This window comes from uncultured Agrococcus sp. (assembly GCF_945915485.1).
Taxonomy (GTDB): Bacteria; Actinomycetota; Actinomycetes; order Actinomycetales; family Microbacteriaceae; genus Agrococcus.
In genome coordinates this window covers 1-42,392 of sequence record NZ_CAMEFJ010000013.1, presented here as the reverse complement: position 1 = coordinate 42,392, position 42,392 = coordinate 1, and the positions used below count along the sequence as shown (strand labels likewise).

Sequence of the window (42,392 nt, the reverse complement as noted above, 5' to 3'; positions counted from 1 at the left end):
TTCGAGCCCCGCCTCGATCTCGAAGCGGTTTCGCAGCGGGTCGAGACCGGCCGCGTAGTAGAGCGGAATGAACGCCAGCCCGTAGCGCTGCCACTGCGTCCTGTGCACGTCTTCGTGGGCGAGCACGGCATCCGTCATCGGCTTCGACGTCAGCACCGTGTCTCCGACGCACGTGCCGCCGCGACCGAATGCCCACGACGGGAGGCCGGTGACGACCGTCAGCGCACCGTGCCGCGAGAACGTACCGCCGAGCGCAGCACCCCAGAGTTTCGCGCCCGAGGACGCGATGCGGAATCCGGCGCGCGCGACCGGAGGAGCGGTCACGGCGCTGCCGAAGCGGTCCGCGGCCGAACGCGTCAGCCGACCGATGCCGAACCCGAGCCGGCGAAGCCGGGGCACGATCAGTCGCCCTCGAACGCGACCGGCTCGCCGCGCAAGTAGGATTCGACGGCACGTGCCGCATCCTTCGTTGCTGCCAGCTTCGTAGCGGTTGCGTCGAGCGACTGACGAGTGCTTTCTGAATCGATGAGGGAATCCCGCGACGAAGCCAACGCCGCCTGCACCGCAAGTGGAGCGTTGCGCGCGATCTGCGCGGCGATTTCGATCGCGGTAGCCAACTGTTCGCCGTCGGGCGTGATCTCCTGCACGAGCCCGATGCGATGGGCCTCGCGAGTATCGAACGGCTCCGCCGTCAGAATGCGGCGCATTGCGTTGCCCCAGCCGAGGCGGTGAAAACGGAGGGTCGCGCCGCCGAACGGCATGATGCCGCGGGCGACCTCGAGCTGCGCGAAGGTCGTCGACTCGGCAGCGACCACGATGTCAGCGGCAAGGGCGAGCTCGATCGAGAGCGTGTACGCGTAACCCTGCAGTGCGACGATGACGGGCTTCGACACCGGCTCCGTTCTGATGCCCCAGGGGTCGATGCCTCCTGCGAGGGCGTCGAAGGAACCATCCGCCATCTTCGGCCCGATATCCGTCAGATCGAGACCGGCAGAGAAATGCTCGCCGTGCGCGTACACGACGCCGACCCGGAGATCCGGATCATCGTGCAGTTCGCGGTAGGCGAGCGCGAGCTCCTGCAGCATCGCCTCGTGCATGGCGTTGCGCTTCTGCGCGCGGTTGAGTCCGATGAGCAGGATGTGCCCATCGCGGTCGATCGTCAGGTACTGATACTCCACCCGTCAGAATCTACCGCGAACAGGGCAACCCCAGAAGGTTTTTATTGGTCGAGACGCCTTCTGGACCCATGAAAACCGTCTGGAGACTGTGCGAGGCCTACAAAGCGCTACTGAACGTTGTCGCCTTCGGTGATGGACTGCTGGTTGCCGCCCTTCAGCGCCTGCAACCTGGCTTCGATCTCGAGCTGCTCTCCGACGTCCTCGAGCGACTCGAACTGCGCGTCCAGGCTCGACGAAGCGAGTTCCTGTTGGCCCAGCACCTTCGCCTCCTCGCGGCGGATCTTGTCTTCGAAGCGGCCGATCTCGCTCGTCGGGTCCATGATGTCGATCGACTTCACGGCGTCGGCAACCTGCAGCTGTGCCTGCGCGGTCTTCTGGCGAGCGATGAGCTGCGAACGTTTGGTCTTCAGCTGCTCGAGCTTCTGCTTCATCTGGTCGAGGCCGGTCTTGAGCTTCTCGACCGTCTCGTTCTGCGACTGGATGGACGGCTGCGCGGACCGTGCTTCGTTCTCAGCAGCGAGCTGCTTGCCGAGCGCGACCTTCGCGAGGTTGTCGAAGCGCTCCGCTTCGCCGGGGTTCTCGGAACGGAGCTGGTCGGCCCGCTGGCTTGCCGCGAGAGCCTTCCGCCCCCAATCTTCGGCCGCCTGGATGTCCTCGCGGTAGTCCTGCTCCTGCATCCGCAGATTCCCGATGGTCTGAGCGATAGCCGACTCGGCGTCTGCAATCGAATTGGTGTAGTCGCGGACGAGCTGGTCGAGCATCTTCTCGGGGTCTTCGGCCTGGTCGATGAGCGCATTGACATTTGCGCGGACCAGCTGCGAGATGCGCCCGAAGATTGACTGCTTTGCCATTGGTTCCCTTTCGTTGAACGCCTGAAATCAGTGTATTGGTCGTGGAAGAGCGTGAACAGGGGATCTCAGCGGCCGAAGCCCGAGAAGCCACCGCCGCCACCGCCGCCGAAGCCGGAGAATCCGCCGCCGCCACCGCCGCCGAAGCCCCCTCCTGAGAACCCGCCACCGCCACCCGAGAATCCACCGCCGCGGCTGCGGCCGCCGCCGGAGAAGATGGATCCGAGCACGGCGCCGACGACGAAGCTTCCGACGTCGCCGCCGCTGTCGCGGTTGTAGGGAGATCGGTCGCCGTAGTGCAGTTCGCCCTGCGCTTCCTTCTGGGCTTGGCGGGCGAGCTGGCCGGCCCTGTTCGCGTGATCTCGCCGTGCCCCGGCGTCCTTGGCTTCTATCGCGTGCGCGAGTTCCTGCTTCGCCGAACGCAGCAGCGTTCGCGGTCGCGTGCCGATGTTGGACCGGCGCGTATTGATGAAGTGCTCGCTCGACTCGATGCGTTTCCTCGCGAATTCGATGCGGGTCGCCGCTTCGTTTTCGAGCGCTTTCCGCTCCCGAGCGCCTTCGAGCGCATCGCTCACCCTGTCCATGGCTTTGTCGAACGATTCGGTCACCGAGACCGTGTCTCGCGGCGTCGCTTCGGCTGCGCCGATCTGCTCCTGCAGGAGTTCTACGAGCGGTCCGGGATTCATCGTCAGGTGATTCGCGGAGCGCACCTCGGCGATCAGCCCCTTGGCGTCCTGCACTCTGGCCGCCAGCTCGTTGTCGAGTTCGTGCAGTCGCCGCGAGTGATCGCCGACCTCCTGCAGCAGCTCGTCCATTTCCGCGAATGCAACCTCAGAGGCGTGCACGTTCACTGCGGCGGAGGATGTGTCGCCCGTTTCGATAGCGGATGCTGCCTCCCGCATCGTTTCGTCGAGCGTCGCCGCGAGGCGCTTCGCGTGATCGATGTTCTCCTGAATGGGCGCAACGGAGTCGCCGATGTGCGTCGCATGCTCATGATCCAACGTCGCTTTCGCGGCCTCGATTTCGGCGTCGAGCACGCCGCGGCGGCTCCTCAGTCCGCCGAGCACGTGCGCAGCGTTGCTCTCGAGATCGCGGAGGCGTTCGAAGCCTTCCGCGTGGTCACCGAGCGCCGCCTTCGCCTGCTGCGCCAACTCCATGATGCGGCCCGTCCAGTCGCGCTGCTGCTGTTCGGTATCGGGGATGTGATCGTCGAGCTGCTGTTGCAGCCCGAACGCGACCTCGGCATCCCGCTGTGCCCGATCCAGGGCCTCCCGGTACGGCGCGACCGGTTCCTCTCCGAACTGTGCATAGGCGAACTGGAGCTCCTGCTCCGACTGGCGAATCGTCTCGTCGAGACGCACGAGCGCGATGTCGGCTCGCTTCTTGAGTTCGCCCAACTCCGCGGCGAGCTTCCTCGCCGCCTCCTGCTTCTTGATGAGCTTCGCGACTCTGCGCCAGATGATGAGCCCTGCGACGACGAGCGCTATGACGCCGACCGTGATCCAGGTGCCCGTCCACGCCCTCTGCTCCGATTGCTGCGGGGCCGAGGAGAGCAGACTCGCAAACTCCTCTATCCCACGGGCCGCATCACCGCTTGCGACCGCGGGAACCAGGTCGTCCTCGACCGCGGATTGGATCGTGCCCCGCGAATTCGCGACATCGCTGCCCATCGCGACACCGTACCTGCCCTCGTCTTCCGTGGCGACGACGACGACGATGCTGTTGAACGGAACACCGCTCATGGTTGCCACCTGCGTCGCGAAGTTCGTGCTGTCAGCGCCTTCGAACGAGTCGATGATCATGATGTACACGTTGTCGCGACCGTCGGCGTTCGCGTCGCGAACAGCCTGCGAGACGGTATCGAGGTCGGTGCCGAGCACACCTACCTGATCGACAACGGTCTGTCCGTCGAGAGACTCGGGCTCAGCGGCACTCGACGATTGGGCGCCGAGCCCGAAGACGACGGTGACGGCCGCCAGGAAAGCGAGCAACAGCAACGGAACGGGTCGTCGACGAGCTATGCGCATGAGGCCTCCTGGTTATCACTTGCATGCTACTTCTCCCGGCAAGCAAATGGCTGTGTGTTCTCACCGGGAGAACACACAGCCAAAAGCCTCTAAGAGGCTGCGTATGCGGACGACAGCCGCGACTGCACGTCTGCGAGCTCGCGGCTCAACTCGTTCGGGAGCCTGTGTCCGAACCGTTCGAAGAATGCGCCCACGTCGTTCATCTCGTCCTGCCAGCCGTCCACGTCACAGGTGATGATCGCATTCAGCGTCTCGGCATCGATATCGAGCCCGGTGAGGTTGAGTTCGTCCGCTGCGGGAAGGATGCCGACGGGCGTCTCGACACCGGGAACCTCGCCTACGAGCCGCTTGGCGATCCAGTCGAGCACGCGGGCGTTCTCGCTGAACCCGGGCCACAGGAATCCGCCGTCCTCGTCGCGTCGGAACCAGTTGACGTTGAAGATCTTCGGAGCCCGATCGCCGAGCTGCTCGCCCATCCGCAGCCAGTGGCCGAAGTAGTCGCCCATATTGTAGCCGGCGAACGGCAACATCGCGAAGGGGTCGCGGCGGATCTGGCCGACGGGCCCTTCGGCCGCGGCGGTCTGCTGCGAGGAAATCGTCGAACCGACGAAGACACCGTGCTGCCACGAGCGCGACTGCAGTACGAGGGGAACGAGACTGGGACGACGCCCGCCGAAGATGATCGCGTCGATCGGGAAGCCCTCCGGCGCGTCGTAATCGGGCGCGATCGAAGGCGCCTGAGATGCCCGAACCGTGAAGCGCGCGTTGGGATGCGCTGCCGGCTGGTCGCCGGTGGGGTCGTAGGCGTTGCCCTGCCAGTCGGTGAGGTTTGCCGGAATCTCCTTGGACATTCCCTCCCACCAGACGTCGCCGTCGTCGGTCAGCGCGACGTTGGTGAACATGACGTCGCGCTCCATCATGTCCATCGCGACCTTGTTGGTCTTCTCGCTCGTACCGGGGGCGACGCCGAAGAAGCCGTATTCGGGGTTGATCGCCCAGAGGCGCCCGTCGGAGCCGGGGCGGAGCCAGGCGATGTCGTCGCCGATCGTCTCGACCTGCCACTCCGGTAGTGACGACTGGAGCATGGCGAGGTTCGTCTTGCCGCACGCGGAGGGGAAGGCGCCCGCGATGTGGACGACGCGGCCGGTTTCGTGCCTCATGCGCAGGATCAGCATGTGCTCGGCCATCCAGCCCTCGTCGCGGGCCATAACGCTCGCGATGCGGAGCGCGAAGGCCTTCTTCGCCAGCAGCGCATTGCCGCCGTATGCGGAGCCGTAGGAGATGATCTCTCGCGTTTCGGGGAAGTGCGTGATGTATCTGGTCGGGTTGCTCGGCCACGCGATGTCTTCCTGCCCCTGATCGAGCGGCGCGCCCACCGAGTGCAGTGCCTTGACCCAGAAGGCCCCTTCGTCGATGGCGCCGTGCACTTCGGGGGTGACGCGAGTCATGAGCATCATGCTGACGGCGACGTACGCCGAGTCGGTAATTTCGACGCCGATCTGCGAAATCGGCCCGCCGAGGGGGCCCATCGTGAAGGGCACGACGAACAGGGTCCGACCCCGCATCGAGCCCGTGAAGAGTTCGTCGAGCGTCGACCGCATTTCCGTCGGGTCATGCCAGTTGTTGGTCGGGCCCGCGTCGATCTCATGCTCGGAGCAGATGAAGGTGCGGTCCTCCATGCGCGCGACATCGTCGCGACTGGAGCGCGCCAGATAGCTGCCGGGGCGCTTGGGGACGGGAACGATCGTGCCCGCCTCGAGCAGATCCTGGGTCAGCTCCCGGTATTCTTCGTCGGTTCCCGCCAGGTACCGGATCTCTTTCGGTTGCGTTTTCGCGGCGATCTCGTCGACCCAATCGCGAACGTCCTGAGCTACATCGTGCGTCATGGTCCCAGTCTGGGATGCACGGCCACGCGATACGGGGAAATCGCTGCGCAAAAACTGCAAAAGTTTCGTATGCTGTTGCAATGACGAATCTTCCACTGCTTGGGCAACGGATTAAGCACTATCGAACGCGTGCCGGCAAGACTTTGGATGAAGTTTCGGTGCCGGTCGGCTTGGCCGCCAGTCAGCTCTCGCTGATCGAGAACGGGAAGCGGGAACCGCGTCTTTCGCAGCTGGACGCGATTGCGACGGCGCTCGAAGTGGAAACGGGTGATCTGCTACGACAAGAGCCGCCGACGCGCCGTGCGGCACTCGAGCTAGACCTCATCCGATTGCAGCAGGGCTCCGTCTATCACCGGCTGGGGCTGCCGCAGCTGAAGCCGGGACGGTCGATGGATGATCGCGTGCTCGAGTCGCTCGTGGGGCTGCACAATGAGCTCGAGAGGAGGTCGAAGGAGGCCATCGCAACGCCCGAGCAGGCCAGGCGTGACGCGACAGCGCTCCGCGGTGAGATGGAAGCGCGGAACAACGTGTTGCCGGAGATCGACACGCTCGCGCAGGAGCAGCTGGATGCCGTCGGGCACGAGCGAGGCAGCCTGACGCACCGTTCGGTTGCGCAGATCGCGAACCGCCTCGGTTTCGAACTCGTCTTCGTCAACGACCTGCCGCACTCGACGCGCTCGGTTACCGACCTTGAAAACGGCAAGATCTTTCTTCCGACAGCCTCGATCCCCGGTGGGCACGGTCTCCGTTCGCTCGCGTTGCAGGCCCTCGCGCACCGCCTGCTGGGGCACACGCAACCGGCAACCTACAGCGAGTTTCTCAGGCAGCGGCTCGAGATCAACTACTTCGCGGCGGCAACGCTCATGCCGAAGGACAACGCCGTCGAGTATCTGCGCAAGGCGAAGAAGGAGCGCAATCTTGCGGTTGAGGACTTCCGCGACGCCTTCGGTGTGACGCACGAGACGGCCGCGATGCGGCTGACGAATCTCGCGACGACCGAGCTCGATCTGACACTGCACTTTCTGCGGGTCGACGAAGACGGCTCGATCGTGCGCGCGTACGTCAACGATGGCCTCGAGCTGCCGGCGGACCCGTCGGGGACGGTCGAGGGGCAGTATGTGTGCAGGCACTTCGCATCCCGGCTCGCCTTCGAGATGACGACGAAGGCCGCCGAGTTCCATCAGTACACCGACACGCCGACGGGAACCTACTGGTGCTCGACCCAGACGGGAACGGGAACCGACGGCGACTTCTCCATCACTATCGGCGTCCCATTCGACTCGGCCAAATACTTCAGGGGCTCCGACACTTCGTATCGCGAGACTTCCACCTGCCCGGATGCGCGCTGCTGCTCGAAGCCCGCTAGCGAGCTTGCGTACAGATGGGACGGAGCGGCGTGGGCGTCGGCCAAGATGCACCAGCACGTGCTGTCGCCGTTGCCGTCGGGAACGTTCCCCGGCGTCGACGACGTCGAACTGTACGACTTTCTCGACCGTCACACCCGCGAAGACGACCTGCCGCGGGCGTAGGCCGATCGGTGCGGGCGATCAGCGGCCGAAGCGGCGCAGCCTGAGGCTGTTGCCGACGACCATGAGGCTCGACAGCGCCATGGCGAGCCCAGCGATGAGCGGCGAGAGGAACCCGAGGGCGGCGAGCGGGATGGCGAGCGTGTTGTACGCGAATGCCCAGAACAGATTCTGTTTGATGATGCGCAGGGTAGCGCGCGCGAGCTCGATACCGGTCGCCGCGCGCTCCAACCCGACGCTGACGAGCGTTATCGACGCGGAAGCTCTCGCGACATCCGTGCCAGACCCCATCGCGATGCCGAGATCCGCTTCTGCCAGGGCCGCAGCATCGTTCACCCCGTCACCCACCATGGCCACCTGTCGGCCCTCGGCCTGCAGGCGTTTGACGTGCTCGACTTTGTCGGCGGGTACGGCACCGGCGTATACGCGGTCGATGCCCACGGTTTGCGCGATTTCGTCAGCCGCTGCTCTGTGGTCTCCCGTCACCATGATCGGCTCGATGCCCAGCTCGCGGAGCTTGCCGATCGTGGCTTTCGCGTCGCCGCGAACCTCGTCGTTCAGCATGAGGGTGCCGAGGTAGGCGCCGTCATACTCGACAGCGACGAGTGTTCCCGTCAGCGCACCGGTCTTGCCGGGGTCGACACCGATCCAGTCGGGTCTGCCGACTCGCACGCTGTGCCCCTCGAACTCGCCGACGAGGCCCGCGCCGGTAACGGTTTCGACGTCGTGCGCTGGTTTCACGGTGATCCCGGAGGCTTTTGCGGCACGGAGGACCGCGTAGGAGATCGGATGATCGCTGTCATGTTCTGCTGCGGCCGCGATGCGCAGCAGATCGACGCTCTGCACGTACGGCTCGGCGAAGACGGCACCGATGCGCATGCGGCCCTCGGTCAGCGTTCCGGTCTTGTCGAGGATCGCGACGTCGACTTTTCTCGCCGTCTCCAGTACGGTCGCGTCGCGCAGCAGCATGCCGAGCTCGCTGCCCCTTGTCGTGCCGATCAGCAGCGCGGTCGGGGTCGCGAGACCGAGCGCGCAGGGGCACGCGATGATGAGCGTCGCAACCGATGCCGAGAGCGCGGCCTCGACATCGCCCGTGACCAGCAGCCAGGTCACGAGCGTCACGATCGCCACCGCGATCACGGCGGGTACGAAGAATGACGAGATCTTGTCCGCAAGGCGTTGCACGCCCGTCTTCCCGCTCTGCGCCTGCCGCAGCATCGCGGCGATGCGCGCCAGCTCGGTGTCCGCGCCGACCTTCGTCGCCTCGATCTCCAGTGTTCTGCTGCCGTTGATCGTGCCGCCGATGACGTCGGTGCCGGGTTTCGCGGCGAGTGGCATCGATTCGCCAGTGACGATCGCGGTGTCGATGCTCGACGACCCCTCGACGACGATGCCGTCCGTTGCGATCTTCTCGCCGGGTAGCGTGCGGAAACGGTCGCCGACGCGAAGCTGGTCGGTGGGGATGCGCTCCTCGCCGTCGCCCGTCAACCGCGTTGCTTCCCGGGCGCCCAACCGTGCCAGCGCATCCAGCGCATCCGTCTGCGAGTGTTTCGCGCGAGACTCGATCATGCGACCGAGCAGCAGGAATGCGGTGACGGCGGCCGCGACTTCGAAATAGAGTTCGTGGTGCCCGGATCCGAACAGCGTCATCTCCATGCGCATGCCGATGTTGCCTGCGCCACCGAAGAAGAGCGCCCAGACCGACCACAGCATTGCGCTGAGCGTGCCGAGCGAGATCAGCGTATCCATGGTCGTGGTCCCGTGCCGCAGGCTTACGAACGCGGCACGGTGGAAGGGCCAGCCGCACCACGCGACGACAGGAATGGTCATGGCGAAGACGACCCATTGCCACGCGGGAAACTGCAGGGGAGGCACCATCGACAGCACGACGATCGGCACTGTGAGCGCCCATGCGGTCACGAGCCGGATCATGGGCCAGATCGAGACTTCGCGCGCTTCGGTTCCGGCGAGCGAGGCGCGATACCCCGTGTTCTCCACGACCGAGATGGCCGTCTCAACGCTCGCTCCTTGCGCCAGGTGCACCGTGGCGAGCTCTGTTGCGTAGTTGACTTCAGCGCGAATGCCGTCGGCTCTGTTGAGCTTGCGCTCGATGCGAGCGGCGCACGACGAACACGTCATGCCCGCGATATCGAGCTCGACGACTCCCTCGCGCTGCTGGAGCACGCTAGTTCAGCACCGTTCGGTAGCCGGCCTCGGCGATGGCTGCCTGCAGCCGGCGCTCGTCGACGGGAGCGTCCGACTGGACGAATACCTTCGACTGTCCGCCCGGCACGAGCGACACGGTGACTCCGCGCACGCCAGGTACGGCATCGACCTCTTCGATAACGCTGTTGACGCAGCGGCTGCAGGTCATGCCCTCGACGAGCACCTCTGCCGTCACGCCGGCTGGGGCTTCTGTCGCGCCGCCGCAGCATCCGCCGCCGCAGCATCCGTCACTCGGTGCGGCCTGCTCATCAATGCCGATTGCAACATCTTGCTTCATTCCGGGTCCCCGTTCATTGATCGGTTGCGTGTTCGAGCTCTCGTTAGGATTTTACGAGCCGGGTTATCGCGGCCGTTGCTTCTTCCAGTTTCTCCTGGGCGACGGGGCCGCCCTCGGCCGCCGCTTCCGAGACGCAGTGCTTGAGGTGATCGCCCATGAGTGCGAGCGCAACGTTCTCCAGCGCACTCGTGGCCGCCGACACCTGGGTCAGGACGTCGATGCAGTAGGTGTCTTCGTCGATCATGCGAGCGATACCGCGTACCTGCCCTTCGACGCGACGCATTCGCTTGAGGAGGGCCTCTTTATCCTGGGTGTATCCGTGCATGACTGTCCTTTCCGCTGCCATAATACCCCGTAGGGGTATGCAGGACAAGAGTTGGGCGTAGTGCGTCTACAGTGACAACTATGGTGCCGCAACGAGATATTCCCGCAGGCCGGGATCTCACGCTCGATCTTGTGCGCGTCGCTTGCGTCTTGCTCGTGGTGCTCGTGCACCTTCTGCTTGCGGGCGTCAGTCTCAATGATGAGGGTATCGAACTCGAGAAGACACTGGAGCTGCAGTCGTGGTTCAACGTCGTGAGCTTCATCTTCCAGATCATGCCCGCGTTCTTCCTCGTCGGCGGGTTCGCGGCGATGACCGGATGGGATTCGCTCGTTGCGCGTCGCCCGCAGGCGTCTTTCGCTGACAACGCGAGTGCCTTCGTGCGCACGCGTGTCATAAGGCTTGCACGGCCGGCGGTCGCTGTTCTCGCGTTCTTCGTTCTTGCTCTCGGTGCCGCAGCACTGCTTGGTGCACCCGCCGATCTCGTCGACGGCGTCGCGGTCGGAGTCGGGTCGCCCCTCTGGTTCCTTGCCGCCTACACGATCGCGCAGGCGCTCGCCCCGTGGCTGATCCTGGCGCACAGGAGCCGACCGGTTCTGACGTTGGTGACGCTGATTGCGATTGCGGCGGCATTCGACGCGCTGCGCTGGTTGACCGGCAACGACTATCTGGGAGTCCCGAACGTCGCTTTCGTGTGGCTGAGCATTCACCAGCTCGGGTTCTGGTACCGCGACGGCTGGTTTGCGAACAAGCGCGCGTGGCAGCTTCTGGCCATCGTTGCCGCCGCGTACACGGCATGTATAGGCCTCGTGTGGGCGGGTCCGTACTCGTGGAACATGCTCGAGAACCAGTTCCCGGCGACCGTGCCGCTGGTGCTGCTCGGTGTGGCGCAGGGAGCGCTGCTGGCGCTCGCGAAACGACCGCTCACCGCGCTGATGCGGACACGATGGGCGCAGGGGGCAGTGTTCCTGACCGGAACCCGGCTCATGACGATCTACCTGTGGCACCTGCCGGTGATCATGGCGGTCGTGGGTGTGCAGCTGTTGATGCCGCAGTGGCTGTCAGACCCCGGCAGCGCACGATGGTGGCTGGAGCGCATTCCGATCTACGCTGTTGTACTCGGAGCCGTCTATCTGCTCTCACTCGCACTCGTGCGACTGGAATCGCCGCCGGCGGACGCCGCGCAATCGCGCATCCTCGGGCTGCCCGTCGCGCTCTTGTCGGTACTGGCCTTCATCACGGGACCCATGCTCATCATGGTGTTCGACCTCTCGCTCGTGAATGCCGCGATCGCGCTTATCGGTTGCGTGATCGCCCTGTTGCTGCTGTCGGGGCGCGCGCCAGGAGCGCGTCGTCAACGTCGTCGGCGTGACGCAGCGACAGCACGAGAAACGGCATGATCCAGCGGCGCAGCGACGGCCGCAGCCCCCGCGAACGCTGCGCATCGCGCACCTGAGCGCCGATCGTCAGCAGTGCGGGAATCATGGTCATGATCAGCGACAGCGCGAGTGCCAGTCGTTCCGAGAGCCGAAACGGCCAGGCCGCCATCATGTCCGATACCCGCGTCGTTCTCGATAGCACGCTCGCCAGCGTGAAGATGGCGAGGATGCGCGCTGCTGCCGTACCCGCGGCGAGCCCGTCCTGCAGCAACCACAGGGTGCCGCCTATGAATACGACGAAGGGGAGTGTTCGCAAGAGATCGCGCAAGACGATGCCGGGGCGGAGCGCTGCCAGCGCGATCGCAATCGCCGTGACGGCTGCAGCCGCCCCGATCGTCACGAGCGAGACCGGTGCGAGCGCCAACGCGAGGGAGAGCACTGCCAGACCCAGTACCTTGACCGACGCCGGGCACCTGTGCAGTGGTCCTCTGCCGGGGATGAAGAGGGAGATCATACGAGCGACCGCTCGTATCGGTCGATGATCTCCACGGCGGTGCCCTGCGCGGTCACTCGGCCGTGCTGCACGAGCAGCGCCTGATCGCAGCGGGAGGCCAGGTCGAGATCGTGCGTTACGAGCACGACTCGCTCGGCGGCAGGGGAGAGCAGACGATCGGCCACGATGCGGCGGTGTCGCGCATCCAAGAGGCTCGTCGGTTCATCGGCGATGACGAGATCGGGCTCAGCGACGAGAATCGAGCAGAGTGCGAGCCGCTGCTGCTGGCCGCTCGAGAGCGAGTGGCACGGGCGATCGGCGAACTCCGTCAGCGAGTGCTCTGCAAGGGCGGCGTTGACCTTCGCGTCGATCTCCTCGCGGCGGAGTTTCCGCCCGCCCGACCGTGTTCCGCGAAGGCTCAGCGCGACGTCTTCGCGAACCGTCGGCATGATCGGCTGAGCGCCGGGGTTGCTGAAGAGGTACCCGAGGTTCTCGGGTGCGATGACTCGCCCCGACGACGGTTTCACGAGCCCGCCCAGCGCGCGGGCGAGGGTCGTCTTGCCGGAGCCGTTCTCGCCGATGATCGCCGTGCGGGCAGCGGTGAGTTCGAAGCTGACGTTGTGCAACAGCCGGGCAGCGCCCTCCGGTGACTGAGCGGTGACGGATACGTTCTCGAAGCGGATCACGGTTCTCGGGGGCTGTTCGTCGTTGCCGAAGCGACCGTTTCGGCGGGCTCTGCGGGGGATGTGGTTCGGAAGCTCGGGAACGCCTGCGGATACGCCTTCCAGAGTGCCATCGTGACGAGCGCCGCGATGACCACCTTGATCGTGTCTCCCACGAGGAAGACGCTGCTCTGCAGGGCCGTCTCGGTCAGCGACGTTCCGACGATGAATGACTGTACGGGGATGCCGAAGAGATAGACGACGAAGATGCCGCCGACGACAAGGCCGGCAGCGGTGCGCAGCCACGTCGGTCTCGTGGCTCCCGCGTGGATGATCAGGCCGATGACCGCGGCGCCGGCGATCCAGCCGAGCATGTACCCGGCCGAGGGGCCGAAGAACACGCCGATACCGCCTCGCCCTCCTGCCAGTAGCGGAAGCCCCACGGCGACCAGGATGAGGAAGAGCGTCACGGAGGCCGCGCCTCGCCAGGGGCCAAGAACGGAGCCGGCCAACATGACGCCGAGAGTTTGCGCTGTCACGGGAACCGCGCCGCCGAACAGCGGTAGCGCGGGCATGAGGCCGAGGATCGCAATGATCGCGGCGAACAGCACGAGACGGGCGGGGCCTGCGGTTGAGCGCACGGAATCCTCCTCCTGAACAGTGTTCACTGAACGGTGTTCAGCTTACACAACGGAGGGCGGTCGTTGCGCGGGTAGCATTGCCGTCATGGATGTTGACCGGCTCGTCGTGGTGACGCTCGGCCTCCTTGATCGGCGCGGTCTTCCGGATCTCTCGATGCGTGCGGTTGCGTCCGAGCTCGGCGTGCAGCCGAGTGCGCTGTACTGGCACGTCCGGAGCAAGCAGGAGCTGCTGGGGTTGGTTGCCGACCGCATCGTCGATGGTGCACGTGAAGCCTCTTCTTTGGATGATCAGGTGGCGGCGCTGCGGGATGCTCTGCTTGCGCATCGGGATGGTGCCGAGCTGGTCGCTTCGTCGATCGCTTTGGGCATGGGCGGCGGTGGGCTTCGCGCGAAACTCGCGCTTGCGGCCGAGCGTGAAGGGGTTGTGGAGGAGTATCGCCGTTCGGCTACCGAGGCGCTTGCGCTCGTGCTGTTGGGGCATACGCAGTTGGAGCAGCAGCGTGCGCAGGCGAGGGAGATCGGTATTGAGATGGGTGAGGATGGGCCGCATCCGGATCTGAGCGATCTCGTGCGGTTGGTCACGGGTTCGGTCGGTCGGGGGTCGTAGACCTGATAGTCTGTTCCGGTCCCTTTGCCCCCATAGCTCAGGGGATAGAGCGTCTGCCTCCGGAGCAGAAGGCCGTAGGTTCGAATCCTACTGGGGGCGCTGAAATCAAGCCCGAGCGAAGCTCGGGCATTTCAGCGCCCGAGCCGCCCACTGGCGGCTCCCCATCGTAGCGAGCAACGCGAGCGAGGGGTAGGCGCTGAAATCAAGCCCGAGCGAAGCTCGGGCATTTCAGCGCCCGAGCTGCGCGCTGGAGCTCTGTGGAGCGGGCCATTGCTGGCCCGCTCGCGACGCCAGCGCCGTGAGCGTCCCGCGAACAGGGCGGCTCCCCACCGCCCAGTGTGCCGAATGTCGGGGAAATCGACGGCCACGCCCCAATGTCGGTCTAGCGGCCCGACATCCGGGAAAATCCATACATTCGGCACATTCGACCGTTCTCCGGCCTAGCCCAAGCCCACGCCGCTGCTTCATGTCTGCCGGGCACCATCCCAGATTCGCAGACCCGTTTCCGAAATCTCTTCATTCGTCAACTATCGCGAGCCGCGCAGACCTCCGCGGTGCCCGAGAACCGGGTGACGGGCGATCAGGGTCGTCTTCCTCCCAGAGCCCCCGGGGTCCCGGGATGCGCTTCCCCACAATTGCAGCACCTTGGTGCGCTCGTGCAGGAAGCTCCCCGGTTGATCCAGAACGCTTCGCGAGAAAGTGAATGTACCCCTGCAACCGCGCCACGGCGATCGTCGTGCCGGGCATGTCGTTCATCCAGAACCGCGCGGATCCGATGGGCCAGCGCTTCGGGTCTGCTCCGATCCGTCTCGGCGGGCGAAGCATTCCCGTGCCACCGATGTCGATCCCGCAGCGGTTGTTCGTGTCGTGTTCTGGGCTTTCGGCCCCCGCGGTTTCGCCAGGGTGTCGATCCATGTGGAGTCGAGCAGCGCACGGACGGCATTCGACCACCTCACCAGCGGCAGCGGGCGGCACGTGGTCTACGGGTACGCCACGGGAGTACCGGTGGCTGTGGATGCGTCCGAGCTTGTGCCGCGCGGGATCAGCGTTCTGGGGCTCGGTGGCCAGGCGGCGCTTCCCCGGTGTTCAGCCCGCAGTGGTGAAAGGGTACGGAGCACCTCGCCGAAGGTAATCTCCGTCCTCTGATCGGACAGCGTTTCCCGCTTGCCGAAGCGAACCCGGCGCACAGGGCGATCGAAGCCCGCGAAACTAGGGGAAGGACCTGCCTGCATCCCTGACGCAAGTCTCACGTACCGGCCCGACGGTCGTGACCGAACGGAGCGGCCCTATCGCTCCCGTGCTCACTATGGCCGCTTGACGCCGATGTCGGCTGCTCCGGAACCGGCGGTACTCAAAACACTGTCGAGGAGTCCGGGGAAGCGGTTGTCGATGTCTTCGCGGCGCAGATGGACATAGCAGCGAGTTCCTTCGTCGCGAGTGCGAGTGAGCCCCGCTGACCGCAGGACCTGCAGGTGCTTGCTCAGTGTCGACGGCGCTACCGGCGCATCCAGTTCGCCCCACTGCCGTTCGGATCCGTCGGAGAGCAGGCGCACGATCCCGAGACGCACCGGATTCGACAGCGCTGCGAGCACGGTCGTGAGCTGCGTCGCTCCGAGATCTGGGTGCACCTGTTTGGACATGGAACCAGTATCCCATTAGTCTTATGTTCGTTATTCGTGAAACAACGAACATTGGATTGCATGACCTCTCGACCTCTCTGGCTGATCGGCCTGTTCGTCGCCGCCCTTGCCCTGGGCACCGACGAGTTCGTCATCGCGGGCCTACTGCCGACCATCGCCGCCGACCTTGCGATTAGCACCGGTGCGGCAGGACAGCTCGTCACCGTCTTCGCGCTCACCTTCGCCCTCGGCGCTCCTGTGATGGGGGTGCTGCTCGATCCCTTCCCGAGGCGACGAGTGCTCTTGGGCGGGCTCGCTGTCTTCGCCATCGCGAACCTGGCTGCCGTAGTTGCTCCCACTTTCGCGCTCCTGCTGGCTCTCCGAGTGCTCGCGGGGCTGGCTGCCGCAGTTGTTTCCGCGACCGCGTTCGCCGCGGCAGGCCAGGGCGCCCCTGAGGGTAAGCAGGGCAGCTATCTAGCCGTGGTCACCGCAGGGCTCACGGTCGCACTGTTCACCGGTGTACCGCTGGGAGCGTGGGTCGGGGGCCTCTTCGGGTGGCGCTCCACGTTCTTGCTGATCGCCATCGTCAGTGTCCTCGCCCTGACGACGATTGCGATCAGACTTCCGCATCTGCCGGGAAGCCGCGGGAAGACCCTCCCGGAACGACTGCGACCACTCCGGGACACACGCGTGCTGCGCCTCGTCGTCGCCGTATTTCTGTCGGGAAGTGGCGGCTTGATGTTCTACAGTTACCTCGCGCCGATACTCGAGAATCTCCACGGCTCAACCGATCGGCTCCCCGCCGTTCTGCTCCTGGTGGGGATCGTCGGCGTGCCGTCCGCATTCTTCGGCGGCTGGCTTGCCGACAGGTACGGAGGCCGACTCTCGCGGTTGGTCGTGACCGGCGGACACTCGTTGGCGCTCGCTCTCATGGCGCTGATCGTCTTCACAGGGTCTCCGTTGCCGCTCTTCCCGATCGGCCTGGCGGTCTGGTCGGTCTTCGCCTGGGCGCTCAACCCGCCCCTGCAATCCAGTACCATCGAAGCTGCACCCGATTCCGCGATGGGCGCCATTTCGCTCAATATCTCTGGTCTGTACCTTGGCACCGCAGTCGCAGGGGCTGTAGGCGGTCTCGTCGTCGACACCATCGGTGAAGCCTGGATTCCCCTCATTGGCGCGATACTGCTCGCGCTCGCCTGGTGCAGCGCATCGTTTCGGATGGCGCACGCCAAACCGTCGTAAGACTCCCGAGCACTCCTGTTGAATCACGGGCCGTCCCGCCCGGTGTTCCTCCGAACGGCGGGTGCGGCGTCGCCGAGCGCACTCCCGTTTTCGCGCCTACGAATCTGTGCGAAACTCGATGCGTGCGTCGAATCGAGTCTGAATTTGTGCTGCGCGCCGCGCATCCTACGGAGTATCGCATCCTGGCAACGCCCGTGCCCGCGTACGCGGCGCGTGAACGAGTGGTGGTCGCGTTCGACGGTGAGGAGATCGTGCCCGAAACGGTTGAAGAGCGACACGGGCAGCGAGAGCTTCGAGTGTCGACCCCGGCCGGTGAGCTGTCGTTCTCGTTGCAGGCGGAGATCGAGGGCAGTGCGCCCATCCCCTGGATGGACGACCCTCAGCGTTACGCGGCCACGTCGCGCTACGTCGATGTGGATGCTGTGCGTGCGTTCGCGTCCGAGCGCTTCGGAGGGGCCGAGCCGCGGGTCGCTGTCGAAGCGATCGTTCGCTGGATCGCCAGATCGTTCGAGTACCGTCCCGAGCTGTCGGATCTCGACGATACCTCGACCGACTCGCTGCAGAAGTCGGGCGGTATGTGCCGTGATTATGCGCACGTGACGATCGCGCTCGTCCGCGCGCTGGGCATCCCGGCCCGCTATGTCAGTGTGTATGCGCCGCAGCTGCAGCCGCAGGACTTCCACGCGGTTGCCGAAGTGTTCATCGACGAGCAGTGGTGGCTCGTGGACGCGACGTTCTTGGCTCCGCGCGCGAGCATGATCAGGATTTCGACGGGGCTCGATGCCGAGGAGACCGCTTGGGCGACGAACACTGGATCCGGTGTCACGCTGCGGTCGATGCGCGTTGATGCGACCAATGACGAAACGCTAGAGATCGAGTCGAGTGACGAGTGGGTGCAGTTGCGCTGACCCGCAGCTGCCTCTGGGATGACACGCAAGAGCCTCCTTGAGCCTCCCGGGCTTGCCCGTTCTTCGACTCCCGTGCTCGCCCCTCCGAGCGTCCTGTGTATGCCCCATCGTCTTCGAGCACGTCAACTTCTCGGTCGCTGAGCGACGACACGCCGTGAAAACGCCTTCTCATCGCCGGGCGACCGAGAAGTTGACACGGAAGCGCGGCGGAGGAGCGAATTCGGTTGGGACGGGATGCGGGGATGCGGATGCTGTGGGGAGGCGAGAGGGCAGGCGCTGAGGGCAGATGCTGCGCAGGAGGCGCTGCGGCGCCGCAGGCAGTCGCTACTCGCCCGGGTCGGGCATGTTGAGCGAGACGGTTTCGACCAGGCCCTCTGCATCCGAGGGGTCGCCGAAGTACGTGGATCCGACCGCGACGACGTAGCCGCCGAACTCTTCCGCGACGGTGCCGATGCCGACTTCGTTCGTATACCCCTCGTCGTCACCCAGTTCGGTGCCGCTGGGTGCGACGCCTACCAGCAGCATCTGTTCTGCTGTGACGTGCGTAAAGGCGCAGACGATGCCGTCGGCGTCGGCGATGGTTTCGAACACCGGCGGCAGATCTCGTGCCGCTTCGTCGGTCGGGGTGAAGTTCGGATCGAAGTCGTAGAGCTGATCGAGCGTGAGGACCTCTTCGCACGTGACATCGAGCGCGTCTCCGCCGCCGAGCGGCGACTGCGTCGGCGGCTCTTCCGGCTCGCCTTCGCTCGCGGACGGTTCGGGAGTTGCTGATGGGTCCTGCAGGCCGGGGACGTGCTCGTCGTCAGCGGGTGCGAGGAGGCCGGGCTGGCATCCCGTCAGACCGATCGTGACGAGTGCGAGCGCTACAGGAGCTACGAGTGCACGGATACGCATGCACCAAGCATAGGATTGAGCGTATGAATCCAGCCGCCTTGACGCGTGCCGTGTTCGCCGCCGCCGAGCGTGCGATCTCGCGCCGCAACCCGGAAATTGCCGTTACCGAAGCCGATATCGTGCTGGAGCGACCCAGGCAGAGGGAACACGGCGACTGGGCGACGAACGTGGCCATGCGATTCGCGAAGCGCGTCGGCACGAATCCGCGCGAACTGGCCGCCGACATTGCATCCGAACTCACAATGACCGAAGGCGTGGCGAAGGCAGAGGTGGCCGGCCCGGGGTTCATCAACGTCGTGCTCGATACTGCTGCGGCCGGCGAACTGGCCAGGGCAATCGTCGAGGAGGGCGATTCGTTCGGGTTTTCCGACGCGCTGGCCGACAAGGTCATCAACCTCGAGTTCGTTTCCGCCAACCCCACCGGCCCCATCCATATGGGAGGCACTCGCTGGGCCGCCGTCGGCGATGCCCTTGCGCGCGTGCTGCAGACGCAGGGCGCGACCGTCACCCGCGAGTACTACTTCAACGACCACGGCGCGCAGATCGATCGCTTCGCCAGGAGTCTTGTCGCAGCGCACAGGGGTGAGTCGGCGCCGGAGGACGGGTACGGCGGTCTGTACATTCACGACATCGCCGCGAAGGTCGCCGAGCGGTACGACGGCGACCTCGACGGGCTCGACGATGCCGCGCTGCAGGAGGCGTTCCGATCGACCGGCGTCGCCCTCATGTTCGGTGAGATCAAGCAGGATCTCGAGGATTTCGGCGTCGAATTCGACGTGTTCTTCCACGAGCACGAAGTCCAGTCGAACGGAGATGTCGAGCGCGCCATCGAACGGCTCCGCGAGCTCGGGCACGTCTTCGAGCACGAGGGCGCGACATGGCTGCGCACGACCGACTTCGGCGACGACAAGGATCGCGTCATCGTTCGCTCGAACGGGGCACCCGCGTACTTCTCCGGCGATCTCGCCTACTACTTGAACAAGCGCGAGCGGGGTTTCAACCAGTGCATCATCATGCTCGGAGCAGACCACCACGGCTACGTCGGTCGCATGATGGCGATGTGCGCCGCGTTCGGCGACACCCCCGGGGACAACCTGCAGCTGCTGATCGGCCAGATGGTCAACCTGGTCAAGGACGGCAAGCCCGTTCGCATGTCCAAGCGTGCAGGCACGATCGTGACGATGCAGGACCTCGTGGATGCCGTTGGTGTCGACGCGGCCCGTTACGCGCTCGAGCGCTCGAGTGCGGACACGCCGTTGGACATCGATCTCGAACTGTTGCAGAAGCGTTCCAACGAGAACCCCGTCTTCTACGTGCAGTACGCGCACGCCCGCACCTGCGCTGTTGCGCGGAATGCGGCAGCGTCGGGCGTCGACCGCAGCGAATTCGACGCGAGCCTGCTCGATCACGAGACCGAGTCGGCCCTCCTTGGCGCCCTCGCCGATTATCCGCGTATCCTTACAGCGGCGGCAACGCTGCGAGAACCGCACCGCGTTGCCCGGCACATCGAGGAGATCGCCGGTCACTATCACCGGTGGTACGACGCCCGACGCGTGATCCCGCAGGGCGATGACGAGGTTACGACCGTGCACAGGACGCGGTTGTGGCTGAACGACGCAGTGCGCACCGTGATCGCGAGCGCACTCGATAAGCTCGGCGTCCAAGCACCCGAGCGCATGTAGCTGGAGATTCTGTGACGAACCCCCTTGCACCTTCGCTGCTTCCCACCGAAAGTGTCGACGCTCTGCACGAAGGCGTTTGGCCAGCCCACGCGGAGCGGGTCGACGGTGTCGTGCAGTTCGCCGGGAAGCCCTTGACCGAGCTCGCTGCCGAATACGGCACGCCGCTGCTGCTGATCGACGAGCGCGAGGTACGCGAGCGTGCGCGAACGTTCAGGGAGACGTTCGAGCGCCACCTCGGCGACGTGCACGTCTACTACGCGGGCAAAGCGCTGCTGACGGCGGATGTCGCCACCTGGATGATCGACGAGGGTTTGCGCGTCGACGTCTGCTCGCTCGGAGAGATGGCGCTCGCGCTCGCGGCGGGAGTTCCTGCCGCGCAGATGGGTCTGCACGGCAACAACAAGTCGGATGCCGAGATCGAACGCGCCGTGCGAGAGGGGCTCGGCTCGATCGTGCTCGACAGTCTCGAGGAGATCGATCGGGTCGCCGCAGCCGCAGCCGCTGCCGGTCAGCAGCAGCCTGTTCGCCTCCGGGTGGCGGTCGGCGTCCACGCGTCTACACACGACTATCTCGCGACGGCGCACGAGGATCAGAAGTTCGGCGTGGTGCCCTCCGCGGTGCCGGAGCTCGTGGCGCGCATCCGCTCACACGAGAGTCTGCGACTGCTCGGGCTGCACTGCCACATCGGTTCGCAGATCGCCTCGAGCGGCGGGCACATCGAGTCGGCCGCCAGGATGCTCGAACTGCACGCGTCGTTGCTCGCCGACGGCGACATCCCTGAATTGAACCTCGGCGGCGGCTTCGGCATCCGGTACGTGGAGTCCGACGACGAGATAGATCTGGAGACGTTCGCCTCCGAGCTGAACACTGCTGTCGACGAAACCTGCTCTCGACTGGGAATCGCGCGTCCGACGCTCTGTTTCGAACCCGGTCGCTCGATCGTCGGCCCCGCGGGGGTAACCCTGTACGAAGTCGGAAACATCAAGCCCGTGCAGCTCGAAGGCGGCACCCGCACGTACGTTTCCGTCGACGGAGGGATGAGCGACAACGCGAGGCCCGCGCTCTACGGAGCCGAATACTCGGCTCGTATCGTGAATCGAGCATCCGATGGCGAGGCGATGCTTGCACGCGTCGTGGGCATGCACTGCGAGTCGGGAGACATCGTCGTGCTGCACGAATGGCTGCCGGCAGACGTTCGAAGGGGCGACTTGCTCGCGGTCGCTGCGACGGGGGCGTACTGCCATTCGCTCTCGAGCAACTACAACGCGAAACCGCGCCCGGGCATGGTGTCCGTGCGCGACGGAGAAGTGCGGCGCATCATTCGCCGCGAGACACTGGACGATGTGCTGGCCCGGGATCTCGGGTTGGCACGACGAAACACCCTGGAGGAAACATCTTGAACGAGTACCGTAGCCTGCGCGTAGCCCTTTTGGGAGCCGGAAGTGTCGGATCACAGGTGGCACGACTGCTCTTGGAACGCGGTGACGAATACGAGGCGCGCGTAGGGGCGCGACTCGAGCTCGCGGGCATCGGCGTTCGCAATGTGCACGCGCAGCGCGATGTCGAGCTGCCGGAGGAGCTCCTCACCGACGATCTCGAGCAGCTTGTCGCTTCGAGCGACATCGTCATCGAGCTGATGGGCGGTATCGAACCCGCAAGAACCCTGCTGCTGGGAGCGCTGAAAGCGGGCGCCGATGTCGTGACCGCCAACAAGGCACTCGTCGCCGCCCACGGACCGGAGCTCCACGCGGCCGCGGCGACGGTTGGGGCGCAGCTGTCGTTCGAAGCGGCGGTCGGAGGTGCGATTCCGATCATCCGGCCCCTCGAAGCTTCGCTGGCCGGCGACCGCGTCAACCGCGTCATGGGCATCGTCAACGGCACCACCAACTACATCCTCGACAAGATGCACAGAGAAGGCGCTTCGCTGGAAGAAGCGCTGCGAGTTGCGACCGAGCTCGGATACGCGGAAGCCGACCCGACTGCCGACATCGAAGGTTTCGACGCCGCCAGCAAAGCCACGATCCTCGCGTCGCTCGCATTCCACACGACGGTGCCGGTCGAGTCGGTATACCGCGAAGGCATAACCGGCATCACGGCGGATATGGTCGCGCAGGCCGAGAAGGATGGCCGGGTCATCAAGCTGCTCGCGATCTGCGAGCGCGTCAACGGCGACGGGGGAGAGCGTGTCAACGCCCGTGTCTACCCCGCCCTCGTCGCCGCCGATCACCCCCTGGCGGCCGTGCACGAGGCGAAGAACGCCATCTTCGTCGAGGCGGAAGCCGCGGGCGACCTCATGTTCTACGGAGCCGGCGCGGGAGGCATTGAAACGGCGAGCGCAGTGCTCGGCGACCTCGTGTCGCTTGCTCGTCGCCACATCGCGGGCGGCCCGGGAACTGCCGTGACCCCGACCGCGAACCTCACGATCGCTCCCATGGACGAGGTCGTGACTCGCTACCAGGTCACGCTCGAGGTTCGTGACCAGCCGGGTGTCATGTCGAGGCTCGCCGGGCTGTTCGGCGACAACGGAGTATCCATGGAGTCGATCGAGCAGCGCTCGAGCGACGACGAAGCGCTCGCGACGCTCGTCGTCGGCACGCACGCGGCGAAGGAGTCCGACCTGCAGTCGGTCATCACGGCACTCGCGGAGCACAGCGATGTCGTGAGCGTTTCGTCCTTCGTTCGCGCCGAGGCGGTCTGACCGGTGAACGTCCCGGCAGGGAGGTCGGTGCGCGTTCGAGTTCCGGCGACGAGCGCGAATCTCGGGCCCGGTTTCGACACGCTCGGTCTCGCGCTGAACGTGCACGATCACGTCACCGTGACCGTTTCCGAAACGCCGGGCGTACGGGTCCGCATCCGTGGCGTCGGCGAGGGCTCGGTGCCGCAGGACGAACGCAACCTGGTGGCAACGACGCTCCTGCACGTGCTCCGCAGCGCCGGATGCGATGTACCGGGGCTCGACATCCTGGCCGAGAACGGCATCCCGCACGGGAGAGGAATGGGATCTTCCGGGGCGGCTATCGTCGCCGGCATCCTGGCCGCCAAGGGGCTTATGGAGGGGGTCGAAGAGATCTCCGACGACGACGTGCTGCGTATCGCCAATGAGCTCGAGGGGCATCCCGACAATGTGGCTCCCGCGATCTTCGGCGGTCTGACCATCGCGTGGGTCGACGATGAGGGCCCGCACCATCAGAAGCTCGCGGTCCACAGGGGAGTCTCGCTGCTGCTGGCCGTGCCGACACGCGAGTTGTCGACCGAGGTCGCTCGCTCGCTGCAGCCCGATTCGGTGCCGCACAAAGACGCCGTGTTCAATCTTGCGCGGGCCGCGCTGCTCGTTGCGGCGCTCTCGCAGAGCCCCGAACTGCTCCTGCCGGCGACGGAAGACCGGCTCCACCAGACCTACAGGGCGGAGGCCATGCCCGAGACTTCCTCGCTCGTGAACGCACTGCGGAATGCCGGTCACGCTGCCGTCGTCTCGGGCGCCGGGCCGAGTGTTCTGGTGATGTGCAGCGACCCGGAGCAGCGCATCCGAGCAGCGGATCTCGTAGAGGCCGCGGATGGCGAATGGCAGGCGATGCTCCTGGCCGTTGACATCGCGGGTGCTACAGTGGAGATACTTCCCGCAAGCGAGCGCCGGTAGCGCCGCACTCGGTGAAGGGTTTCCCTCGAATCAACGCACGACAGACATACATTGCGTTTCGTGTTGATCCGATTTTCTGAATTCTGCCGCGTTCTAGCGGCACATACCCACATGAAGGAGTACTCGCGAACATGACGAGCGAGCAGACCCAGGGCAGCAACGACGCGGAAAGCGTCGCCCAGACCAATCAGGAACCGACGGCAGACGCAACAGCTGCGGAAGCACCCAAGCGTCGCACTCGACGCGCGACCACGAAGACCGTCACGGCGAACCAGCAGGGCGAGGATGCCGTCGGTGACAGCTCGGCCGAGGCTCCCGCCGAGGAGAAGCCGAAGCGTCGTCGCCGCACGAAGGCGGAGATCGAGGCGGACAAGCAGGCAGCGGAAGCCGCCAAGAAGGCCGCCGAGGAGGCAGGCGAGGCTCCCGCTGAGGAGAAGCCGAAGCGTCGTCGCCGCACGAAGGCGGAGATCGAGGCGGACAAGCAGGCTGCGGAGGCCGCGAAACAGGAAGCAGCGCCGGCGGCAGAAGCTGCATCCGCAACGCCCGCCGAGCAGAAGAGCGGCAAGAAGGCCGACGCCGACAAACAAGAACGGGCCACGGACGCCGGGCAGAGCGGGGACTCGCCGAAGGATTCGGCGGCCGACGTTCAGCAGCACGACAAGAGCGAGCAGCAGAGTGGCCAGCAGGGCAAGCAGTCGCGATCCAAGAAGTCCGGCAAGCAGGACTCCGCTGACAGCGACAGCAAGAACCAGGGCGACAAGAACCAAGGCGATAAGAACCAGGGCGATAACAACGACGGCCAGGGTGAAGGCTCCGGTCGCGGCCGCCGTCGTCGCGGTAAGAACGACGACCAGGGCGAGCAGAAGGGCGAGCAGCAGTCCTCGCGCGATGACTCCGACGACTCGGATGATGACAAGGGCGAGGGTCGCGGCCGTCGTCGTCGTGGACGTGGTCGAGGCGACGACCAGAACCAACAGCAGTCGGGCGACAGCAAGGGCCGTCGTACTCGCGACCGCGGCCGCCGCGGAGGCGACGCCGACCCCGAGATCTTCGAGGACGATGTTCTGCTGCCCATCGCCGGTGTTCTCGAAGTGCTCGACAACTACGCGTTCGTCCGCACGGCGGGGTATCTCCCCGGCGCCAACGACGTGTACGTGTCGCTCGGCCAGGTGAAGAAGTACAACCTGCGTAAGGGCGACGCGATCGTCGGAGCCATCAAGCAGCCGCGCGAGGGTGAGCAGAACAACTCGCGCCAGAAGTACAACGCGCTCGCGAAGGTCGAGACCATCAACGGCAAGACCCCGGAAGAGAACGCGAACCGCGTCGACTTCGGTGATCTCACACCCGTCTACCCGCAGGAGAAGCTGCGTCTCGAGACGGAGGCGAGCAAGCTCTCGACGCGCGTCATCGACCTCGTAGCGCCGATCGGCAAGGGCCAGCGCGGGCTCATCGTGTCCCCGCCGAAGTCGGGCAAGACGATCGTCATGCAGGCCATAGCGAATGCGATCGCGCAGAACAATCCCGAAGTGCACCTCATGATCGTCCTCGTGGACGAGCGCCCCGAGGAGGTTACCGACTTCGAGCGCACGACGAAGGGCGAGGTCATCTCCTCGACCTTCGATCGCCCCGCTGAGGACCACACGACGGTCGCAGAGCTGGCGATCGAGCGTGCGAAGCGCCTCGTCGAACTCGGTCATGACGTCGTCGTGCTGCTCGACGGCATCACGCGACTCGGACGCGCCTACAACCTCTCTGCCCCCGCATCCGGGCGTGTGCTCTCCGGCGGCGTCGACGCGAGCGCGCTCTACCCGCCGAAGAAGTTCTTCGGAGCAGCGCGCAACATTGAAGAGGGAGGCTCGCTTACGATTCTCGCGACCGCCCTCGTCGAGACCGGGTCGAAGATGGACGAGGTCATCTTCGAGGAGTTCAAGGGCACCGGCAACATGGAACTGCGCCTTTCGCGCCAGTTGGCGGACAAGCGCATATTCCCCGCAGTGGATGTCAATGCGTCCGGAACCCGTCGCGAAGAGATGCTCCTCGGCACGGAAGAGACGAAGGTCATGTGGCGTCTGCGCCGCGCGCTGGCCGGTGTCGACCAGCAGCAGGCGCTCGACGTCGTCCTCCGCAACCTCGGGGAGACGCAGTCGAACGTCGAGTTCCTGGTGAAGGTGCAGAAGTCGATTCCCGGCGCCGACAAGGAGTAAAGCGTGTTCGAGAACGTGGAGGCACTGCTGGAAGAGCACGCCGACGTCGAACGACAGCTGTCCGATCCCGAACTGCATTCGGATCAGGGGCGCGCCAAGAAGGTTAACCGTCGGTACGCGGAACTGAACCAGATCAAGGCGGCCTATGAGCGCTGGACGGGCGCGAACGTCGACCTGGATGCTGCTCGCGAGCTCGCGAAGGAAGATGACGCGTTCGCGGAAGAGATTCCCGGCATGGAAGATGCCGCGCAAGAAGCAGAGGAGCGACTGCGCCGTCTGCTGATTCCGCGCGACCCCGATGACGGTCGCGACGTGATCATGGAGATCAAAGGAGGCGAGGGCGGCGAGGAATCGGCGCTTTTCGCGGCGGATCTGCTGCGCATGTACGAGCACTACGCTTCGGCCCGCGGCTGGAAGGTCGAGATGCTCGAGCACACGACGAGCGACATGGGCGGTTTCAAGGATGTGCAGGTCGCGATCAAGGGGTCGTCGAACGACCCCGCGGAGGGTGTCTGGGCCTCGTTGAAGTACGAGGGCGGCGTTCACCGTGTCCAGCGCGTGCCGGCCACGGAGACGCAGGGGCGCATCCATACCTCGACTACCGGTGTTCTGGTATTTCCCGAGGTTGACGAGCCGGAGGAGGTCGAGATCAGCCAGAACGACCTCAAGATCGACGTGTACAGGTCGTCGGGCCCGGGCGGACAGAGCGTGAACACGACCGACTCGGCCGTGCGCATAACGCACCTGCCGACCGGGATCGTCGTCTCGATGCAGAACGAGAAGAGTCAGCTGCAGAACCGCGAGGCGGCGATGCGCGTACTGCGCGCGCGAATTCTCGCGAAGCAGCAGGAAGAGATCGAAGCGGCCGCGTCCGATGCGCGTCGTTCGCAAATCCGGGGCATGGATCGTTCGGAGCGCATCCGTACCTACAACTTCCCGGAGAACCGCATCGCCGACCACAGAACCGGCTTCAAGGCGTACAACCTCGACCATGTGATCAACGGCAGTCTGCAGCCGGTAATCGACAGCTGCATCCAGGCGGACGAAGAGGCCAGGCTCGCTTCCCTCGGCGAAGACTCCTGAACCCGAAAGCGCATGAAGCCCCCGTCGCAATCGCATTCGAGCGCGCACGGGGGCTTCTGGCGTTTCTGGAGTGTCGAGGTCGCGACCGACACCGGCATCGGCCTGGCCTTCATCGCATTCCAGACCATCATCGTGCTCGATCTCGGAGGAGGAGCGACGGAGGTCGGCTGGCTGCAGTCGGCTCGCTGGCTCCCTTACGTGATTCTCGGGCTTCTCGTCGGAGCGCTCGTCGAGGGCTACCGGAGGCGCACGGTCATGATCCTCAGCGACCTCATGCGCGCTCTCCTGCTGATCGGCATCGGCCTGCTGTGGCTCGCCGGTGTCGGCAGCATCTGGGCACTCCTGGCCGCTGTCCTGCTACTGGGAACCGCCAGCCTCTTCAACGACTCCGCGTCGCAAGCGTTCGTGCCTCGATTGGTCGCAAGAGACGTTCTCCTGCGGGCGCATCAGCGGCTCGATGCGGGAGCGAACGCCGCACAGTCGGCGGGTCCGGCGCTGTCGGGAGTGGTCATCGCCTGGCTCGGTGCGCCGATCTCCCTGCTCGCCGCCGGGTTCGCTCACCTCGTGTCGGTGTTCACGCTGCTGACGCTGCGTGTCGACGAGCCCCTGTCGCAACGGCCGAGCCGGCTCGGCAGCTCGATGATGGCCGGATTGCGGTTCGTGCACCGGCATCCTCGACTCGGGCCCTTCGCTCGCTGGACCCACGCCTGGTTCCTGTGCAACGGGGCGGCCATGACGCTGCTCACGCCGCTCATTCTGCTGGATCTCGAAGCAGGGCCGGCAGGGCTCGGCGTCGCTCTCGGCGTACTGGGAGGAGCGACCCTGACGGGCACGCTCTCGGCAGGCTTCATCGCCGGCAGACTGGGGCTCGCCGGCACCATCATCGCGGAGCGTGCGACGATGCCCTTCGCGTGGGGTTCGATTGCGCTGGCCGGCCTGCTGCCGCTGCCGAAACCCGCGTCGCTCGTGCTGTTGTTCGCGGGTCTCGTCCTCCTGGGGATCGTGATGGGGATGTCGAATCCGAGTGAGATGGCGCTGCGACAGCAGGCGACGCCGGATCGCATGCAGGCGAGAATGAATGCGACGATGCGCACGGTCAATCGCTCCATGATCGTCGTTTCGGCGCCGCTTGCGGGCGTTCTCGGTGACGCGATCGGCTTCGGGGCAGCGCTCGCGGTCGTCTGCGGAGGGTTCGCGGTTGCTGCGATCGGACTGGCTGCTTCGTCCTTCGCCAGACGCTGATCCCCCGCGGTGCTCCCGGCGTAGACGACCGTAAGGAACATCGATGCCCGAAATGCCAGGGCGGAGCACGAGGAGGGCCCCACCTCGGTCGGCGGGATTCGGGAACCAGACGCGCTGTTGCTCAGCGGGTCGACGAGCGACGATGCACCTGCGTCGTGACCGGCGAGGGCTCGAGAGGAGAACCCTCCAATCGCGCGATCATGAGCTCTACGCCCCTGTGCCCGGCCTCGTCGAGCATGAGGTCGACCGAGGTCAGCGGCGGACGGTTCACTTCGGCCATCCTGCTGTCGGTGAATGAGACGATTTCCACATCTTCCGGCACCGAGAGGCCGCGGGCTCGCGCCGCCTGCGTAACGCCGACGCCGAATCTGCTCGCGGCGACGAAGAACCGCCGAAAGCCCCGATCCAGCAGCGTCTCCGCGGTTTTGCGACCGCCCGATACGCCTTCGCCCTCGTAGAGCGAGATCTCCGTCAGCAGCTCCGGACGGCCGCGGTACGCCTGCGAGAGCGTGTTGCGGATGGCGCGGCGCCAGTGGTTCTCCTCGGTGCCGACGATCAGGGCGGCCGGAATCTCCTCGAGCTCGGTCAGGAGGGAGATCGCCTGCGCGATACCCCCTTCGTAATCGACGTGAACGTTCCACTCGGGGTCGATGCTCGAGTCCTCGGGAACTCCGTCGATGGTGACCACGGGCAGTCCGGTACGGAGTGCCTGTGCCAGAACGGCGTCCTCGAAGTAGGGGCTCGCGATGATGTACCCCTCGACCGGCAGTGTCGCATCGAACCCCTCCGATGTGTTGGGGATGTGCACGAGACCCCAGCCCTGTTCGAGGGAGTTCACCGCGGCGGCGCCGATGAGCCGGAGGAAGTTGTCCGTGCCGCCGAGGGAGCCGCGGATCGCATCGCGCGGTCGGATGATCATCCCGATCAGGCCGCTCCTGCCCCGCCGCATCGAGACGGCCAGAGCGTTGGTGGAGTAGTTCAGCGCGTCGATGGCATCGAGAACGCGGCGACGCGTGGCTTCCGAGATCGGTCGCTTGCCGGAGAGCGTGTGCGACACCGTGCTGATCGACACTCCGGCCTTCGTCGCGACATCCCGGATGGTGGGGGTATTGGGCGGACGCTTGCTGCCGGGGGGATCGGTTGACACAGAGTCATGCTAGTCGTACAGTCTGTGTCATTAATCAAATCGTTTTGATGAGTTCAAGGAGGAATGATGCCGAACAGTGCGGAACAGCACGGTGCCCGCCAGGTGCGCTCCGATCTTCTCGTGAGCACGGCGCAGTTCTGGGCCGACACGGATGTCGACGAGAACCTGCGCGTGATCGCCGCGATGGCCGACCGCGCTGCCGAACGCGGCAGCCAGCTGCTCGTACTGCCGGAGGCGTCGATGTTCCTCTGGCGTTCCGCTCCCGAAGCGCTCGCCGAAGCGGCGCGCCTGCACGGCGAGCGGTTCTTCGAACAGGTCGCAACGATCGCTCGCCGAGCGGGCGTGGCCATCGTCGCTCCCGGTTACGCTCCGAGCGATGACGGGCGGCCCTGGAATCGCATGGTCGCTTTCGACCGGACGGGAGAACGCGTCGCCACCTACGACAAGGTGCACCTCTACGACGCATTCGCGTATCTCGAGTCGGATTCCGTGCGCCCCGGCCCCGTGTACGAGGATCACGCCGAGTTGGGCGTATTCGACGTCGACGGCTGGAGGGTGGGCATGCTCAACTGCTACGACCTCCGGTTCCCGGAGATGTCCAGAGCGCTCGTGGATCGAGGGGCCGAGGTTCTTGCCATCGGATCGGCCTGGGTCGTCGGGCACCGAAAGGAGTTCCACTTCCGCACGCTTGCGCAGGCCAGGGCGATCGAGAACACCGTGTTTCTCGCGGCATCGACCCAGCAGGGCGATTTCTCCATCGGCGGCAGCGCGGTGTTCGGGCCGCTGGGCGACACTCTCGCGTCGGCCGAGCTCGATGCCGACCTCGTCACGGCACGGCTGCGGGACGAGGCGCTGCGAGAAGCCCGGGCCATACTGCCCGTCCTTGAGAATCGACGCTACCCGGGGCTGACTCCGGCACGCTGATCGCACCGAGACCCAGAAACCACGAAGAGAGGCAGATCACCATGACCAATACGGGTTCGCGACGCGAAGAAGCGTCGCGCCTCGACCGGCGGCACCTTCGCCGCGTCCTTTCGTCGGCAGCTATCGGACAGTTCGTCGAGTGGTACGACTTCGTCATCTACGCCTACTCCGCGACCGTGCTCGCGACGCTGTTCTTCCCGAACGAAGACCGCCTGGCCTCCTTGCTCGCGACCTTCGCCGTCTATGCCGTCGGTTTCGTCATGCGGCCGGTCGGCGCCATCGTCTTCGGCCACCTCGGCGACCGGATCGGTCGCCGAAACGTGCTCGCAGCGGTGATCCTGCTCATGGGCGCTGCGACGTTCGGCATCGGAATCCTGCCGACCTATGACCAGATCGGCATCACAGCGGCCTTCCTGCTCGTGCTCTGCCGTCTGCTGCAGGGCATGTCGGCCGGTGCGGAGACCACGGGTGCGAACGCTCTCGTGGCCGAGCATTCGCCCAAGCAGCGCCGCGGCATGTACGTGGCGTTCACGTATGCGTTCGCCAATCTGCCGGCCGTGTTCGCATCGCTGCTGGTGCTCTCGCTGACGTCGCTCATGGGCGATGAGATCTACAACGACTGGGGATGGCGCATCCCGTTCCTCCTGGGAGGCGTCATCGCGCTCGTCGGGCTCTACATCCGAAGGCGAGTGAGCGAGTCGCCGGAATTCGAAGCGCAGCGCAAGGCGGCGCCGGAGGAGACGAAGAGGAGCATCCCCCTGTTCTCCGCGATCCGCGAGAACTTCCGCGCGGTTGTCTTCGCGTTCGTTCTCGCGGCCCTCTCGAGCCTGGGGTTCTACACGCTGACCGGGTACTTCACGACGTATCTGCAGGAATCCGTTCGGGTGGACCCGTCCGTCGCGTTCCTGTCGAACGCCGTCGCTCTGCTGCTCGCGTTCATCTCGATGCCCATCGCCGGCGCCGTCTCCGACAGGATCGGCCGCAAGCCCGTACTGGTGACGGGAGCTCTCCTGAGCGCTGTGATAGCGGTTCCCGCCTACATGCTCGCCAGCAACGGCACGGCGCCGGGCGCGATCGCGGGGCAGGCGCTTCTGGGCATCTCGCTCGCGGTGTTCTTCGGCCCCTTCGGAGTTGCGTTCATCGAACTCTTTCCGGTGAAGAACCGGTTCAGTGGTGCCGGATTCGGGTACAACATCGCGTACGTGCTGTTCGGTGGCACCGCCCCGTACGTCAGCACGTGGCTGGTCGGTGCTACCGACAACCTGCTGGCCCCCGCGTTCTACATGGTGGTCATCGCCGGTCTCGTCGGCATCATCAGTTTCGCTCTGCCGAAGCCGCAGGTCGATGAGGAGGCCATACCTTCGGTACCCGAGCGGGAGCACGGCCCCGCGACCGAATAGCGTCAGGCGACGGGCCGCCGGTGCTCATCGAACCGGCGGCCCCGGATATACGGTGTTGCTATGACCCGTACGACCGTGTTCATCCATCCGCGCATCCGCACACTCGAGAACGAAGAGCCGCTCGACGGCGCGATCGTCGTCCGCGACGGACGCATCGCACTCCTGGGGTCGCTGGACGAGGCACGGGCTGTGGCCGGAGACGGCGCGGAAGAGGTCCGACTCGAGGGCGAGGCACTGCTGCCCGCCTTTCACGATGCGCACATCCATTCGGGCTCCATGGCTGCCGTGCGTCTGGGACCGGATCTCGCCGGGGCGACGAGCTATACCGAAGTGCTTGAACGTCTCCGCATCTTCGAGAAGGAAAACCCCGGTGACGGTTGGATTATGGGAGGTCGCTGGGATTCCAACGCGTGGCTGGACGGCGCGCAACCGCACCGCAGCGACCTCGATGCCATCTTCGGCGTCCGGCCCGTGATGTTATCGACGGTCGATGGCCACGCGGACTGGGCGAACTCGGCAGCGCTGACTCGGGCGGGCATCGAGGCGACGACGCCCGATCCGGGAGGAGGGCGCATCGTGAAGGACGCGACCGGCGAGCCGACGGGGCTGTTGCTGGAAAGCGCGTCGGGCTCCGTCGATCGAGTCGCCCGTGAAGAACTCGTCTTCAGCACGGAGGAGCTCCTGCGGGATGCGCAGCAGCATCTGCTCTCGCTCGGCATCGCGCACATCACCGATATCGACGGTGAGGATGTCAGAAGCGGATATCTCGCGCTGCGCGCTCGGGGTGATCTGCGCATCCGAGTGCACAAGATGACGCGGGCAGGAGAGATGCCCGCCGCACTGGCCGACGGGCGCCGGTTCGGCGACGGTGATGACTGGTTCACGACCGGTCCGGTGAAGATCTTCGCCGACGGCGCGCTCGGGCCGCACACGGCCCATTTCCATGATGACTTCGTCGGCGAACGTGGGAATCGCGGCATCGAGGTCACGGCGCAGGGAGAGATCGTCGAACTCGTGCGCAGCGCTGTCGATGCGGGGCTCGGGGCTGCCGTCCACGCGATCGGTGACCGCGCCAACACCCTCGTGCTGGAGGCGTTCGAGACCGTCGCCGACGATGCGCGAGTCCGGGGCGTCCCGCTGCGTATCGAGCACGCGCAGCACATCCGGCCGTCAGATCTCGATCGGTTCTCGGAACTGGGCGTCGTCGCGTCGATGCAGCCGACACACTGCACGAGCGATTTCCCGCTGTCCGTGCAGCTGCTCGGCAGTCGCCCCACGGCTCACTATCCGTGGCGTTCGTTACTCGATCGCGGCGTATGCGTTGCGTTCGGCTCCGATGCTCCTGTTGAACCGGCGGACCCGTTCCTCGGCATCCACGCGGCGGTCACCCGTCAGCGCGTTGACGGCGAACCGCACGGTGGCCGTGAACCCGATGAGCGTATAACGCTGACGGAGGCTCTGCGTGCCTACACGCTGGCCCCTGCGCAGGCAGCCGGACTTGCCGAGCACACCGGAAGGCTGGAGGCAGGGATGTTCGCCGACTTCATTACAGTCGATCAAGACCCGTACGAAGTCACTGAGGCCGACCTGTGGCGGATTCGCACGGAAGCGACGGTCGTCGGCGGGGAAGTCGTCTTCCGGAGATAGCGCTGCTGAACGTTCGCGCGCATAACGGACGACTCGACCGTCGTGAACGAATTACTGACCTATGCATCTGCTTTTCGTGTTCGATCAGTGATGCGCAGCGGTGTGCGTCAGTCGTTCGCGCTGTCCGCGATCCTGATGCCGACGGTGTTGCGCTCGTTCCGTTTGTCCCGTCTCGTGACGGAAACGCTCACGAGTGCGAGCACCATACCTGCGACCGCGAGGCCGATGCCCACCCAGCCCGGCGCGAGGTAGCCGAAGCCCGCAGCGATCACGACGCCTCCCAACGCCGCCCCGAGTCCGTTGCCCACGTTGAACGCGGCGTGATTCATGGCAGCTCCGAGGAGCGCGGCCCTGTCTGCGATGCGAATCAAGCGCGCTTGGATCGAGGGAATCAGGATCGACTGGGTCAGTCCGATCAGGAACACGGAGACGAACAGTCCCCACGCGGACGGCGCGAGCCATGTGTAGAGCAGCAGCGCTGCGATGAGCGACGAGAACCCGACGATGATGGTTTTCGTGATGTTCTTGTCACTGGCCCAGCCGCCTATGAAATTTCCGATCGTCATGCCGACACCCATGACCGCGAGCACCCAGGGGATGCTCGATGAGGAGAGTCCGGACACCTGCGTCGTCACCTCAGCGACGTACGAGTAGACGGCGAAGAATCCGCCGAAGCCGATGCAGCCGACCGCGATCATGATCCAACTGCGGAAGTTCCTGAAGACGCCGAGTTCCTGCCCTGCGCTCCTCTCGGGGTCACCTGGATACCGAGGCAGGGTGAGGAAGGTGAGCAGGAGCGTCACGGCGAAGATGACGGCGACGAGCACGTACGCCCAGCGCCAGCCGAAGCTCTGCCCGAGCCACGTGGCGAGTGGCACGCCCACGATGTTCGCGACCGTGAGGCCGGAGAGCGCGAGAGCTACGCCCTTCCCCTGACTGCCCGGGCCCATGATACGTGCGGCGATGAGCGAGGCGACCGCGAAGTAGGCGCCGTGAGGTAGCGCCGAGAGGAAACGGAAGACTGCGAGCGACGAGAAGTTCGGCGCCATCGCCGAAGCGATCGAGCCGACGATGAAGAGCCCGAGCAGCAGGAACGTCAGGCGCGCGTGCGAAGCCTTCGCTCCCAGCACGGACAACAGGGGAGCTCCGACGACGACGCCGAGGGCGTACATCGTGATCAGGATGCCGGCCCTCGCGATCTCGGTCTCGGGGGATGCCTCGTACCCCGGCAGCAGTTCCCGCGCGATGTCGGGGAGCAGCCCCATCTTGGCGAACTCGGTTACGCCGATGCCGAAGCCGCCGAGCGCGATGGCCAAGAGCGCTGTTACGCGGCGCGCTGGACTGAGTGTGTTCAAGGGGGCTGCTTTCTTCCGGGTGGGACGCCCCATTGCGCAGAAGTTTACAGACTAGGCCCTCGATGCGCCCCGCTGCTACAGCGAATTCCCGCCACCCCAACCAGAGATTCGTCAACTTCTCGGTCGCTGGGCGACGACACGCCGTGAGGGCGCCTTCCCATCGTCAGGCGACCGAGAAGTTGATTCTCGAGATGAGTGGGGTGGGGCAGCGGTCTAGATGACGTACTCGATCAAGCCGATGGGCTCTTCCGCCTTGCTGCCGCCGACTGGCTTCGCGGGGATGCCGACGACCGTGACGCCCGCATCCACGTCCCGGACGACGACCGCGTTCGAACCGACCTTCGCGCCCCTGCCGAGCGTGACGGGCCCCAACACTTTCGCCCCGGCGCCGATCAGGACGCCGTCGTGCAGTGTCGGATGCCGCTTCACGGCTTCCGTGGATGTTCCTCCGAGCGTGACCCCGTGGTAGAGCATGACGTCATCGCCCACCTCCGCGGTCTCGCCGATCACGACTCCCATGCCGTGGTCGATGAAGAAGCGTCGGCCGATGCGGGCGGCCGGGTGGATCTCCACGCCGGTGATCGCCCGCATCAGCTGAGAACCAGCACGTGCGAAGAATCTCAACCTTGCATTCCAGAGCACGTGGTGCCAGCGGTGCGCCCACACGGCGTGCAACGTGGAGTAGAGCAGAAAGATCGATGCGGAAGACGGCGAAGCGGGGTCGAGTCGCTTCGCGTTTCGGATGTCTTCGCGGATGTGGAACATGGCCCTGCCGTTACTGCTCCTCTGCCCAAAGCGGAGTCGAGAGGTAACGCTCGCCCGTGTCGGGCACGACGACGACGATCGTCTTGCCGGCGCTCTCGGGCTTCTTGGCCTCTTGCAGCGCGGTCCAGACCGCGGCGCCAGAGGAGATGCCCGCGAAGATGCCCTCCTTCGAGCCGAGCTCGCGGGCGACGGCGATCGCGTCATCGAGCTGCACGTCGACGACCTCGTCATACGCGTTCCTGTCGAGGATGTCGGGCACGAAGTTCGCGCCGAGGCCCTGAATCTTGTGCGGGCCCGCCTTGCCCTCCGTTAACAGCGGTGAGTCTGCCGGCTCGGTTGCAATGATACGGATGTCGGATTTCCGCTCACGCAGGTAGTTGCCGGCGCCCGTTATAGTGCCGCCGGTGCCGATTCCTGCGACGAAGACGTCGACGTCGCCATCCGTATCGTCCCAGATCTCGGGGCCTGTGGTTTCGCGGTGCACCACCACGTTCGCTTCGTTCGCGAACTGGCGAGCGAGCACGGCGTTGTCGGTCTCCGCGGCGATCTCTTCTGCACGCTGGACCGCACCGCGCATCCCGTCCGGGCCAGGCGTGAGGACAAGTTCCGCTCCGTAGGCCTTCAGGATCTGTCGGCGCTCGACCGACATCGTCTCCGGCATCGTCAGCACGACTCGATAGCCCTTTGCTGCTCCGACGAGTGCGAGCGCGATGCCGGTGTTGCCGCTCGTGCCTTCGACGATCGTGCCGCCGGGCTGGAGTTCGCCGGAGCGCTCCGCGGCCTCGATAATGGACTTGCCGATGCGGTCTTTCACGCTGGAGCCGGGGTTGAAGGACTCGAGTTTCGCGAGCACTGTGGCATTGCCGGTATCGATCGTGTGCAGCCGGACGAGTGGCGTGCCGCCGATCGTCTCGGCGATGTTCTGGGCGATTCGTGCCATTAGGTCACCTTTCATGCATTAGGAGCAACGCTTCTATCCTACGTGTGATGAAACACGTCACAAAGTTCTCGCATTCCCAAACCGTAACGCGGTGAAACTTCGGCGGAACGGGTACCTGCGTGGCCCTTGCGCGCTGTCCGGCGTGCGACTGCAATACGATTGCAGGAATGGCTCGCTCGTCCTCCTCGTCCCTGTCTTCGCACGAACGGGCGGGATTGTCCCCGCAGACGACTCCTCCACCGGTCGCGCAACTCGTGCGCGCTGCAGCTGCACGACTGGAATACGCCGGCATCGCGGGGCCGGATGCCCGGCTGCTGCTCTCGCACGCCCTTGCGTGCACGCCCGGTCGCCTGCGCATGCTCGAAGCGCTCGGAGAAACCGTGAGCGAGGAATGTGCCGAACGATTCGAGCAGCTGCTGACTCGACGGATCGCGCGCGAACCCCTGCAGCACATCACGGGCACGGCAGCGTTCCGGAACATCGAGCTCGAGGTGGGGCCGGGCGCGTTCGTGCCGAGACCCGAAACGGAGCTACTCGTCGAACTCGCGCTCGAATGCCTGCCGGAGGGCGGAAGCGTGATCGATGCAGGAACCGGATCGGGAGCGATCGCGATCTCGATCGCGACGGAACGGCCCGACGCCTCCGTCGCCGCGATCGAGGCGTCTCCCGCGGCATTCGTGTGGGCGAAGCGCAACGTACTCCGCCTGGCTCCCGGCATCCGACTCGTGCACGACCTGTTCGAGCGGGCGCTCGCGACAACGAGTGGGCTCGACGTACTCGTCTCCAACCCTCCCTACGTGCCGCACGCGGCCATCCCGCGTGATGTCGAGGTGTTCCTCCACGACCCGAAACAGGCGCTGTATTCGGGGCCGGACGGGCTCGATGCGATACGATCACTCGCCGCTGTCGGCACGAGAGCAGTGCGCAGCGGCGGCTCGATTCTGCTCGAGCACGCGGAGCACCAGGGCGCCGCTGTCAGGGAGATCCTGCTGGATGCCGGATGGCGAGGGCCCGTGACGAGCCCGGATCTCACGGGCCGCGACCGGGTCACCGCTGCGCGCCGCGACTGAGGAGCGCCACGGGCACGGTTACGATGTGTGTGTGCCAGAAACGTTCGACCTCACCGACTCCGCGCAGCTCCTCGCGGGGATGCGAGCGGCCAGGAAAGCGATAGGTCGCGGGGCACTCATCATCATGCCGACCGACACCGTGTACGGCGTCGCGGCGGACGCGTTCACGCCGCTCGCGGTCGCGGCGCTGCTGGCTGCGAAAGGGCGCGACAGGACGTCGCCGCCGCCCGTCCTGATTCCCAATCGTGCGACCGCGACGGCACTCGCGGAGCACATTCCGGAGGCGCTCGAGCCGTTGCTCGAGGAGCACTGGCCCGGCCCCCTGACCGTCATCGTGCGAGCGCGCCCGCAACTCGGCTGGGATCTCGGCGACACCAACGGCACGGTCGCGCTTCGGATCCCCGGCCAGCCGCTCGCGATCGAACTGTTGGAGGACACGGGGCCGCTTGCGGTCTCGAGCGCCAACCTGCACGGCCTCCCCGCTCCGAAGACCGCGGCGCGGGGCGCCTCCATGCTCGGCGGAGCGATCGAGGTCGTGCTCGATGCAGGGGAGGTCGGCGAGCATTACGAGCCGTACGAGAAGCAGAACGGCTCGACCATCATCGACGCCTCGCGCGCTGACGGTCTGCTGCGCATCGTGCGCCAGGGCGTGCTGAGCCGCGAGACGGTTGCGGGGTTCGTGGGGGAGGCCCTCGTCGATGCCGACTACGACGAGCGCGTTGCGCGCGAGCGAGAGGAAGCTGCTGAACCGGAGGCTGCCCATGGTGGGGGAAAGCAGGGCTCCGGCGAGGACAGCTCGGCTGGAACCTGATGTTCCTCATTCTGCTGCTTATCGCTGCGGTCGCGGCCCTCGTGACCTGGCTGACGAGCCTCGGCGTCTACCGAGTCGCCATGCGCTACCGCATCCACCCACCCGTGCGAGAGCGGGACGTGCACTCGCGCCCGACGCCGAGGCTGGGCGGCGTCGCGATGTTCATAGGGTTGCTGGCGGCGTTCATCGTCGCGTCCTTCATCCCGCAGTTCTCGTCCGTCTTCAGTGAGCCGCTGCGCATCGTCGTGCTGCTGGGCGCCGTGACGCTCATCGTCGTCGTCGGTGTGCTCGACGATTTGATCGAACTCGACTGGATGCTGAAGCTCGGTGCGCAGCTCGCGGTTGCGATCGCGATCGCTCTCTACAGCGTGCAGATCGTCTCGCTGCCGATAGCGGGGCTCACCGTCGGTTCCGCGACGCTCTCGATCACCAGCACCGTGCTCGTGCTCGTCCTGATCATGAACGCGGTGAACTTCATCGACGGGCTCGACGCGCTCGTCGCAGGCGTCACGATCATCGGTGCCACCGCCTTCTTCACCTACATCTGGATTCTGAGCCAGAGCCTCGGCCAGCAGAACGCCACCTTCTCGCTTGCCAGTCTGATCACGGCCATCGTGATCGGCGTGTGCCTTGGCGTCCTGCCGCTCAACTGGCATCCCGCGAAAATGTTCATAGGGGATGCCGGCGCGCTCATGGTGGGGCTGCTCACGGCAGTCAGCGCCGTCGCCGTTACAGGGCAGATCGACATCGCGGTCGTCGGTGGCCGTTCGCAGCTGGTCCCCGCGTTCATTCCGATTCTGTTGCCGCTCGCCATCCTGCTCATGCCGCTGCTGGACTTCGTCCTCGCCGTGCTGAGGCGACTGCTCAACGGCAAGAGTCCGTTCTCCGCCGACCGCAAGCATCTGCACCACAGACTTCTCGACATGGGTCACTCGCACTTCGGAGCCGTCCTGACGTTCTATGCCTGGACCGCGGTCGTCTCGATCGGGTGCATCATGTTCCTCTTCGTGCCACCGTGGACCGCTGTGACCTTCGTGCTCGTCGGGTTCTTGATCTGCGCGATCGTGACTGCGCTGCCCGTGACACCGAGACTGTGGCATTCTTTTTTGAGACTCGTACGAGTACGGACGCAGGAGCTTCGCCAACCAGGGGCCGAAGACGAAGAGCGATCCGCCGCAAGCAACCCGAGGGAGACCCGACAATGAACATCAAGTCGATCCTGCAGCGAATCCTCGTCTGGACCGCGGTGCTGGCGGTGGTCGTCGCGGTTGTCGGTGGCGTCGTCGGCTTCATCATCGGCGGGATGCCCGGCCTGTGGGGTGCTGTCATGGGAACCGTCCTCGCGCTCCTGTTCGGAGCACTGACGGCGCTTTCGCTGATGCTTGCGATCAACGTTTCGAAGGGAAACATGATCTCCGGCGCGTTCTTCGGCATCGTGCTCGGCGGATGGCTGCTGAAGTTCATCGTCTTCATAGCGCTGATCTTCGTCGTGCGTGACCTTGACTGGGTGAACCCCATCGCGGCGTTCATCAGCATCGTGGTGGCGATCGTCGGCTCGCTCGCAGTCGACATGACGGTCATCATCAAGGCCAGGCAGCCGATCATCGACGAAGAGCCTGTCGACGAGTCGACTTGGGGCCGACCCTCGAGCCGAAATTAGTTGTCAGCGCAAGCGCTCTTTGGCCGTGAGGACACTCAGCTTCTGCTAAGCTTACTGAGGCTCCACGGCCGCTACGGTAACGCGTGGCGTGATCTGGAGTCTGACAGCCGAACCACAGGCCTGCAAAACGCCTCGACTGTACGGAGACAGCGCTGAACGCCCTAACCGCCCTTGTTGCCGCCGATAATCTCGGATCCGTTGAGTTCCATCCCCCTTCGCTCGACGATTTCTTCCCGCCGGTCTTCCTCCTCGACGGCCTCACCATCGAGTGGCTAGGCAGCGACGAGCCGATCTTCGGCATCAACCGCGTCGTCATGTTGCGGCTGATATCGCTCGCCGTGCTGGTGCTGGTCTTCTGGCTCGGTACCCGCAGGCTCCGCCTGATCCCGACGCGCGGCCAGTCGGTCGTCGAGCTCGGTCTCGGCTTCGTGCGCAACAACATCGCGTACGAGATGCTCGGCGAGAAGGACGGCAAGCGATTCCTGCCGCTCCTCACGACGATCTTCTTCGTCGTGCTGTTCTGCAACATCACGGGTGTTGTTCCGCTACTGAATCTCGGCAGTACGTCGGTCATCGGTCTGCCGCTCGTGCTCGCCATTGCCGCATACGTCGCCTTCATCTACGCCGGGCTCAAAAAGCATCCGGGCGCCTTCCTGAAGAACTCGCTCTTCCCATCGGGTGTTCCCTGGCCGCTGTACATCCTCCTCACGCCGATCGAGTTCATCTCGACGTTCGTCATCCGCCCGATCACCCTGACTCTCCGACTCATGATGAATATGTTCGTCGGTCACATGATGCTCGTGCTGCTGTTCTCTGCAACGCACTTCTTCCTCCTCGGCGCACCGTGGGCGATGAAGGCCATCGGCGTCGGAACGCTTGGCGCGGCTTTCGCGTTCACGCTCTTCGAAGTGATGGTTTCGGTCCTGCAGGCGTACATCTTCGCAGTTCTGACCGCCGTGTACATCCAGCTGGCGCTGGCCGAAGAGCACTAATCGACAACTTCAACAACCAACCCAAACGACCTGGCGACCGCCAGACCAATAGGAAGGAAACACCGTGGACACTGCCACGACCCTGCTCGCCCAGCTCGAGGGCAACATCGCGACTGTCGGCTACGGTATCGCTGCCATTGGCCCCGCCATCGGTGTGGGCATCATCGTCGGTAAGACGATCGAGTCGATGGCTCGGCAGCCCGAAATGTCCGGTCGACTGATGATCACCATGTTCATCGGTATCGCGTTCACCGAGGCGCTCGCGTTCATCGGTATCGCCACCTACTTCTTCATGGTTTAAGGACGAAGTCATGACCCGCAACGTTGTCATCGAGGCCGCTGGGGAGAACATCCTCATCCCGGCGCCCTACGACATCATTTGGTCTGCGGTCGTCTTCTTCGTCGCGCTCCTGCTGTTCTGGAAGCTCGTGCTCCCGAAGCTGCAGAAGCTCCTGGATGAGCGAGCCGCAGCCATCGAGGGCGGCATCAAGAAGGCGGAAGAGGCCCAGGCCGAGGCCGCCGCAGCCCTCGAAAAGTACAATGCCGAGCTCGCGAAGGCCCGCGAAGAAGCCGCTGGAATCCGCGAGACAGCTCGCGCGAACGCAGCCAAGCTCGAAGCGGAGCTCAAGGAGCAGGCGAACGAGGAGGCATCGCGCATCATCGCGAACGCGCAGTCTCGCATCGAGTCGGAGCGGTCGAGTGCCGCAGCCGAACTTCGCCGCGAGGTGGGCACACTCGCACTCGACCTTTCCGAGAAGGTCGTCGGCGAGAGCCTGACCGACGACAAGGCATCAGCCATCGTCGATCGATTCCTCGCTGACCTCGAGGCACAGGAGGCTGGTCGCTAGTGAGCAGCGTATCCCGAGCGTCACTGGAGAGCGTCGTCGACGCTACGCAAAGCGAGCAGCTCTCCGTCGCAGACGCGGCCTCGATCCTGGCGGCGAGCCGGGCCATCGAGACCACACCGCAGTTGCAGTCGGCGCTGACCGACGGCGTTGCCGATGCGGATGCGCGTGCAGGGCTCGCTGAGCGAGCCTTCGCATCGCTCGCGGCCGGCTCGCGCGCTGTGGTTGCGAATGCTGCTCGGGCACGCTGGTC

General features: G+C 65.3%; 40 protein-coding genes, 1 tRNA gene and 2 pseudogenes. 25 read left to right on the top strand and 18 right to left on the bottom strand.

Annotation, left to right across the window (positions count from 1 at the left end; all coding sequences use genetic code 11):
* The 5 genes and pseudogenes from Q0O95_RS04340 to Q0O95_RS04320 all read right to left on the bottom strand — a co-directional run.
* Positions 1 to 288: pseudogene (locus Q0O95_RS04340) on the bottom strand (hypothetical protein); the annotation flags it as partial.
* 113 nt (positions 289 to 401) lie between these two features.
* Positions 402 to 1,178 (bottom strand): crotonase/enoyl-CoA hydratase family protein, encoded by a 777-nt coding sequence (locus Q0O95_RS04335; protein WP_293695695.1) that lies wholly within the window; start codon positions 1,176 to 1,178, stop codon positions 402 to 404.
* Positions 1,179 to 1,285: 107 nt separating this feature from the next.
* Positions 1,286 to 2,029, bottom strand: a complete 744-nt coding sequence (locus Q0O95_RS04330) for a PspA/IM30 family protein (RefSeq protein WP_293695692.1) — start codon at positions 2,027 to 2,029, stop codon at positions 1,286 to 1,288.
* Positions 2,030 to 2,094: 65 nt separating this feature from the next.
* Complete coding sequence (locus Q0O95_RS04325; protein WP_293695690.1) at positions 2,095 to 4,053, bottom strand: TPM domain-containing protein; 1,959 nt, start codon at positions 4,051 to 4,053, stop codon at positions 2,095 to 2,097.
* 89 nt (positions 4,054 to 4,142) lie between these two features.
* Positions 4,143 to 5,939 carry a phosphoenolpyruvate carboxykinase (GTP) gene (locus tag Q0O95_RS04320; RefSeq protein WP_293695688.1) on the bottom strand — a complete coding sequence of 599 codons (1,797 nt, stop codon included), beginning with the start codon at positions 5,937 to 5,939 and terminating at the stop codon, positions 4,143 to 4,145.
* A gap of 80 nt (positions 5,940 to 6,019) precedes the next feature.
* Between Q0O95_RS04320 and Q0O95_RS04315 the strand changes: the two genes are divergently transcribed.
* Positions 6,020 to 7,468, top strand: a complete 1,449-nt coding sequence (locus Q0O95_RS04315) for a helix-turn-helix transcriptional regulator (protein WP_293695686.1) — start codon at positions 6,020 to 6,022, stop codon at positions 7,466 to 7,468.
* An 18-nt stretch (positions 7,469 to 7,486) separates the two neighbouring features.
* Here the strand turns inward: Q0O95_RS04315 and Q0O95_RS04310 are convergent, their stop codons facing one another.
* From Q0O95_RS04310 to Q0O95_RS04300, 3 genes are read right to left on the bottom strand one after another with little or no spacing between them, the layout of a single operon-like run.
* Positions 7,487 to 9,649 carry a cation-translocating P-type ATPase gene (locus Q0O95_RS04310; RefSeq protein ID WP_293695683.1) on the bottom strand — a complete coding sequence of 721 codons (2,163 nt, stop codon included), beginning with the start codon at positions 9,647 to 9,649 and terminating at the stop codon, positions 7,487 to 7,489.
* Position 9,650: 1 nt separating this feature from the next.
* Entirely contained in the window at positions 9,651 to 9,968 is a 318-nt protein-coding gene (locus Q0O95_RS04305; protein ID WP_293695680.1) for a heavy metal-associated domain-containing protein, read from the bottom strand.
* A gap of 43 nt (positions 9,969 to 10,011) precedes the next feature.
* Positions 10,012 to 10,293 (bottom strand): metal-sensitive transcriptional regulator, encoded by a 282-nt coding sequence (locus Q0O95_RS04300; RefSeq protein ID WP_293695677.1) that lies wholly within the window; start codon positions 10,291 to 10,293, stop codon positions 10,012 to 10,014.
* An 80-nt stretch (positions 10,294 to 10,373) separates the two neighbouring features.
* Here Q0O95_RS04300 and Q0O95_RS04295 point away from each other — a divergent pair, with 80 nt between their 5' ends.
* A complete protein-coding gene (locus tag Q0O95_RS04295; protein WP_293695674.1) occupies positions 10,374 to 11,690 on the top strand; it encodes an acyltransferase in 1,317 nt (438 codons plus the stop codon).
* On the opposite strand, the gene Q0O95_RS04290 is transcribed toward Q0O95_RS04295, so the two are convergent.
* From Q0O95_RS04290 to Q0O95_RS04280, 3 genes are read right to left on the bottom strand one after another with little or no spacing between them, the layout of a single operon-like run.
* Positions 11,587 to 12,183 carry an energy-coupling factor transporter transmembrane component T gene (locus Q0O95_RS04290; RefSeq protein ID WP_293695671.1) on the bottom strand — a complete coding sequence of 199 codons (597 nt, stop codon included), beginning with the start codon at positions 12,181 to 12,183 and terminating at the stop codon, positions 11,587 to 11,589. The two genes, Q0O95_RS04295 and Q0O95_RS04290, sit on opposite strands and share 104 nt — an antisense overlap.
* Entirely contained in the window at positions 12,180 to 12,848 is a 669-nt protein-coding gene (locus Q0O95_RS04285; protein WP_293695668.1) for an energy-coupling factor ABC transporter ATP-binding protein, read from the bottom strand. Before Q0O95_RS04285 ends, Q0O95_RS04290 begins: the two co-directional genes overlap by 4 nt.
* On the bottom strand, positions 12,845 to 13,465 hold the full coding sequence (locus Q0O95_RS04280; protein ID WP_293695666.1) for a biotin transporter BioY: 621 nt from the start codon (positions 13,463 to 13,465) through the stop codon (positions 12,845 to 12,847). Before Q0O95_RS04280 ends, Q0O95_RS04285 begins: the two co-directional genes overlap by 4 nt.
* Before the next feature lie 85 nt (positions 13,466 to 13,550).
* Between Q0O95_RS04280 and Q0O95_RS04275 the strand changes: the two genes are divergently transcribed.
* Both Q0O95_RS04275 and Q0O95_RS04270 read left to right on the top strand, forming a co-directional pair.
* Positions 13,551 to 14,072 (top strand): TetR family transcriptional regulator, encoded by a 522-nt coding sequence (locus Q0O95_RS04275; RefSeq protein ID WP_293695664.1) that lies wholly within the window; start codon positions 13,551 to 13,553, stop codon positions 14,070 to 14,072.
* A 26-nt stretch (positions 14,073 to 14,098) separates the two neighbouring features.
* Positions 14,099 to 14,171, top strand: a tRNA-Arg gene (locus Q0O95_RS04270).
* A gap of 417 nt (positions 14,172 to 14,588) precedes the next feature.
* Here Q0O95_RS04270 and Q0O95_RS04265 read toward each other — a convergent pair.
* Positions 14,589 to 14,987 (bottom strand): hypothetical protein, encoded by a 399-nt coding sequence (locus Q0O95_RS04265; protein WP_293695662.1) that lies wholly within the window; start codon positions 14,985 to 14,987, stop codon positions 14,589 to 14,591.
* A 215-nt stretch (positions 14,988 to 15,202) separates the two neighbouring features.
* Between Q0O95_RS04265 and Q0O95_RS04260 the strand changes: the two are divergent.
* Positions 15,203 to 15,310, top strand: a pseudogene (locus tag Q0O95_RS04260) (zinc-binding dehydrogenase); the annotation flags it as partial.
* Between the two features lie 66 nt (positions 15,311 to 15,376).
* Here Q0O95_RS04260 and Q0O95_RS04255 read toward each other — a convergent pair.
* Complete coding sequence (locus Q0O95_RS04255; protein WP_293695659.1) at positions 15,377 to 15,712, bottom strand: metalloregulator ArsR/SmtB family transcription factor; 336 nt, start codon at positions 15,710 to 15,712, stop codon at positions 15,377 to 15,379.
* A gap of 60 nt (positions 15,713 to 15,772) precedes the next feature.
* Between Q0O95_RS04255 and Q0O95_RS04250 the strand changes: the two genes are divergently transcribed.
* Both Q0O95_RS04250 and Q0O95_RS04245 read left to right on the top strand, forming a co-directional pair.
* Complete coding sequence (locus Q0O95_RS04250) at positions 15,773 to 16,933, top strand: MFS transporter (protein ID WP_293695657.1); 1,161 nt, start codon at positions 15,773 to 15,775, stop codon at positions 16,931 to 16,933.
* Positions 16,934 to 17,055: 122 nt separating this feature from the next.
* Entirely contained in the window at positions 17,056 to 17,841 is a 786-nt protein-coding gene (locus Q0O95_RS04245; protein WP_293695654.1) for a transglutaminase family protein, read from the top strand.
* A 324-nt stretch (positions 17,842 to 18,165) separates the two neighbouring features.
* Here the strand turns inward: Q0O95_RS04245 and Q0O95_RS04240 are convergent, their stop codons facing one another.
* Positions 18,166 to 18,735 (bottom strand): hypothetical protein, encoded by a 570-nt coding sequence (locus tag Q0O95_RS04240; protein WP_293695652.1) that lies wholly within the window; start codon positions 18,733 to 18,735, stop codon positions 18,166 to 18,168.
* Between the two features lie 23 nt (positions 18,736 to 18,758).
* Here Q0O95_RS04240 and argS point away from each other — a divergent pair, with 23 nt between their 5' ends.
* The 7 genes from argS to Q0O95_RS04205 all read left to right on the top strand — a co-directional run bounded on the left by argS (position 18,759) and on the right by Q0O95_RS04205 (position 28,583).
* A complete protein-coding gene (argS, locus tag Q0O95_RS04235; RefSeq protein ID WP_293695650.1) occupies positions 18,759 to 20,417 on the top strand; it encodes an arginine--tRNA ligase in 1,659 nt (552 codons plus the stop codon).
* A gap of 11 nt (positions 20,418 to 20,428) precedes the next feature.
* Positions 20,429 to 21,817, top strand: coding sequence for a diaminopimelate decarboxylase (gene lysA / locus Q0O95_RS04230; protein ID WP_293695647.1), 1,389 nt, complete (start codon positions 20,429 to 20,431; stop codon positions 21,815 to 21,817).
* Positions 21,814 to 23,115, top strand: coding sequence for a homoserine dehydrogenase (locus Q0O95_RS04225; protein ID WP_293695644.1), 1,302 nt, complete (start codon positions 21,814 to 21,816; stop codon positions 23,113 to 23,115). Before lysA ends, Q0O95_RS04225 begins: the two co-directional genes overlap by 4 nt.
* 27 nt (positions 23,116 to 23,142) lie before the next feature.
* Complete coding sequence (gene thrB, locus Q0O95_RS04220; RefSeq protein ID WP_293695641.1) at positions 23,143 to 24,054, top strand: homoserine kinase; 912 nt, start codon at positions 23,143 to 23,145, stop codon at positions 24,052 to 24,054.
* Positions 24,055 to 24,185: 131 nt separating this feature from the next.
* Entirely contained in the window at positions 24,186 to 26,258 is a 2,073-nt protein-coding gene (gene rho / locus Q0O95_RS04215; RefSeq protein WP_293695638.1) for a transcription termination factor Rho, read from the top strand.
* A gap of 3 nt (positions 26,259 to 26,261) precedes the next feature.
* A complete protein-coding gene (gene prfA, locus Q0O95_RS04210; RefSeq protein ID WP_293695635.1) occupies positions 26,262 to 27,341 on the top strand; it encodes a peptide chain release factor 1 in 1,080 nt (359 codons plus the stop codon).
* A 12-nt stretch (positions 27,342 to 27,353) separates the two neighbouring features.
* Positions 27,354 to 28,583 (top strand): MFS transporter, encoded by a 1,230-nt coding sequence (locus tag Q0O95_RS04205; RefSeq protein ID WP_293695633.1) that lies wholly within the window; start codon positions 27,354 to 27,356, stop codon positions 28,581 to 28,583.
* Between the two features lie 121 nt (positions 28,584 to 28,704).
* Here the strand turns inward: Q0O95_RS04205 and Q0O95_RS04200 are convergent, their stop codons facing one another.
* Complete coding sequence (locus tag Q0O95_RS04200) at positions 28,705 to 29,730, bottom strand: LacI family DNA-binding transcriptional regulator (RefSeq protein WP_293695631.1); 1,026 nt, start codon at positions 29,728 to 29,730, stop codon at positions 28,705 to 28,707.
* A gap of 66 nt (positions 29,731 to 29,796) precedes the next feature.
* Between Q0O95_RS04200 and Q0O95_RS04195 the strand changes: the two genes are divergently transcribed.
* From Q0O95_RS04195 to Q0O95_RS04185, 3 genes are read left to right on the top strand one after another with little or no spacing between them, the layout of a single operon-like run.
* Complete coding sequence (locus Q0O95_RS04195) at positions 29,797 to 30,654, top strand: nitrilase-related carbon-nitrogen hydrolase (RefSeq protein ID WP_293695629.1); 858 nt, start codon at positions 29,797 to 29,799, stop codon at positions 30,652 to 30,654.
* Positions 30,655 to 30,695: 41 nt separating this feature from the next.
* Positions 30,696 to 32,054, top strand: coding sequence for an MFS transporter (locus Q0O95_RS04190; RefSeq protein ID WP_293695628.1), 1,359 nt, complete (start codon positions 30,696 to 30,698; stop codon positions 32,052 to 32,054).
* Between the two features lie 60 nt (positions 32,055 to 32,114).
* Positions 32,115 to 33,701: an amidohydrolase gene (locus Q0O95_RS04185; protein WP_293695626.1), complete on the top strand. Its 1,587-nt coding sequence runs from the start codon at positions 32,115 to 32,117 to the stop codon at positions 33,699 to 33,701.
* Between the two features lie 107 nt (positions 33,702 to 33,808).
* Here the strand turns inward: Q0O95_RS04185 and Q0O95_RS04180 are convergent, their stop codons facing one another.
* From Q0O95_RS04180 to cysK, 3 genes are all read right to left on the bottom strand, one after another.
* Entirely contained in the window at positions 33,809 to 35,056 is a 1,248-nt protein-coding gene (locus Q0O95_RS04180; protein WP_293695624.1) for an MFS transporter, read from the bottom strand.
* 213 nt (positions 35,057 to 35,269) lie between these two features.
* Positions 35,270 to 35,821 (bottom strand): serine O-acetyltransferase EpsC, encoded by a 552-nt coding sequence (gene epsC / locus Q0O95_RS04175; protein WP_293695622.1) that lies wholly within the window; start codon positions 35,819 to 35,821, stop codon positions 35,270 to 35,272.
* A gap of 10 nt (positions 35,822 to 35,831) precedes the next feature.
* Positions 35,832 to 36,761, bottom strand: a complete 930-nt coding sequence (gene cysK, locus Q0O95_RS04170) for a cysteine synthase A (RefSeq protein ID WP_293695620.1) — start codon at positions 36,759 to 36,761, stop codon at positions 35,832 to 35,834.
* 167 nt (positions 36,762 to 36,928) lie between these two features.
* Here cysK and prmC point away from each other — a divergent pair, with 167 nt between their 5' ends.
* From prmC to Q0O95_RS04130, 8 genes are all read left to right on the top strand, one after another.
* Positions 36,929 to 37,831, top strand: coding sequence for a peptide chain release factor N(5)-glutamine methyltransferase (prmC, locus tag Q0O95_RS04165; protein ID WP_293695618.1), 903 nt, complete (start codon positions 36,929 to 36,931; stop codon positions 37,829 to 37,831).
* 31 nt (positions 37,832 to 37,862) lie between these two features.
* Complete coding sequence (locus Q0O95_RS04160) at positions 37,863 to 38,642, top strand: L-threonylcarbamoyladenylate synthase (RefSeq protein ID WP_293695617.1); 780 nt, start codon at positions 37,863 to 37,865, stop codon at positions 38,640 to 38,642.
* Positions 38,642 to 39,847 carry an MraY family glycosyltransferase gene (locus Q0O95_RS04155; protein WP_293695616.1) on the top strand — a complete coding sequence of 402 codons (1,206 nt, stop codon included), beginning with the start codon at positions 38,642 to 38,644 and terminating at the stop codon, positions 39,845 to 39,847. Before Q0O95_RS04160 ends, Q0O95_RS04155 begins: the two co-directional genes overlap by 1 nt.
* On the top strand, positions 39,844 to 40,302 hold the full coding sequence (locus tag Q0O95_RS04150) for a hypothetical protein (RefSeq protein ID WP_293695614.1): 459 nt from the start codon (positions 39,844 to 39,846) through the stop codon (positions 40,300 to 40,302). The genes Q0O95_RS04155 and Q0O95_RS04150 overlap by 4 nt, the downstream gene beginning before the upstream one ends.
* A 263-nt stretch (positions 40,303 to 40,565) precedes the next feature.
* Positions 40,566 to 41,294 carry a F0F1 ATP synthase subunit A gene (gene atpB / locus Q0O95_RS04145; RefSeq protein WP_293695698.1) on the top strand — a complete coding sequence of 243 codons (729 nt, stop codon included), beginning with the start codon at positions 40,566 to 40,568 and terminating at the stop codon, positions 41,292 to 41,294.
* A gap of 64 nt (positions 41,295 to 41,358) precedes the next feature.
* Positions 41,359 to 41,595 carry an ATP synthase F0 subunit C gene (gene atpE, locus Q0O95_RS04140; protein ID WP_293695611.1) on the top strand — a complete coding sequence of 79 codons (237 nt, stop codon included), beginning with the start codon at positions 41,359 to 41,361 and terminating at the stop codon, positions 41,593 to 41,595.
* Between the two features lie 10 nt (positions 41,596 to 41,605).
* Positions 41,606 to 42,142, top strand: a complete 537-nt coding sequence (locus tag Q0O95_RS04135) for a F0F1 ATP synthase subunit B (RefSeq protein ID WP_293695609.1) — start codon at positions 41,606 to 41,608, stop codon at positions 42,140 to 42,142.
* Positions 42,142 to 42,392: hypothetical protein (locus Q0O95_RS04130; RefSeq protein ID WP_293695606.1), on the top strand; the 251-nt coding region annotated here is incomplete at its 3' end. The genes Q0O95_RS04135 and Q0O95_RS04130, both read left to right, overlap by 1 nt.

Excerpts from the sequence above, each read along its gene's own strand:
- Q0O95_RS04330 (WP_293695692.1), bottom strand. The coding sequence starts at position 2,029 with ATGGCAAAGCAGTCAATCTTCGGGCGCATCTCGCAGCTGGTCCGCGCA.
- Q0O95_RS04325 (WP_293695690.1), bottom strand. The coding sequence starts at position 4,053 with ATGCGCATAGCTCGTCGACGACCCGTTCCGTTGCTGTTGCTCGCTTTC.
- Q0O95_RS04320 (WP_293695688.1), bottom strand. The coding sequence starts at position 5,939 with ATGACGCACGATGTAGCTCAGGACGTTCGCGATTGGGTCGACGAGATC.
- Q0O95_RS04315 (WP_293695686.1), top strand. The coding sequence starts at position 6,020 with ATGACGAATCTTCCACTGCTTGGGCAACGGATTAAGCACTATCGAACG.
- Q0O95_RS04305 (WP_293695680.1), bottom strand. The coding sequence starts at position 9,968 with ATGAAGCAAGATGTTGCAATCGGCATTGATGAGCAGGCCGCACCGAGT.
- Q0O95_RS04300 (WP_293695677.1), bottom strand. The coding sequence starts at position 10,293 with ATGCACGGATACACCCAGGATAAAGAGGCCCTCCTCAAGCGAATGCGT.
- Q0O95_RS04295 (WP_293695674.1), top strand. The coding sequence starts at position 10,374 with ATGGTGCCGCAACGAGATATTCCCGCAGGCCGGGATCTCACGCTCGAT.
- Q0O95_RS04290 (WP_293695671.1), bottom strand. The coding sequence starts at position 12,183 with ATGATCTCCCTCTTCATCCCCGGCAGAGGACCACTGCACAGGTGCCCG.
- Q0O95_RS04275 (WP_293695664.1), top strand. The coding sequence starts at position 13,551 with ATGGATGTTGACCGGCTCGTCGTGGTGACGCTCGGCCTCCTTGATCGG.
- Q0O95_RS04265 (WP_293695662.1), bottom strand. The coding sequence starts at position 14,987 with ATGGATCGACACCCTGGCGAAACCGCGGGGGCCGAAAGCCCAGAACAC.
- Q0O95_RS04255 (WP_293695659.1), bottom strand. The coding sequence starts at position 15,712 with ATGTCCAAACAGGTGCACCCAGATCTCGGAGCGACGCAGCTCACGACC.
- Q0O95_RS04250 (WP_293695657.1), top strand. The coding sequence starts at position 15,773 with ATGACCTCTCGACCTCTCTGGCTGATCGGCCTGTTCGTCGCCGCCCTT.
- Q0O95_RS04240 (WP_293695652.1), bottom strand. The coding sequence starts at position 18,735 with ATGCGTATCCGTGCACTCGTAGCTCCTGTAGCGCTCGCACTCGTCACG.
- argS (WP_293695650.1), top strand. The coding sequence starts at position 18,759 with ATGAATCCAGCCGCCTTGACGCGTGCCGTGTTCGCCGCCGCCGAGCGT.
- rho (WP_293695638.1), top strand. The coding sequence starts at position 24,186 with ATGACGAGCGAGCAGACCCAGGGCAGCAACGACGCGGAAAGCGTCGCC.
- Q0O95_RS04205 (WP_293695633.1), top strand. The coding sequence starts at position 27,354 with ATGAAGCCCCCGTCGCAATCGCATTCGAGCGCGCACGGGGGCTTCTGG.
- Q0O95_RS04195 (WP_293695629.1), top strand. The coding sequence starts at position 29,797 with ATGCCGAACAGTGCGGAACAGCACGGTGCCCGCCAGGTGCGCTCCGAT.
- Q0O95_RS04190 (WP_293695628.1), top strand. The coding sequence starts at position 30,696 with ATGACCAATACGGGTTCGCGACGCGAAGAAGCGTCGCGCCTCGACCGG.
- Q0O95_RS04185 (WP_293695626.1), top strand. The coding sequence starts at position 32,115 with ATGACCCGTACGACCGTGTTCATCCATCCGCGCATCCGCACACTCGAG.
- epsC (WP_293695622.1), bottom strand. The coding sequence starts at position 35,821 with ATGTTCCACATCCGCGAAGACATCCGAAACGCGAAGCGACTCGACCCC.
- cysK (WP_293695620.1), bottom strand. The coding sequence starts at position 36,761 with ATGGCACGAATCGCCCAGAACATCGCCGAGACGATCGGCGGCACGCCA.
- prmC (WP_293695618.1), top strand. The coding sequence starts at position 36,929 with ATGGCTCGCTCGTCCTCCTCGTCCCTGTCTTCGCACGAACGGGCGGGA.
- Q0O95_RS04155 (WP_293695616.1), top strand. The coding sequence starts at position 38,642 with ATGTTCCTCATTCTGCTGCTTATCGCTGCGGTCGCGGCCCTCGTGACC.
- Q0O95_RS04150 (WP_293695614.1), top strand. The coding sequence starts at position 39,844 with ATGAACATCAAGTCGATCCTGCAGCGAATCCTCGTCTGGACCGCGGTG.
- Q0O95_RS04135 (WP_293695609.1), top strand. The coding sequence starts at position 41,606 with ATGACCCGCAACGTTGTCATCGAGGCCGCTGGGGAGAACATCCTCATC.